59 protein-coding genes (1 of these 59 running past the window's edge) are annotated in these 54,197 nt (G+C 69.9%); 29 read left to right on the top strand and 30 right to left on the bottom strand.

Annotated features, from left to right (window positions below):
• Together nbrcactino_RS14445 and nbrcactino_RS14440 are read left to right on the top strand one after the other, a co-directional pair.
• On the top strand, positions 1–125 hold the 3' portion of the coding sequence (locus nbrcactino_RS14445) for an N-acetylmuramoyl-L-alanine amidase family protein (protein ID WP_228460922.1). Its footprint begins 931 nt before the window's first position; the window shows 125 of its 1,056 coding nt (coding positions 932–1,056); the start codon falls outside the window, past its left edge; its stop codon occupies positions 123–125.
• Positions 126–208: 83 nt separating this feature from the next.
• Entirely contained in the window at positions 209–1,135 is a 927-nt protein-coding gene (locus nbrcactino_RS14440; protein WP_161928218.1) for an SDR family oxidoreductase, read from the top strand.
• Between the two features lie 17 nt (positions 1,136–1,152).
• Here the strand turns inward: nbrcactino_RS14440 and nbrcactino_RS14435 are convergent, their stop codons facing one another.
• Positions 1,153–6,615, bottom strand: coding sequence for an ATP-binding protein (locus nbrcactino_RS14435; protein ID WP_161928217.1), 5,463 nt, complete (start codon positions 6,613–6,615; stop codon positions 1,153–1,155).
• Positions 6,616–6,794: 179 nt separating this feature from the next.
• Here nbrcactino_RS14435 and nbrcactino_RS14430 point away from each other — a divergent pair, with 179 nt between their 5' ends.
• Both nbrcactino_RS14430 and nbrcactino_RS14425 read left to right on the top strand, forming a co-directional pair.
• Complete coding sequence (locus nbrcactino_RS14430; RefSeq protein WP_228460921.1) at positions 6,795–7,376, top strand: nucleosidase; 582 nt, start codon at positions 6,795–6,797, stop codon at positions 7,374–7,376.
• A 98-nt stretch (positions 7,377–7,474) separates the two neighbouring features.
• Complete coding sequence (locus nbrcactino_RS14425; protein ID WP_161928216.1) at positions 7,475–8,479, top strand: IS481 family transposase; 1,005 nt, start codon at positions 7,475–7,477, stop codon at positions 8,477–8,479.
• Positions 8,480–8,489: 10 nt separating this feature from the next.
• On the opposite strand, the gene nbrcactino_RS14420 is transcribed toward nbrcactino_RS14425, so the two are convergent.
• The 4 genes from nbrcactino_RS14420 to nbrcactino_RS14405 all read right to left on the bottom strand — a co-directional run bounded on the left by nbrcactino_RS14420 (position 8,490) and on the right by nbrcactino_RS14405 (position 12,666).
• Positions 8,490–9,410, bottom strand: a complete 921-nt coding sequence (locus tag nbrcactino_RS14420) for a DUF6542 domain-containing protein (RefSeq protein WP_161928215.1) — start codon at positions 9,408–9,410, stop codon at positions 8,490–8,492.
• Positions 9,411–9,474: 64 nt separating this feature from the next.
• Positions 9,475–10,635 (bottom strand): DNA recombination protein RmuC, encoded by a 1,161-nt coding sequence (locus nbrcactino_RS14415; RefSeq protein WP_161928214.1) that lies wholly within the window; start codon positions 10,633–10,635, stop codon positions 9,475–9,477.
• 58 nt (positions 10,636–10,693) lie between these two features.
• Positions 10,694–11,218 (bottom strand): methylated-DNA--[protein]-cysteine S-methyltransferase, encoded by a 525-nt coding sequence (locus tag nbrcactino_RS14410; RefSeq protein WP_161928213.1) that lies wholly within the window; start codon positions 11,216–11,218, stop codon positions 10,694–10,696.
• Complete coding sequence (locus nbrcactino_RS14405) at positions 11,215–12,666, bottom strand: Ada metal-binding domain-containing protein (RefSeq protein ID WP_161928212.1); 1,452 nt, start codon at positions 12,664–12,666, stop codon at positions 11,215–11,217. The genes nbrcactino_RS14410 and nbrcactino_RS14405 overlap by 4 nt, the downstream gene beginning before the upstream one ends.
• A 108-nt stretch (positions 12,667–12,774) precedes the next feature.
• Here nbrcactino_RS14405 and nbrcactino_RS14400 point away from each other — a divergent pair, with 108 nt between their 5' ends.
• The gene (locus tag nbrcactino_RS14400; protein ID WP_228460919.1) at positions 12,775–13,947 is read left to right on the top strand and encodes an AI-2E family transporter; all 1,173 of its coding nucleotides are present in this window, start codon (positions 12,775–12,777) and stop codon (positions 13,945–13,947) included.
• A gap of 12 nt (positions 13,948–13,959) precedes the next feature.
• Here the strand turns inward: nbrcactino_RS14400 and nbrcactino_RS14395 are convergent, their stop codons facing one another.
• Genes nbrcactino_RS14395 through nbrcactino_RS14375 form a run of 5 tightly spaced genes read right to left on the bottom strand, consistent with a single transcriptional unit; the run spans position 13,960 to position 17,357 of the window.
• The gene (locus nbrcactino_RS14395) at positions 13,960–14,559 is read right to left on the bottom strand and encodes a TetR/AcrR family transcriptional regulator (RefSeq protein WP_161928211.1); all 600 of its coding nucleotides are present in this window, start codon (positions 14,557–14,559) and stop codon (positions 13,960–13,962) included.
• Positions 14,556–15,755, bottom strand: a complete 1,200-nt coding sequence (locus nbrcactino_RS14390) for an NAD(P)/FAD-dependent oxidoreductase (protein WP_161928210.1) — start codon at positions 15,753–15,755, stop codon at positions 14,556–14,558. Before nbrcactino_RS14390 ends, nbrcactino_RS14395 begins: the two co-directional genes overlap by 4 nt.
• Complete coding sequence (locus nbrcactino_RS14385) at positions 15,752–15,937, bottom strand: rubredoxin (RefSeq protein WP_186343399.1); 186 nt, start codon at positions 15,935–15,937, stop codon at positions 15,752–15,754. Before nbrcactino_RS14385 ends, nbrcactino_RS14390 begins: the two co-directional genes overlap by 4 nt.
• Positions 15,934–16,095, bottom strand: a complete 162-nt coding sequence (locus nbrcactino_RS14380) for a rubredoxin (RefSeq protein WP_161928208.1) — start codon at positions 16,093–16,095, stop codon at positions 15,934–15,936. Before nbrcactino_RS14380 ends, nbrcactino_RS14385 begins: the two co-directional genes overlap by 4 nt.
• Complete coding sequence (locus nbrcactino_RS14375; RefSeq protein WP_161928207.1) at positions 16,092–17,357, bottom strand: alkane 1-monooxygenase; 1,266 nt, start codon at positions 17,355–17,357, stop codon at positions 16,092–16,094. The genes nbrcactino_RS14380 and nbrcactino_RS14375 overlap by 4 nt, the downstream gene beginning before the upstream one ends.
• A 214-nt stretch (positions 17,358–17,571) precedes the next feature.
• Here nbrcactino_RS14375 and nbrcactino_RS14370 point away from each other — a divergent pair, with 214 nt between their 5' ends.
• On the top strand, positions 17,572–18,480 hold the full coding sequence (locus nbrcactino_RS14370; protein ID WP_161928206.1) for a methylenetetrahydrofolate reductase: 909 nt from the start codon (positions 17,572–17,574) through the stop codon (positions 18,478–18,480).
• Between the two features lie 21 nt (positions 18,481–18,501).
• On the opposite strand, the gene nbrcactino_RS14365 is transcribed toward nbrcactino_RS14370, so the two are convergent.
• Positions 18,502–19,059, bottom strand: coding sequence for a TetR/AcrR family transcriptional regulator (locus nbrcactino_RS14365; RefSeq protein ID WP_161928205.1), 558 nt, complete (start codon positions 19,057–19,059; stop codon positions 18,502–18,504).
• Positions 19,060–19,250: 191 nt separating this feature from the next.
• On the opposite strand from nbrcactino_RS14365, the gene nbrcactino_RS14360 reads away from it, so the two are divergent.
• Complete coding sequence (locus nbrcactino_RS14360) at positions 19,251–20,093, top strand: esterase/lipase family protein (RefSeq protein ID WP_228460917.1); 843 nt, start codon at positions 19,251–19,253, stop codon at positions 20,091–20,093.
• A 12-nt stretch (positions 20,094–20,105) separates the two neighbouring features.
• On the opposite strand, the gene nbrcactino_RS14355 is transcribed toward nbrcactino_RS14360, so the two are convergent.
• Genes nbrcactino_RS14355 through nbrcactino_RS14345 form a run of 3 tightly spaced genes read right to left on the bottom strand, consistent with a single transcriptional unit; the run spans position 20,106 to position 21,312 of the window.
• Positions 20,106–20,594, bottom strand: coding sequence for a hypothetical protein (locus nbrcactino_RS14355; protein ID WP_161928203.1), 489 nt, complete (start codon positions 20,592–20,594; stop codon positions 20,106–20,108).
• Between the two features lie 2 nt (positions 20,595–20,596).
• Complete coding sequence (locus tag nbrcactino_RS14350) at positions 20,597–20,947, bottom strand: VOC family protein (RefSeq protein ID WP_161928202.1); 351 nt, start codon at positions 20,945–20,947, stop codon at positions 20,597–20,599.
• A 5-nt stretch (positions 20,948–20,952) separates the two neighbouring features.
• Positions 20,953–21,312, bottom strand: coding sequence for an Rv0313 family protein (locus tag nbrcactino_RS14345; protein WP_161928201.1), 360 nt, complete (start codon positions 21,310–21,312; stop codon positions 20,953–20,955).
• Between the two features lie 119 nt (positions 21,313–21,431).
• Here nbrcactino_RS14345 and ychF point away from each other — a divergent pair, with 119 nt between their 5' ends.
• From ychF to nbrcactino_RS14320, 5 genes are all read left to right on the top strand, one after another.
• Positions 21,432–22,511, top strand: a complete 1,080-nt coding sequence (ychF, locus tag nbrcactino_RS14340) for a redox-regulated ATPase YchF (RefSeq protein ID WP_161928200.1) — start codon at positions 21,432–21,434, stop codon at positions 22,509–22,511.
• A gap of 60 nt (positions 22,512–22,571) precedes the next feature.
• The gene (locus nbrcactino_RS14335; protein ID WP_161928199.1) at positions 22,572–22,775 is read left to right on the top strand and encodes a ribbon-helix-helix protein, CopG family; all 204 of its coding nucleotides are present in this window, start codon (positions 22,572–22,574) and stop codon (positions 22,773–22,775) included.
• A complete protein-coding gene (locus nbrcactino_RS14330; protein WP_161928198.1) occupies positions 22,772–23,140 on the top strand; it encodes a type II toxin-antitoxin system death-on-curing family toxin in 369 nt (122 codons plus the stop codon). The genes nbrcactino_RS14335 and nbrcactino_RS14330 overlap by 4 nt, the downstream gene beginning before the upstream one ends.
• Before the next feature lie 88 nt (positions 23,141–23,228).
• A complete protein-coding gene (locus nbrcactino_RS14325) occupies positions 23,229–23,684 on the top strand; it encodes a hypothetical protein (RefSeq protein WP_228460915.1) in 456 nt (151 codons plus the stop codon).
• Positions 23,685–23,713: 29 nt separating this feature from the next.
• The gene (locus nbrcactino_RS14320) at positions 23,714–23,995 is read left to right on the top strand and encodes a putative quinol monooxygenase (RefSeq protein WP_228460913.1); all 282 of its coding nucleotides are present in this window, start codon (positions 23,714–23,716) and stop codon (positions 23,993–23,995) included.
• 81 nt (positions 23,996–24,076) lie between these two features.
• Here the strand turns inward: nbrcactino_RS14320 and nbrcactino_RS14315 are convergent, their stop codons facing one another.
• Entirely contained in the window at positions 24,077–24,535 is a 459-nt protein-coding gene (locus nbrcactino_RS14315; RefSeq protein WP_186343398.1) for a DoxX-related protein, read from the bottom strand.
• A 111-nt stretch (positions 24,536–24,646) separates the two neighbouring features.
• Between nbrcactino_RS14315 and nbrcactino_RS14310 the strand changes: the two genes are divergently transcribed.
• From nbrcactino_RS14310 to nbrcactino_RS14300, 3 genes are all read left to right on the top strand, one after another.
• Positions 24,647–25,198: a TetR/AcrR family transcriptional regulator gene (locus nbrcactino_RS14310; protein ID WP_161928196.1), complete on the top strand. Its 552-nt coding sequence runs from the start codon at positions 24,647–24,649 to the stop codon at positions 25,196–25,198.
• Positions 25,195–25,818 (top strand): hypothetical protein, encoded by a 624-nt coding sequence (locus nbrcactino_RS14305; RefSeq protein WP_161928195.1) that lies wholly within the window; start codon positions 25,195–25,197, stop codon positions 25,816–25,818. The genes nbrcactino_RS14310 and nbrcactino_RS14305 overlap by 4 nt, the downstream gene beginning before the upstream one ends.
• 174 nt (positions 25,819–25,992) lie before the next feature.
• Complete coding sequence (locus nbrcactino_RS14300) at positions 25,993–26,130, top strand: hypothetical protein (RefSeq protein WP_161928194.1); 138 nt, start codon at positions 25,993–25,995, stop codon at positions 26,128–26,130.
• On the opposite strand, the gene nbrcactino_RS14295 is transcribed toward nbrcactino_RS14300, so the two are convergent.
• On the bottom strand, positions 26,127–26,393 hold the full coding sequence (locus nbrcactino_RS14295) for a helix-turn-helix domain-containing protein (protein WP_161928193.1): 267 nt from the start codon (positions 26,391–26,393) through the stop codon (positions 26,127–26,129). The two genes, nbrcactino_RS14300 and nbrcactino_RS14295, sit on opposite strands and share 4 nt — an antisense overlap.
• A gap of 108 nt (positions 26,394–26,501) precedes the next feature.
• Between nbrcactino_RS14295 and map the strand changes: the two genes are divergently transcribed.
• Positions 26,502–27,281: a type I methionyl aminopeptidase gene (gene map / locus nbrcactino_RS14290; RefSeq protein ID WP_161928192.1), complete on the top strand. Its 780-nt coding sequence runs from the start codon at positions 26,502–26,504 to the stop codon at positions 27,279–27,281.
• A gap of 57 nt (positions 27,282–27,338) precedes the next feature.
• Positions 27,339–28,451 carry a tellurite resistance/C4-dicarboxylate transporter family protein gene (locus nbrcactino_RS14285; RefSeq protein WP_161928191.1) on the top strand — a complete coding sequence of 371 codons (1,113 nt, stop codon included), beginning with the start codon at positions 27,339–27,341 and terminating at the stop codon, positions 28,449–28,451.
• Here the strand turns inward: nbrcactino_RS14285 and nbrcactino_RS14280 are convergent.
• Positions 28,420–29,628, bottom strand: a complete 1,209-nt coding sequence (locus tag nbrcactino_RS14280) for a lipase family protein (protein WP_161928190.1) — start codon at positions 29,626–29,628, stop codon at positions 28,420–28,422. The genes nbrcactino_RS14285 and nbrcactino_RS14280 overlap by 32 nt on opposite strands.
• A gap of 107 nt (positions 29,629–29,735) precedes the next feature.
• Between nbrcactino_RS14280 and nbrcactino_RS14275 the strand changes: the two genes are divergently transcribed.
• On the top strand, positions 29,736–30,272 hold the full coding sequence (locus nbrcactino_RS14275; protein ID WP_161928189.1) for a putative immunity protein: 537 nt from the start codon (positions 29,736–29,738) through the stop codon (positions 30,270–30,272).
• A gap of 32 nt (positions 30,273–30,304) precedes the next feature.
• Here the strand turns inward: nbrcactino_RS14275 and nbrcactino_RS14270 are convergent, their stop codons facing one another.
• Both nbrcactino_RS14270 and nbrcactino_RS14265 read right to left on the bottom strand, forming a co-directional pair.
• Positions 30,305–31,870 carry an HNH endonuclease signature motif containing protein gene (locus nbrcactino_RS14270; protein ID WP_161928188.1) on the bottom strand — a complete coding sequence of 522 codons (1,566 nt, stop codon included), beginning with the start codon at positions 31,868–31,870 and terminating at the stop codon, positions 30,305–30,307.
• Between the two features lie 184 nt (positions 31,871–32,054).
• On the bottom strand, positions 32,055–32,525 hold the full coding sequence (locus nbrcactino_RS14265) for a lipoprotein LpqH (protein WP_161928187.1): 471 nt from the start codon (positions 32,523–32,525) through the stop codon (positions 32,055–32,057).
• Between the two features lie 264 nt (positions 32,526–32,789).
• On the opposite strand from nbrcactino_RS14265, the gene nbrcactino_RS14260 reads away from it, so the two are divergent.
• Together nbrcactino_RS14260 and nbrcactino_RS14255 are read left to right on the top strand one after the other, a co-directional pair.
• Positions 32,790–33,581, top strand: a complete 792-nt coding sequence (locus nbrcactino_RS14260; RefSeq protein ID WP_161928186.1) for an MBL fold metallo-hydrolase — start codon at positions 32,790–32,792, stop codon at positions 33,579–33,581.
• Between the two features lie 36 nt (positions 33,582–33,617).
• Positions 33,618–34,478, top strand: coding sequence for a fructosamine kinase family protein (locus nbrcactino_RS14255; protein WP_161928185.1), 861 nt, complete (start codon positions 33,618–33,620; stop codon positions 34,476–34,478).
• A gap of 6 nt (positions 34,479–34,484) precedes the next feature.
• Here the strand turns inward: nbrcactino_RS14255 and nbrcactino_RS14250 are convergent, their stop codons facing one another.
• A complete protein-coding gene (locus tag nbrcactino_RS14250) occupies positions 34,485–35,264 on the bottom strand; it encodes an alpha/beta fold hydrolase (protein ID WP_161928184.1) in 780 nt (259 codons plus the stop codon).
• A gap of 142 nt (positions 35,265–35,406) precedes the next feature.
• Here nbrcactino_RS14250 and nbrcactino_RS14245 point away from each other — a divergent pair, with 142 nt between their 5' ends.
• Entirely contained in the window at positions 35,407–37,188 is a 1,782-nt protein-coding gene (locus nbrcactino_RS14245; protein WP_161928183.1) for a GNAT family N-acetyltransferase, read from the top strand.
• Positions 37,189–37,239: 51 nt separating this feature from the next.
• Entirely contained in the window at positions 37,240–37,698 is a 459-nt protein-coding gene (locus nbrcactino_RS14240) for a peroxiredoxin (RefSeq protein ID WP_161928182.1), read from the top strand.
• A gap of 7 nt (positions 37,699–37,705) precedes the next feature.
• Here the strand turns inward: nbrcactino_RS14240 and nbrcactino_RS14235 are convergent, their stop codons facing one another.
• Together nbrcactino_RS14235 and nbrcactino_RS14230 are read right to left on the bottom strand one after the other, a co-directional pair.
• A complete protein-coding gene (locus nbrcactino_RS14235) occupies positions 37,706–38,413 on the bottom strand; it encodes a cutinase family protein (protein ID WP_161928181.1) in 708 nt (235 codons plus the stop codon).
• A gap of 56 nt (positions 38,414–38,469) precedes the next feature.
• Positions 38,470–38,763, bottom strand: a complete 294-nt coding sequence (locus nbrcactino_RS14230) for an Rdx family protein (RefSeq protein ID WP_161928180.1) — start codon at positions 38,761–38,763, stop codon at positions 38,470–38,472.
• A gap of 37 nt (positions 38,764–38,800) precedes the next feature.
• On the opposite strand from nbrcactino_RS14230, the gene nbrcactino_RS14225 reads away from it, so the two are divergent.
• Both nbrcactino_RS14225 and nbrcactino_RS14220 read left to right on the top strand, forming a co-directional pair.
• A complete protein-coding gene (locus tag nbrcactino_RS14225) occupies positions 38,801–41,041 on the top strand; it encodes a glycoside hydrolase family 3 C-terminal domain-containing protein (RefSeq protein ID WP_161928179.1) in 2,241 nt (746 codons plus the stop codon).
• Complete coding sequence (locus nbrcactino_RS14220) at positions 41,038–42,348, top strand: hypothetical protein (RefSeq protein WP_161928178.1); 1,311 nt, start codon at positions 41,038–41,040, stop codon at positions 42,346–42,348. The genes nbrcactino_RS14225 and nbrcactino_RS14220 overlap by 4 nt, the downstream gene beginning before the upstream one ends.
• Positions 42,349–42,353: 5 nt before the next feature.
• Here the strand turns inward: nbrcactino_RS14220 and nbrcactino_RS14215 are convergent, their stop codons facing one another.
• The 4 genes from nbrcactino_RS14215 to nbrcactino_RS14200 form a co-directional block, all read right to left on the bottom strand.
• Positions 42,354–43,262: a hypothetical protein gene (locus nbrcactino_RS14215; protein ID WP_161928177.1), complete on the bottom strand. Its 909-nt coding sequence runs from the start codon at positions 43,260–43,262 to the stop codon at positions 42,354–42,356.
• 28 nt (positions 43,263–43,290) lie between these two features.
• Positions 43,291–44,958: an MDR family MFS transporter gene (locus nbrcactino_RS14210; protein WP_161928176.1), complete on the bottom strand. Its 1,668-nt coding sequence runs from the start codon at positions 44,956–44,958 to the stop codon at positions 43,291–43,293.
• Between the two features lie 195 nt (positions 44,959–45,153).
• Entirely contained in the window at positions 45,154–45,627 is a 474-nt protein-coding gene (locus tag nbrcactino_RS14205; protein WP_186343397.1) for a MarR family winged helix-turn-helix transcriptional regulator, read from the bottom strand.
• On the bottom strand, positions 45,624–46,226 hold the full coding sequence (locus nbrcactino_RS14200; protein WP_161928175.1) for an HhH-GPD-type base excision DNA repair protein: 603 nt from the start codon (positions 46,224–46,226) through the stop codon (positions 45,624–45,626). The genes nbrcactino_RS14205 and nbrcactino_RS14200 overlap by 4 nt, the downstream gene beginning before the upstream one ends.
• 32 nt (positions 46,227–46,258) lie before the next feature.
• Between nbrcactino_RS14200 and nbrcactino_RS14195 the strand changes: the two genes are divergently transcribed.
• Positions 46,259–46,774, top strand: coding sequence for a hypothetical protein (locus tag nbrcactino_RS14195; RefSeq protein ID WP_161928174.1), 516 nt, complete (start codon positions 46,259–46,261; stop codon positions 46,772–46,774).
• 15 nt (positions 46,775–46,789) lie between these two features.
• On the opposite strand, the gene nbrcactino_RS14190 is transcribed toward nbrcactino_RS14195, so the two are convergent.
• The 3 genes from nbrcactino_RS14190 to nbrcactino_RS14180 form a co-directional block, all read right to left on the bottom strand.
• Positions 46,790–47,419 carry a lysoplasmalogenase gene (locus nbrcactino_RS14190; RefSeq protein ID WP_228460912.1) on the bottom strand — a complete coding sequence of 210 codons (630 nt, stop codon included), beginning with the start codon at positions 47,417–47,419 and terminating at the stop codon, positions 46,790–46,792.
• Between the two features lie 40 nt (positions 47,420–47,459).
• Entirely contained in the window at positions 47,460–48,371 is a 912-nt protein-coding gene (locus tag nbrcactino_RS14185; RefSeq protein WP_161928173.1) for a hypothetical protein, read from the bottom strand.
• Positions 48,372–48,621: 250 nt separating this feature from the next.
• Entirely contained in the window at positions 48,622–49,512 is an 891-nt protein-coding gene (locus tag nbrcactino_RS14180; RefSeq protein WP_161928170.1) for an Rv1157c family protein, read from the bottom strand.
• 227 nt (positions 49,513–49,739) lie between these two features.
• Between nbrcactino_RS14180 and nbrcactino_RS14175 the strand changes: the two genes are divergently transcribed.
• From nbrcactino_RS14175 to nbrcactino_RS14160, 4 genes are read left to right on the top strand one after another with little or no spacing between them, the layout of a single operon-like run.
• Positions 49,740–50,783, top strand: a complete 1,044-nt coding sequence (locus tag nbrcactino_RS14175) for a thiamine ABC transporter substrate-binding protein (RefSeq protein ID WP_161928169.1) — start codon at positions 49,740–49,742, stop codon at positions 50,781–50,783.
• Positions 50,780–52,462 carry an ABC transporter permease gene (locus nbrcactino_RS14170; RefSeq protein ID WP_228460910.1) on the top strand — a complete coding sequence of 561 codons (1,683 nt, stop codon included), beginning with the start codon at positions 50,780–50,782 and terminating at the stop codon, positions 52,460–52,462. The genes nbrcactino_RS14175 and nbrcactino_RS14170 overlap by 4 nt, the downstream gene beginning before the upstream one ends.
• Positions 52,459–53,538, top strand: coding sequence for an ABC transporter ATP-binding protein (locus nbrcactino_RS14165; protein WP_161928168.1), 1,080 nt, complete (start codon positions 52,459–52,461; stop codon positions 53,536–53,538). The genes nbrcactino_RS14170 and nbrcactino_RS14165 overlap by 4 nt, the downstream gene beginning before the upstream one ends.
• Entirely contained in the window at positions 53,538–53,960 is a 423-nt protein-coding gene (locus nbrcactino_RS14160) for an NUDIX domain-containing protein (RefSeq protein ID WP_161928167.1), read from the top strand. Before nbrcactino_RS14165 ends, nbrcactino_RS14160 begins: the two co-directional genes overlap by 1 nt.
• On the opposite strand, the gene nbrcactino_RS14155 is transcribed toward nbrcactino_RS14160, so the two are convergent.
• The gene (locus nbrcactino_RS14155) at positions 53,938–54,117 is read right to left on the bottom strand and encodes a hypothetical protein (protein ID WP_161928166.1); all 180 of its coding nucleotides are present in this window, start codon (positions 54,115–54,117) and stop codon (positions 53,938–53,940) included. The genes nbrcactino_RS14160 and nbrcactino_RS14155 overlap by 23 nt on opposite strands.
• Between the last annotated feature and the right edge of the window lie 80 nt (positions 54,118–54,197).

The raw sequence follows: 54,197 nt of genomic DNA, 5'->3' as shown, positions 1-54,197 counted from the left end.
GCAGCGGGGACCTGGGCGGGATCACCTCCTTCCTGACCGGTCCGGCCGCCGACGCCGGGTCCGAGGTGCTCAAGGCGATGCTCGCCGTCGTGTACGGCCTTTTCGGGGGCAAGCTGCCGATCTGACCGGCCCGGCTGCGGTCCCGGGATCGGATGCGGTGTTCGCGACCGGATCGAGAGGCGGATCTCTGAGGGCTACGCTGTGTGGCATGAGTCTCAAGGATTTGTTCTACATGGCCCCGCCGGTGCGCTCGCTGCGCGGGCGCAAGGTCCTGATCACCGGTGCGGCAAGCGGAATCGGCCGTGCCACGGCGCTCGCCGCCGCGGCCGAGGGGGCCGAACTGGTCGTCACCGACCTGCATCCCGAGCCACTCGACGAACTCGCCGCCGATGTCCGGGCCGCCGGGGGAACCGTGCTCTACCACCAGGCCGGCGATGTGTCCGACTACGACTGGGTGGTCAAGTTCGCCCAGTCCGTCGACGCCGAGGTCGGCGTCATGGACGTCGTCATGAACATCGCCGGAATCTCCGCCTGGGGCACGGTGGAGAACCTGGAGCACCGGCACTGGAAGTCCATGGTCGATGTGAACCTCATGGGGCCGATCCACATCATCGAGTGCTTCGTGCCGCAGATGGTCGCCCGTGGCCAGGGCGGGCACCTCGTCAACGTCTCGTCGGCCGCCGGCCTGCTCGCGCTGCCGTGGCACGCCGCCTACAGCGCCAGCAAGTTCGGTCTGCGCGGGGTGTCGGAGGTGCTGCGATTCGACCTGCGGCGCCACCACATCGGCGTCAGTCTCGTGTGCCCGGGAGCGGTGGCGACGCCACTGGTCAACACGGTCGACATCGTCGGCATCGACCGGGACAACGAGGAGGTGGCCACCGCGATCGGCAACTTCCACCGCGTGGCCGCGTCGCCGGAAAAGGCCGCGGCGGCAATCATCAAGGGCATCAAGAAGAACCGATACATCGTCTACACGTCGTTCGACATCCGCTTCGGCTACTGGTGGGCGCGCAAATTCGCGTTCCCCTACGAGGTCGTGATGCGGATCGCCAACGACCAGTTCGCGCGCCTCGCACGCAAGGCGCCGCCCAAGGCCAAGGCGGCCCCCCGCCAGGTCAACGCGCCGGGGGCCTGAGCCCCCGGCGGCGTTGCTCAGGAGTTGCCGCGGCGGATCGAGTCGATGATCCGCGGCCGCAGTTGCGAGGCCTGGATGATCTCGTCGGCCGAGCCGACCTGCACGGCCCGCTCGATGCTGTGCACCGCGTCGAATTCGGCGGCGATCTCGGCGATCTTCTCCGCACGCACCGACGACCGCAGGTCGTCGAGTTCGGCGGCCAGCGTCGCCCGGTCGGTGCCGGTCGAATCGGCGATGCGCCGCTCCAACTCCTGCACGCGCGGATCCGCAGCAGTCCGCGACCGGACGTCGCCGGCGAACACGACGGCCGCGGCGGGGGCACCGCCGAGCACCGAGGCGTATGAACCCTCGATGGCCAGCACCGTCATGTTCGGGTTGAGCGCCTTGGAGAAGACCACGAACGCGCCGCCGTGGTAGCGGGAGATCACGCAGAAGACGATCGGTCCGTCGAAGTTGACGATGGCCCGCCCGATCTCGGCGCCGTACTCCAGCTGCAGCTTGCGCATCGACTCCGGTGAGCCGTCGAAGCCGGACAGGTTGGCCAGCACGACGACGGGGCGGTTGCCGCTCGCCGCGTTGATCGCCCGGGCCGCCTTCTTCGACGACAGCGGGAACAGCGTTCCCGCGGTAAACGTGTCCGGGCCGTCGGTCGGCAGGAATCCGCGCCGGGGGACCGGCTTGGACTCGATGCCGATGAGACAGACCGGGGTTCCGCCCAGGTGCGTGTCGGCCACCACGGTGTTCTCCGCGTCGGCCATCGCGGCCCAGCGCTCGGCCATCGAATGGTCTTGGTCGGCGACCGAGCGCATCACCGCGCGGATGTCGAACGGCTTCTTGCGGTCCGGGTTCTTCTCCGCGGAGAAGATCTCGCCGACCGTGGCGAAGTCGCTGCCCTCGACGGCGTGCGGGAAGTCGGAGATGTCGCGGTCGACCGGGTCGGACGTCGTCGCACTCCGCGGGGCATCCTCGCCTGGGGCGACGTAGGTGTGCTCGTAGTAGTTCATCAGGATGTCGCGGGCCGCCGGCAGGTCGGGCGCCCAATACTGCGCCTGGCCGTTGGGGCCCATGACGCGGTCGAAACCGCCGATGCCGTAGTTGTCCTCCGCGGACACGCCGCCGGAGAAGTCCAGGGCCTGCTTCCCGGTCAGCACCATCGCCGAATCCGGGGTCATCACCAGGATGCCGCGGGTGTGCATCAGCATGGTCGCCTCGGCGTTCCAGTACGCCTGGCCGCCGACGTTGATCCCGGTGACGACGATGTTGATCTCGTGGCCGTCCTGGGTGAACTCGACGATCCGCTTGAGCGCCGCGGCCACCCAGTCCAGGTTCTCGGTGCCCGAGTCCATCTCCACGGCCGCGCCCGAGGACAGCGCGTACCACTCGAAGGGGATGCGGCTCTCCTCGGCGAGGTCCATCGCCGCGATGATCCGGCGACACTCGGGTTCGGCGAGCGAGCCCAGCGACTTGGTCGGATCGCCCAGCACGATGACCCGTCGCACCCCTTCGGGGAACTTGGCGCTCGGCGTGCTGACGGTGCCGACGACGACGGCGGCGGTGTTGGCGCCCTTGGGGCGGTCGACGGGGACCAGCGCGTTCGACTCGTCGAGGTCGTACTCGGTGAAGTCGCCGAGCAGGTCGGTCAGCTCGTAGGGGTACACCGTGCCGCGGCTGCGCGCGCGCAACACCTTCTGGCGGTAGGCGTCGAGCGGTTCGACCGGTTCGTCGGACGGATCGCCGACCGTGATGTGGGTCTTGCCGGCGGCGTCGGTGGTGATGTGTGCGGCAATCTTGCGCAGTTCGCCGGTGTCCTTGTCACGCTGGCGGCCGATGAGCAGGATCTCCTCGAGACCCAGGCCCTCGGTGGAGACCGAGTTGGTCAGGGTGTGTTCCACGACGTAGCGGAACTGTTCCTGGGTGACGTCGATCGGCGGCCAGATGTACATGACGATCCGGTTGGTGCTGAACCGCTTGGACCGCGGCCGCTGCTCCTGGGCGCGGCGGATGGAATCAACGCAGATCGCGAAATTCGCCTCCGCCGTCGGCAGGGTCAGCAGGCGCGTGTCGTCCTCGCCGTTGACCGCGGTGAGGTCCCGGATCTGGGTGAAGGCGACCAGCCGCTCGTCGGCGGGATTCGCCTTGGCGACGCAGCGGTACAGGTAGACCTCCTCGTCGGAGGAGGGCAGCCGGGTGAGGTCGAACTTGCGCCACCGCTCCATCTGCATGCGCTGCGCGATGTAGGGGTGCAGCCCGCGGATGAGCCGGTCCTCGGTCAGGCCGGTGGCCGACGGCCGGAACGTGAAGTGGTGGTGCATCGACTCGCTGTCGGCCGCCGCCACGGTGATCGTGACGCGGTGGACCTGCTTGGGCAGCACCTTGGCGCTCACCGCGTCGTGGATCGCCGCGGCCATCTCGTCGTAGCTGTTGGGCTGGTCGGGCCAGCTGACGTAGATGTCGGCGTCGATCGACGCGGCGCCGTCGGCGATCTCGGCGAGGCCGCTGATGGCGGCCGCGAGGCCGGCGAAGTCCGTGGCCGCCGAGACCAACAGCGTCCCGTCGCGTTCGGCGCTGACGAACGTCGAACCGCCGGCCTCGCGGCGGGTCACCGCCGACAGCCCCTTGTTGCCGTAGTAGCGGCGGGTCAGGACCTCGAGCATCACGCTGTTGTCCAGGCCCTCGGCCAGCCGTCGGCCGAGCAGGCTGACCAACGGTTCGGTGCTGCCGACCATCGCCGCGATGCGCTCGGGTCGGTCGCCGGCCTCCGGGTTGGCGTCGAGCTCGGCGAGGTGGCCGCGCACCTCGGAGTAGACGTGCTCGCGGGTGCGGTGCAGGCGCGGGCGGCCGAACCAGTTGTGCAGCACCCCGCGGGCCAGGTCGGCCAGCGCCGGGAAGCGGACCTGGGTGGCCGAGACGAGCCGTTCCAGCGCGGAGCCGACCGGATCGCGCAGGGCCTCGTCGGGGATCGGCTCGTTGAGCCACAGGCGCAGCAGGGCGGCGATGACCGGCGCGGTGTCCTCTTGGCGCTGCAGGGCGAGGAAGGCACGGAAGACGGCGCCCTCCAAATCGACGTTGCGCTCCAGGTCGTCGATGCCGTAGTGGCCCAGCGCGTAAGACAGCCGGGTCTGGAACGACTCCGGCAGGCCGGCGACCTCGACGTCGAGGCTCTGCAGGTAGGTGTGGAAGTGCTCCCGGGCGCTGTGCACGCGCTCGTCGACGGCGTCGTCGTCCTTCGGGCGGATCCGGGCGAGCTCGGCCAGATCGGCGAAGACGTCGATGAGATCGGCCTCTTCGGTGAGCGGCGATCCACTCCGGGCGACCACCGCCGCCCGCGTCTGGAGATAGTCGTCGAGCGGCTGGCGGCCTTCGTCGGGATTCACGTCGAAGCCCATGAGCAGGCTGCGCAGCTCCTCGCGGTCGCGGTCGGCGCGCTCGGCGGGGTCGACGTCGCCGGATGCCTCGGGCAGGTCCAGGACGACGGTCTCATCGGTGGCGTCGGCGGTGTCGTCGTCGTCCTCGATCGGTTCCAGGCGCAGCATCGGCGCCCCGGCCTCGACCTGGGCCCCGACGGTGACCTCGCACTCCTTGAGGCGGGCCTTGAACGGTGCGCGCAGCACCGTCTCCATCTTCATCGACTCCAGGACGAGAATCGGATCGCCCGCCTCGACCTCGCCGCCCACCGCCAACGGGGTGGCGATGACCAGTGCCGGGGCGGGGGCGCGCACGATCCCGCCCTCGTCGCGGCTGACCCGGTGGGAGACGCCGTTGACGTCGACGACCGAGATCGGACCCTGGGTGTCGGCGAGCACGCGGTAACGGGTGCCGTTCACGGTGATCCGGGCCGCGTAGGAGTCGAAGCGCTCCAACTCGACGTCGGCGGTCCGCACCTCGCCGCCGGCCTCGATCACGACGCGGAACTGGTGCCCGCCGATCCGGGCGACCCGGACCCGGTAGGTGGCGCCGCGGAGCTTGAAGTCCAGCGGGCGGCCGCTCTCGTGGTGGACCTGGGGGCGGCCACCGGTCGCGGTCGCCAGCAGGCGCTGCAACTCGGCGGTCTCGGCCTCTTCGTAGGCGGCGATGGCGGCCACGGCCAGGGCGATCGAGGAGTGCTCGTAGGAGACCAGGCGGCCTTCCCCGCGCACGCGGTCGATCCAGCCGGTGTCGGCGCTGCCGTCGATGACCTCGGGCTGGTTGAGCAGGTCGATGATGAAGCTGCTGTTGGTGGCACCGCCCTCGATGATGACGCCGGTGCGCGACATCGCGCGGCGGAGCCGGCCGAGCGCCTCGTCGCGGGTGCTGCCGTAGGCGATGATCTTGGCGATCATCGAGTCGAAGTCCGCCGGGATGGTGTCGCCCTCGCTGACCCCGGTGTCGACGCGGATACCGGGACCGGTGGGCAGGTTGAGCCGGGCGATGTGTCCGGGGGAGGGGGCGAAGTCGCGGTCGGGGTCCTCGGCGTTGAGGCGGGCCTCCACCGCGTGGCCGCGCTCAAGGGGGCGTTCGCCGGCCAGCTTGCCGCCGGAGGCGACGTGCAGCTGCGCGCGGACCAGGTCGAAACTGTTGGTGACCTCGGTGATCGGGTGCTCCACCTGCAGGCGGGTGTTGACCTCGAGGAAGGCGAACAACTTCTCGCCCGGGTGGTAGAGGAACTCGACGGTGGCCGCGCCCCGGTAGCCGACGGCGACGGCGAGGCGCTCGGCCGAGGTCTTGACCTCGTCGATCTCCTCGGGGCTCAGAACCGGTGACGCCGATTCCTCGATGACCTTCTGGTTGCGTCGCTGGACCGAACAGTCGCGGACGCCCAGCGCCCAGGCGGTTTCGCCGTCGGAGATGACCTGGACCTCGACGTGGCGCGCACCGGTGACGAGGCGCTCCAGGAAGACGACGCCGCTGCCGAAGGCCCGCTCGGCCTCGTCGCGGGTGCGCTGGTAGGCGTCGACGAGGTCGGCCTCGTCGTCGACGCGGCGGATGCCGCGACCGCCGCCGCCGGCGGTGGCCTTGAGCATCAGCGGGTAGCCGATCTTCTCGGCGGCCGTCACGGCCTCCTCCTGGGTGCGGACCTCGCCGCCGCTCCACGGTGCGACCGGGACGCCGACCTCCTCGGCGATCAGCTTGGCGCCGATCTTGTCGCCGAGTTTGCGCATCGCGTCGGGGGACGGGCCGATGAAGGTGACGCCGATGCGCTCGCACAGTTCGGCGAAAGCGGGGTCTTCGGCGACGAAGCCCCAGCCGACCCAGGCGGCGTCGGCGCCGGTCTCGCGCAGGGCGCGCTCGAGCAGCTCGAGGTTCAGGTAGGGGCGCTCGGCGGCGGGGCCCAAGTCGAAGGAAGCGTCGGCTTCGCGGGCGAAGGTGGCGGTGCGGTCCACGTCGGAGACGAGTGCGATCGTCGCAACGTCCTGGCCGGTCTCGGCGTTGAGGTCCCGAACAGCGTTGATGAGGCGCATGGCGGCCTCACCCCGGTTGACAATGGCGATACGACGAAACATTCGTTCTCTCTGCGTCAGGCCATCGAATCGTGATTGATGGCGGGGCGGGGGCGGCATCGCGGCCCGGGCTGATGGTTTTGGGCACGCGAAGCAGTTCGGGTCGTGCCCGAACGGACCGCTTCATCGTAGGGAGTAACGGCCGTGCTGTGTATGCCTACTCTCACGTAACCTTCTCCAACGTGACGAATCCAACTCGCTACTCGTCAGTACTGGTGGTTTCGGCGACGCGGGCCGAGGCGGCGCACCTGCGCAACGGTACGCGACTGGTCATCACCGGCCTCGGAAAGGCGACCGCCGCGATGGCGTTGACCGCGGCGCTGACGCGGTCCCGCCACGGCATCGACCCGCCGGTTTCGACCGTGGTGAACATCGGCACGGCCGGGGCGCTGCACGACCACCACAGCGGTCTCTTCCTGCCGTCGCGGGTCACCGAGCACGACCTGGACGCCCAGACCCTGGCCGGGCTGGGCTACCCGACGGCGTCGAGCTGGGACATCGCCGACGGGGACGGGACGGTATTGGCGACCGGGGACAGCTTCATCAACGATTCGGCGCGCCGGGCCGAGCTGGCGGCGATCGCCGACCTGTTGGATATGGAGGGGGCGGCGTTCGCCCGGGTGGCGGCCGAGTTCGACGTACCGCTGCGCTTGGTGAAGGTGGTCAGCGACTCCGCCGACGAATCGGCCGTCGACTGGCCCGCCCGGATCGACGCGGCGGCGCAGCTGCTGGCGGACTGGTTCGACGATTCCGGATTGGGCTAGCTGTACTTCCCCGACACGTTGTGAACATCTGAGGTGAGGCGAAGACCTCCGGGCAGGATGTGGGTTACCACAACCACCATCTAGCCACGGAGGTCTTCGTGACTCACGCTAACGCACCTTTGACGCCCGAGGGGCGTCGACGTCTTGCTTCACTCGTGGTGGACCAGGGCTGGTCACTGCGGCGCGCTGCCGAACGGTTCCAGTGTTCACCGGCCACAGCCAAGCGGTGGGCCGACCGCTACCGCGCCGGCCAGGTGCTGACCGACCGCAGTTCCCGGCCCACACGTTCACCGGCCCGGCTGCCCCGCCGCACCGAGCGCCGGATCATCAACCTGCGCTGCACCCGCCGGTGGGGCCCGCATCGGATCGCCTATCACCTGGGTATCCCGCGTTCGACGGTCGGCCGGGTCCTCGACCGCTATCAGATGCCGCTGCTGGCCAATATCGACCAGGCCACCGGACTGCCGGTACGCAGACCGAAACCGAAACGGTACGAGGTCGGCCGGCCCGGCCAGCTCGTGCACGTCGACATCAAGAAACAAGGCCGAATCCCCGACGGCGGCGGCTGGCGTGTGCATGGTCGCGGATCAGCCGCCGACCGTACCGCCGGTGTGGCCCGCGACCGGGCAGCACGCTCGGGAGCACCGGGCTCGCGTGGTTACCGCTACCTGCACCACGCCGTCGATGACCACTCCCGGGTGGCGTACTCGGAGATCCTTGATGACGAACGCAAGGAGACCGCGGCCGGCTTCTGGCGGCGGGCGAACGCGTTCTTCGCCGAGCACGGTGTGAGGGTGACCGCAGTGATGACCGACAACGGCTCCTGCTACCGCTCAACGATGTTCGCCGAAGCACTGGCCGACGCCGGGATCAAACACAAGAAGACCAAGCCCTACCGGCCACAGACGAACGGGAAGGTCGAACGCTTCAACCGGACCCTGGCCGCCGAATGGGCCTACGCGAAACCCTATGCCAGCGAAGCCGAACGAGAAGCCGCCTACACCGCATGGCTCCACCACTACAATCACCACCGACCCCACACCGGGATCGGCGGCCAAGTCCCCTCAGACCGCGTACACAACCTCACGGGGAAGTACAGCTAGCGGGCGCCGTTCAGAAACCTTCGTCGTCGAGCGGCGGGGGTGCCGTACGGCGCAGGCTTTGCGGGGGCTGCTGCGACGGTGCCGACGCGGGGCGCGGCTGGTGCTGCGGCTGCGGTGAGGCTGCGCGTTCGCGGGAGACCGCACCGGCGGTCATGCGGTTCTGCCGGGGCCGGACCGCCGGTTCGCCGGGCCGACCGGCCGGCGGACGGGCCCCACGAGAGCTGGGGACGACGGCGGGGCTGGCGCGCAGCCCGGGGTCGCCGGCGGGGCGCACCCGCGGAGCCGGCCGCGGGTTGGCCTGGGCGGCGGCGGCAGCCCGGCTGGCACGGGTGGCGGCGGACTCCGGTTTGGGGCCGGCCGGCGTCGCCGAGTCGGTGACCTCCTCGGCGGCGGCCTTGGCCGTTTTGCGCTTGTCGGCCGACGTCTTCGTCTTCGTCGATTGCTGCGACAGGGTGGCGGCAGCCCGCGCCTGACGGTAGCGCCACCATCGCGCGATCACGACGGTGAGCACGGCGAGGAAGGTGAACAGGATGACCGGGAAGTCGTTGGAGAACGCGAACACCTGCTTGATCAGCAGCGAATCGAGCTGGGGGATGTGGGCGTCGGTCAGGAGCCCCTTGAGTTGGACACCGATGACCCGGGCGATGACCAGCGCCACCGCGATGAGCGGGGTTTGGACCGCAGCGGTGAACAACGCCCGGTTGCGGACAGCCAGGGCCGCGAGGAGGCAGCCGAGGACAAAACAGACCTGCCGGGCGTGGATCCCCTCGGACAGGGTGAACAAGCGGGCGGTGGCGGAGTCGAGGATGACGCCGAACAGGGCGAAACCGAACGCGATGAGGACCGCGCCCCACCACGGCACACCACGCCGATTGGCGGCGGCGGACTGCTCGGCCAGGGGCAGGTCGGGTTCGGCTTGCAGGAATCGCACGTTTTAACGGTACCGGGTCGCACGGTGATTGCCGGTAACCCAATGCGGGTGTGGGTGTCGGGCCTCACCCTCCGGTGGGAGCGGAATGGACTGTTTGGCGGACTTGTGCCGTCACCGCCCGGGGTTCGGCGGGGGCCTCGGCGGAGGCGAAGGTGTCCAGTTCGCTCAGCTTGCGCGCGGTCACGGCCAGTCTGTTCTGCACCGCTCCCACCGTCGCGTTGTACGACTCGACGGCTTTGCCCAGGCTGGTGCCGACCCGGTCGAAGTGGGTCAGCACGCTGTCGAGCCGACCGGCCAATTCCTTGCCCAGCGCGTGAATGGTGCGTGCTTCCTCGGTGAGCGACTGCTGCTGCCAGCCCAGTGCCCCGGCCCGCAGCAGGGCGATGAGCGACGACGGGGTGGCTAGGACGACGTTGCGCGAATAGGCGTAGTCGAACAGGTCGGGCGTCGCCCGTGCGGCGGCTTCCAGAATGGGGTCGCCGGGCAGGAACATGACCACCAACTCGGGGCTGGACCCGAAGGCCGACCAGTACGACTTCGAGGCCAGGGCCGCGATGTGGGAGCGCACGGCCCGCGCGTGATCGGCCAGGTGGCGGTCGCGCTGATCAGGGTCGGTGGCGGCAAGCGCGTCGAGGTAGGCGTGCAGCGGGACTTTGGCATCGACGGCGAGGTGGCGGTCGCCGACGAGGTGGACGACGAGGTCGGGCCGCACCGCGTTCCCGTCGGCCGTCGCGCTGACCTGGGTCGAGAAATCACAGTGCTTGGTCATGCCGGCCAGTTCGACGACGCGTTCCAGTTGCATCTCGCCCCACCGGCCGCGCAGGTGCGGCGTGTGCAGGGCGTTGGTCAGGGCCTGGGTGGTCATGCCGAGGCGGTGCGACGCCTGGGCCATGTCGCGGACCTGCTCGCTCAGCCCCGCGTACGCGCCAATCCGGTCGCGCTCGGTGCGCTGGACCTGCTCGGCCAGCCGGTGCAGGGATTCGTGCAGCGGTCCCACCACGTGGTTCACCGAGGCGCCGATGGCCGCCGATTGGAGGCGGGCGGCGTCCTCGCTGGCGGAGGCGAGTGCGTGCGACGCGAGATCGGCCGACTCGCGCACGGCTCGCGCCTCGGCGCGGGCCGCCGCCAGCGCGGGGGCCGACCGGGAGGCCTGGGCGCTCCATCCGACGGCGAAGCCGGCCAGCACACAGACACAGACGAGGGCGATGACCGCGGTGGTAGTCATGCGCCGATCGTCGCAGAACCCCCTGACATTCCCCGGTTACCTTCCCCGGTGGGCGGTGTCAGCCCTCGTGATCGAGCAGCCAGCGCTTGGTCTCCACCCCGTAGCGGAACCCGCCGAGACCGCCGTCGGTGCGCCGGATCCGGTGGCACGGCACGAACAGCGCCGCCGCGTTGGTGGCGCAGGCCCGCGCGGCTGCCCGGACGGCCCCGGGGTTGCCGGCCAACTCGGCGAACTCGCTGTAGGTGCGCGGCGCCCCGGGGGCCACCGTGCGCAGCGCTTTCCAGGCCTGTTCGATGAAGGGGCCGCCGCGCTGGCGGACGTCGATCTGGTCGGGTGCGGTGGTGTCCCCGTCGTAGTAGGCGGCCACCGCCTCGCGAATCCGGTCGCCGAAGCCGGCGGTTTCGTCGAGCTGGGCCTCATCGGGACGGAGGCTCTCGGGCCGCAGTGCCGGGTGCACCAGGGCGGCCAGATAGTCCGGGTCCTCGGTCCACCCCGAGGCGAGGACGGCCCGCCCGTCGTGGAGGACGGTGAACGGCCCGTTCGGGGTGGCGACCGTCAGATGGGCCGTGGTCGGGGTGGTCATGAGGCTGGTCCTTCGGTATCTGGAACGGTGAGCAGGCGATGGCGCCACAACCTCATCGAGGCGTAGGAGCGCCACGGCGCGGTGTCGGCCAACCCGGCACGGTCGATGGACAGGTCGGCGGCGGTTCGCGCCACCACCAGATCGGTGTCCAGGGCGACGTCGGGATCGCCGGCCACCGTCATCGTGAGGTAGTCCGCGGTCCAGGCGCCGATGCCGGGGCGGGCCAACAAGGCGTCGTGTGACTGGGACGCATCAACCCCGGCGTGCAGTTCCATCTCCCCGTCGGCGATGGCCCGTGCGATGCCGACGATGGCGTTGATCCGGCGCCGTGGTCCGCGCAGTACGGTCGAGCCGGATTCGGCGATCGCGGCGGGGGAGGGGAACAGTCGCGTCGGGCCGTCGTCGCTGGTCCAGGGTGCGGGAGCGCCGAGTTCGGCCACCAACCGACCCAGGTGCGTGCGGGCCGCCGCCGTGCTGATCTGCTGTCCCACCATGGTGGAGACCACCGAGGTGAACGGATCGGAAGTCCCCGGTACGCGTACGCCGGGGGCGCTGCGCACGAGCGGGGCGAACCGGCCGCGGGCGAGTGCCGAGTCGACGGTGGCGATGTCGGCGTCGAGGTCGAGCAGCCGCCGCACCCGGCTGACTGCGGCACCAAGGTCGCGCAGGTCGAGGTGGCGCAACCGCAGGGTCACGTGCCGGTCGGCGAAGCCGATGTCGGCCAGTGCCGGTCCGTGCGGCAGTGTCAGGATGCGTTGCTCGGCGGTGGAGTGGCCGGGAATCGCGTGGGCGGCCAGGTGCCAGCGCAACCACCGGGAGTCCAGCGGTGCCCGGAACGGGAGTCGCAGGGTGATGCGCCGGTCGACCGCGGCCTCTGGCGACGGGGTCCCGCGCAGTTGGGACGGCGCAGCCGCGAAGACCGAGCGGATGGTGTCGTTGAACTGGCGGACGCTGCTGAACCCCGCGGCGTAGGCCACCTCGGTCATGGACAAGTCGGTTCGGGTCAACAGGATTCGGGCGTTGGTGGCGCGCTGGGCCCGGGCGAGGGCGAGGGGGCCGGCGCCGAACTCGGCGGTGAGGATGCGCTCAAGCTGGCGGGGTGAGTAGCCCAGTGCGGCCGCGAGGCCGCCCACGCCGTCGCGGTCGACGACCCCGTCGGCGATGAGGCGCATGGCCCGCGCGGCGACGTCGGCGGCGTGGTCCCAGCGCGGCGACCCGGGGACGGCGTCGGGCAGGCAGCGCCGACAGGCACGGAACCCGAGGCGCTGCGCGGCCGCGGCCGTTGCGACAAAGGCCACGTTGGCCCGCTTGGGGGTGCGTGCCGGGCAGGACGGCCGGCAGTAGATGCCGGTGCTGGCGACGGTCACGACGAACTGGCCGTCGAAGCGCTCGTCCCGGGATTCGAGGGCGCCGTAGCAGCGGTCGAAGTCCAGCGTCGGCGTGGTCATGACCTCCACTGTCGCACTGTGCAGGCGGGCGGGGCTAGCGGGAATCCGACATGGCGGTGGGCGACCGCTTCCCGGGCCGCGGCGCGCGGGCTGTGTGACAATGCGGCGGTGACCAACGATGCTGCGGACCCGGGCTCCGCGACCCCCACGACCGACGACGACTTCACCGCCGTGCCGCAGGCCCGTGACCGGCTGCAGGTGATGGGCGACTGGCTGGCCAGCGCGGCGCGGGTATCGGGACAGATCATCGTCGTCGCTTTGCTGCTGTGGGTCCTGGGCACGATCCTGGGCAAGGTGTGGAGCGGGGTGCTGCCGGTGGCGCTGGCCCTGCTGTTCGCGACGGTGCTGTGGCCGGCAGTGTCGTTTCTGCGCCGACACGGCATCGCCGATTCGGTGGCCGCCGGGCTCGTGACCGTGGGCGGGATCTTGGTGATGATCGGCGTCGTCGCCGGGATCGTGCCCTCGGTGGTGGGTCAGGCAGACGACCTGGGCCGCAAGGCCGCAGACGGGATCACGCAGGCCAAGAATTGGTTGAAGGGACCGCCGTTCAACATCGGCGACGACCAGATCTCCAAGGCGCTCGACGCCATTCAGAAGAAGGTCGAGTCCAGTGCGGGCTCGATCGCGCAGTCGGCGGTCAGCGGCGTCTCCACGGCGACGTCCACGCTGATGATGGTGTTCACGATTTTGATCCTCGTGTTCTTCTTCCTCAAAGACGGGCCGAAGTTCCTGCCGTGGCTGCGCCGCACGGCCGGTGATCGGGCCGGCGGTCATCTCGCCGATCTCCTGGGCCGGATCTGGACGACCCTCTCGGGCTTCATCCGCACCCAGGCGATCGTCAGCTTCGTCGACGCGGTGTTCATCGGTGCCGCGTTGTTCATCCTCGGCGTACCGCTGGCTGGCGTGCTGACCGTCCTCACGTTCATCGCGGGTTTCGTGCCCATCGTGGGTGCGGTGGTGGCCGGCGCCCTGGCCGTGTTGGTCGCGCTCGTCGGCAAAGGCTGGGTGGCCGCGGTGGTCATGCTCGTCGTGATCCTGGCGGTGCAGCAGCTCGAGGGCAACGTGCTGCAGCCGTGGTTGCAGGCCAAGGTCATGCAACTGCACGCGGCGATCGTGCTGCTCGCCGTCATGCTCGGCGGCTCCATGTTCGGCATCAGCGGCGCCTTCCTCGCCGTGCCGGTGGTCGCGACCGTGGCGGTGATCCTGCGCTACGCCAACGAGCAGCTGGCGCGCAAGGCCGGGGAACGGCCGCTGCCCGAGGCCGAGGTGATCGAGGTCTGAGCCGCCGGAGGTTCAGCGCGTGCCGCGGGCGGCCTCAAAGGCCGGGCCGAACAAGGCGGCCATGTCCTCGGCCACGTCGCGGTCGCCCTCGGGCGGCATCGCCACGTAGCTCAGCGCCATCCTGGTGATGGACCGGGCCAGATGGGGCGCGTCGGCGGCGCTGATCGCCAGCCATGTGGATTCGGTCAGCGCCGACTCGAGGATTTCCGAGGCGGTGGTGATCAGTGGTGCGGCGTCGGTGGTGATGAGCTTGAGGAGGTCGGGTTTGGCCTCGCCGGCCAGGAGGGAGGCCACCATCGGATCGGTCGCGACACCGCTGAAGAATTCGGAGAACCCGCCGTGCAGCGCCGCGTGCACATCGCCGGGGTGGCGGACGAGCGCCGACCCGACGACGGAGGCGAGTTGGCCGGCCAGCCGTTGGGCGTAGGCCTGGGCCAGGCCGTAGCGGGTGCCGAACTCGTTGTAGACGGTCTGCCGGCTGACGCCCGAGGCGGCGGCCACGTCCGACATCCGCACCGCCGACCAGTCCCGCTCGACGAGCAGGCCGCGCAACCCGTCGAGCAGGGTGTTGCGCAGCAGCTCGCGGCTGGCCTGGCCGTAGGTGCGGGTCATCGGCGGACCGGCGCGGTGAGTGCGTCCTCGATCTGGGTGCGCATCGCCCGTCCGGCCACCGGGCGGCCGAGGGCCACGCCACCGACCAGGTCCTCGCCGAGGTAGCAGCGGATCTCCGCGTCGAAACCGGCGACATCGCCCTCGGCCACGACTCGATCGGCCATTCCCGGCCACCCCGCCAACTGCATGTTTCGACTGTAGTGGATGGTCCACGCCAGGGGGATCGGTGAGACGGCCGGTGCGGGCGCCTCGTCGGCGCCGAAGTCGGCCAGGATGGTCGCGGCGACCAGCTTGCCGTGGTCGGTGGCGGTCATCCACTGCTCGGCACGGGCCGGTTCACCGGTGAGCGGGTGCGGGGTGGCCGCGGCGTCGCCGGCCGCGTAGACGCCGGGAACCGAGCTGCGCAGGTCGCGGTCGACGAGGATTCCGGCCGGGCCGACCTCGGCGCCGGCCGAGCGGGCCAGGGCGGTGTCGGGGACCATGCCGATCGCGCTGAGGACGGTGCCCTCGTAGCGGGTGCCGTCGGTGGTGGTCACCGTCGTCGGCGTGGCCGCGGCGATGTCGACCCCGGTGTGGATGGCCACGCCGTGGTCGTGGTGCAGCGCCACCACCGCGTCGGCCGCCTGTGCCGGCAGCACCCGGGCGAGCACCGTCGGGGCCGCCTCCAGCACGGTGACCGACGGTGCGACCGCGGTCGCCGAGGCGGCGATCTCCAACCCGATCAGCCCGCCGCCGATGATCACGACCGGTTGGCTGGGCAGCCGGCGCTGCAGTTCGAGGGCGTCACCGTGGTGCCGCAGGGACGGTACCGTCGGGTCCACGGTGTCGACGGTGCGCGGTCGGCCACCGGTGGCCAGGACCAGGGCGCGGTATCCGACGCGTCGGCCGTCGGCGCAGACGACCTCGCGGGTCTCGGCGTCGACCGCGGCGACGGTGGTGCCGGTGACGATCGTGATGTCGCGCTCGGCCCAGAACTCCGGTTTGCGCAGGCGGATCTTGTCCGGGGAGAGGTCGGCGGCGAGGAGGTCCTTGCTCAACGCGGTGCGCCGGTACGGCAGCTGGGGTTCCTCGCCGATCACGGTGACCGGGCCGGTGAATCCCGCGGACCGCAGGCTTTCGGCGGCGGTGATGCCGGCGACGCCGCCGCCGACGATCACCACCGCGTCACCGGGCCGCGCGGGTCCGGCGGTGGTCACGACCGGGCCACCTCGACCATGTCGAAGTCGGCTTTGGCGGCGCCGCAGTCGGGGCAGCTCCAGTCGTCGGGGATGTCGTCCCAGCGGGTCCCGGGCTCGATGCCGTCCTCGGGCCAGCCGAGCTCCTCGTCGTACTCGAATCCGCACTGGGCGCAGCGGAAGAGCTTGAAGTCCATGGTCATACTCCTTCGAAGTCGATCTTTTCCCGGACCCCGCAGTCGGGGCAGGGCCAGTCGTCGGGGATGTCGGCCCACGCGGTGCCGGCCGGGAAGCCTTCGCGCGGGGCGCCGGCGGCCTCGTCGTAGACGTATTCGCACACCGGGCAGCGGTAGGCGCTCATGCGGACACCCCGTATCGCGCGAGGATCTTCGCCCGCTTGGCCGGCGCGATGTTGGCCCGGGTGATGTCGCCGTCGTAATGCTCGACGACGCGGTGGTCCATCACCTTGCGCCAGATCGGCGGGAAGTAGGCCAGCGTGATCATGCTGGCGTAGCCGCTGGGCAGGTTCGGCGCCTCGTCGAAGCTCCGGAGCACCTGGTAGCGGCGCGTGGGGTTCGCGTGGTGATCGCTGTGGCGCTGCAGGTGGTAGAGGAAGATGTTGGTGCAGATGTGGTCGGAGTTCCAGCTGTGCTGCGGGGTGCAGCGCTCGTACCGTCCGGTCTTGCCCTTCTGCCGGAGCAGGCCGTAGTGCTCGAGGTAGTTCACCGTCTCCAGCAGCGAGAAGCCGTAGACCGCCTGGATGAGCAGGAACGGCAGGATGCCGATGCCGAACAGGGCCAGCAGGGCGCCCCAGAGGACGACGGAGAAGGCCCACGCGTTCAGGACGTCGTTGCTCGGGTGCCAGAAGGACTTCTCGGTGCGCTTGAGGCGGTTGCGCTCGAGTTCGATTGACGAGCGGAGGCTGCCCCACACGCTGCGCGGGAGGAAGGTCCAGAACGATTCGCCGAAGCGCGAGGTCGCCGGGTCCTCGGGGGTGGCGACGCGGACGTGGTGGCCACGGTTGTGCTCGATGTAGAAGTGGCCGTAGAGGGTCTGGGCGAGCGTGATCTTGGAGAGCCAGCGCTCCAGGCTGTCTTTCTTGTGGCCCAGTTCGTGCGCGGTGTTGATGCCGATGCCGCCCATGGCGCCGATGGACAGGGCCAGACCGATCTTCGACGCCAGGCTCAGTCCGCCGTCGATGCCCATCCAGCTCAGGCTGGACGTCGACCAGAGGTAGCCGGCGGTGAAGAGGCTGGCGATCTGGAACGGGATGTAGGCGTAGGTGCAGTACCGGTAGTACTTGTCGTTCTCCAGCTGCTCGATCAGTTCGTCGGGCGGATTGGAGCCGTCGGGGCCGAAGAACACGTCGAGGATGGGCAGCAGGACGTAGACGAGCAGCGGGCCGATCCACCACCACATCGGCGACACCGTCGCGATCAGGTGGGTGACCGGGGTGTCAAAGCGACTGCCGAGCCAGTTGGAGAACGTGATGATGCCGATGCCGACGAAGAGCGCGGTCGGGGCGATCAGGCCGAGCAACCACAGGTAGCGCTTCTTGTCGCGCCACTCCAGTGGATCGACGGCGCCGTCGTCGGTGGCGCGACTCAGGGGTGCGGTGGTCATGGAGACCCTCCTAGATGGGTTGGCTGTGGACTACGTCACTAGACATTAGACGATGATATGTCGAATGTCTATACATATAGCTCGGTTTGTAAAGTAACGGGTCGGGGTGCCATGGGGTTCGCGGGTGGCGGTTCTATACGATGGCCGGGACGAAAGTGCTGCTCGGCGACCGCGTTTGGCGGCGACGACGGGCCGCCGAGACGGGGAGGGCGACGTGGGTCTGGCCGAACGGATCGCTGATCGGGGCGACGGGGTGTTGCTGTTCAGCATCACGCCGCCGCGGTCGTCGACGACCCCCGAGGACGCTCAGCGCATCGCCGACGTGACGCTCGCCCGGCTGGAGGCGCTCGACCTCGACGGCCTGGTGCTCTACGACATCGACGACGAGAGCGACCGCAACCCTGCGGAGCGCCCGTTCCCGTATCTGCCGACGATGGATCCCGCGGTCTTCCGCGACGATTTCCTCGCCCGGTGGCGCCGGCCGGTCGTCGTCTACCGCTGTGTCGGCAAGTACGACGAGGAGGCCATGGAACGCTGGCTCGCCGAGCAGGACCCGGCGACCGTGCTCAGCGTCTTCGTCGGGGCCTCCTCGCGCGACAAGGAGCGCACCCTGGAGCTGCCGGCGGCGCAGAAGCTGCGCGCCGAGGTCAATCCGGGGCTGAAGCTCGGCGGCGTCGCCATTCCCGAGCGCCACGCCCGGACCGGCACCGAACACCACCGCATGGTTGCCAAGCAGCAGGCCGGGGTGTCCTTCTTCGTGACCCAGGTCGTCTACGACGTGTCGGCGGCCAAATCCATGCTCTCGGATTACTACTACGCGTGCCGCGAGGCCGAGGTCGAGCCCGTGCCGGTGATCTTCACGCTGTCGGTGTGCGGATCGATGAAGACCGTCGAGTTCCTCGAGTGGCTCGGCGTCGACGTCCCGCGCTGGCTGCGCAACGACCTGGCGCATGCAGACGACACCCTGGCGGTGTCGTTCGACCAGTGCCTGGCGGCGGCCGCCGAGCTGACCCGGTTCGCCCGGCGACTCGGCACGCCGCACGGCTTCAACGTCGAGAGCGTGTCGAACCGCCGTCGTGAGATCGAGGCGTCGGTGGAACTGGCCGCGCGTCTGCGCGGGTAACGAGACCTTCCCGGCGCAGGGCTACCGGGGTCCGGCGGGCCCCGCGGTGAGCATGGTGTGGATCGCCGCGCGCAGGTCGCTGCGCACCCCGTCCTCGTAGAGCTCGGCCAGGGCCGTCTCGGCGACCATCGCCACCGCCATCGCCGCCACCGCGTCGGGATCGTGCCAGCCGATGACCGCGATGTCGGGTGTCATCAGTGCGGTTGCCGCGGCGTTTCGCGCGACCACCTCGGGCAGCAGGTCGGCGGCGGTGCGCGATTGGGCGAGCAGTGCCTTCGTCGCCTTGGTCCGCCGACATCCGTCGAGGAAGGCGTCGATGCCGACGCGGAGCCGGTCGGGACCCGGCGTCAAGCCGTCGATGGCGGCGAGCACCTCCGCGGTGAGGGTGTCGTGGTAGTTGCGGTGCAGCGCCACCAGATACTCGCGGCGGTTGGGGAAGTGGTGGTAGAAGCTGCCCTTGGCCATGCCGGCGGCGTCGACCACCGCGTTGACGGACAATCCGGCGAGCCCGCGTTCGGCGGCGACGTCGACGCCTGCCTCGAGCAGTGCGGTACGGCCGGGTTCGGCGGGGCGGGCCATCGACTCCTCCTGTGATCGGGACCGAGTTCATCCTAGCCCCCTGACCATGCCGTGCTACGGTAATGACCGACCGGTCGGTCATTCAATGTCGAGAGGAAAGCGGGCACATGACACGGATCCGAGGATTCCACCGGCGCAGTGCGGCGACAGTGGCTGCCACAGCCGTCGGACTCGCTTGTCTCGCGACGGGCATGTCGTCGGCTGATGCGGCGCCGGACTACAGCTACCTCGGCGGTGTGGCGGCGCAGTTGCGGGCACCCGGATCGTCGCCGTCCGGCGCCAACGACTGGCGGTGCCGGCCAGATGCGCGCCACCCGCAACCCGTCGTCCTGCTGCACGGGTTGAGCAATGACACGATCACCTGGAACACGATGTCCCCGGTGTTGGCCGGCGCCGGCTACTGCGTGTTCACCACCACCTACGGCCTGGGATGGCTGGGCCCCGTCGGCGCGGTGACGACGGCCCAGGAGAGTGCGCGGCAGATCAGCGCATTCATCGACCGCGTCCGCGCGGCGACCGGAGCGGCGAAGGTCGACCTCGTCGGCCACTCGATGGGCGGGGCCATCCCGTTCTACTACCTCAACCACCTGGGCGGCCGGGCGAAGGTTGACGACTACATCGCTCTGGGTGCCCCGCTGCACGGTTCCGACCTCAGCGGCGTCCAGACGGCGTTCGCCGGGCTGTTGAACATCCCCGGGGCCGCGCGCCAATGCGGCGGGCCGTGCCAGTTCAACACCGGCTCACCGTTTCTGCGCGTACTCGACCCGGACCCGCGGCGTTCGCCCGACGTCGACTTCACGATGATCGTGACCCGCTACGACGAGGTCGCGACGCCGTACCGCACCGGCCTGCTGCGCGGACCGAACGTGCGCAACGTCGTCCTGCAGGATCGGTGCGCCACCGATTACACCGAGCACTACGAGATGACGGCCGACCCGATCGCGGTGCGCGAAGTCCTCAACGCCTTGGATCCGACGCGGGCGCGTCCGGCCGACTGCACCACGGTGCTGCCCTTCGTCGGGCCGGTTCGTTGATTCCGGCCGGGCCTAGGAGCGCAGTGCCTCGATGTCGAACATCGACGACACCGGCTTGATGAAATCGGCCAGCGCGTCGGCCTTGGCCTGATTGGCGTCGCCGCAGGCATAGACCGTCGTGTCCAGGAGGGTCTTCGCCTCATCGGCGGCAGTGACCCGGAAGGTCGAGCCGCCGGTGCATCCCTTCGCGTCGGCGGAGGAGGGAAGCCGGTCCAACCCGCCAATCAGGCTGCGCCACTGTTTGTCGCTGATCTTCTTGGATTCGGTGGCCCGGGGGGACTCGGTCTCGTCGACGGTGCCGTAGCTCCCGACGCGGATGGTCGCACGCCCGTCGCGGACGTCGATCCGGTATTCGGTGTGGTAGGCCGGGGCGACCGAGGATCCCACGAAGGAATAGGTGATGGCCGTCGTCGACTCGGTCGAGGTGCAGCCGACGAGCATCGTCGCGATGATGCCGGTCAGGCCGATGGCCGCGGCGAGGCGCAGGCGTGCTGCGGCCATGGTCAGTGATCCTCGGCGATGTTGAACACGTTGCCGTCGGGGGCCCGCACGAAGAACCGCTTCACGCCCCACGGTTCGACGGTGAGCGGGTGCACGATCTCGTAGCCGCGGCGGTTCGCCTCGGCGAGCGCTTCGTCGATGTCGACGACCTTGACCGTCACCACCGGGTTCACCGGCGCACTCGCATCCTCGGTGAGGATCTGCAGGTGCGCACCGGTCTCCGGGGAGGTGTAGCGCGCCACCCAGCCCAGGTTGAACTCCTCGTCGCGCAGTCCGAGGTAGTCGGCGTAGAAGTCCTTGGCCTGCGGCAGGTCGGGGACCGCGAGGTCGGCGATGATGGAGACGACACGCATCGCGGTCAGTCGTCGAGGGCGCTGATGGCGATGCCGTACGGCAGGAACCGGACGCGGCGGTGCTCGTCGGTGTTGTGCTGGTTGGCGCGCAGGGCCTCGATCTCGGTGGGGTATACCTGCTCGACGCGGGCGGTGTCGCCGTCGCGGGCGATGATCGCCCAGACGCCGTTGCCGGCGTCGGCGGCAGTCTCCTGCTCGGGGGCGGCGGTCCGGGTGTCGCGGGCGGTGGTGAACGCCGACGAGAAGGCGGGGCCCTGGTTGGTCACGAACTTGGCGAACATGCCGCGCAGACTCTCGCCGGCCTCGCGGGCGAAGCGGTCGAAGTCGTCGGGATCCATGCCGAAGGGGCCGTCGTTGTAGGCCATGGGGGTCTCCTAGCAGAGTCGGGGCCGACACCGTGGTGCTCGGCTCATCTCGATCGTGCCCGGTTAACGCACGGTACGCCCGGAATGTTCCGAAACGTGCACCGATAGACTGACCTCCCGTGAGTCTTACCCTCGGAATCGTCGGGCTGCCCAACGTCGGCAAGTCCACCCTGTTCAACGCGCTGACGCGCAACGATGTGCTCGCCGCGAACTACCCGTTCGCGACGATCGAGCCGAACATCGGGGTGGTCGAGCTGCCCGACAAGCGGCTCGAGCGCCTCGCGGAGATCTTCGGGTCCGAGCGGATCCTGCCCGCGACCGTCTCCTTCGTCGACATCGCCGGCATCGTCAAGGGTGCCTCCGAGGGCGAGGGCATGGGCAACCAGTTCCTCGCCAACATCCGCGAGGCCGACGCCATCTGCCAGGTGGTGCGCGTGTTCGCCGACGACGACGTGGTCCACGTCGACGGCCGCGTCGACCCGCTCGCCGACATCGAGGTCATCGAGACCGAGCTGATCCTGGCCGACCTGCAGACGCTGGAGAAGGCGATCCCGCGGTTGGAGAAAGATGCCCGCAAGAACAAGGATCTCGCCGAGACCCTCGCCGCCGCCCAGCGCGCCCAGGAGATCCTCGACGACGGCAAAACCCTGTTCTCGCAGAAGGATTCATTCGACCTGGCATCGGTGCGCGAGCTGCACCTGATGACGGCCAAGCCGTTCCTCTACGTGTTCAACGCCGACGAGGCGGTGCTCACCGACGATGCGCGCAAGCAGCAGCTGCGCGACACCATCGCCCCCGCCGACGCGGTGTTCCTCGACGCCAAGGTGGAGAGCGAACTGCTCGAGCTCGAGGAGTCCGACGCACAGGAACTACTGGATTCGATCGGCCAGGACGAGCCGGGGCTGCGGTCGCTGGCCCGGGCCGGGTTCCACACCCTGGGCCTGCAGACCTATCTCACCGCCGGCCCCAAGGAATCGCGCGCCTGGACCATCCACCAGGGTGACACCGCACCCAAGGCCGCCGGGGTCATCCACACCGACTTCGAAAAGGGCTTCATCAAGGCCGAGGTCGTGTCCTTCGACGACCTCGACGCCGCCGGTTCGATGGCTGCCGCCAAAGCCGCGGGCAAGGTCCGCATGGAGGGCAAGGACTACGTCATGGTCGACGGTGACGTGGTCGAGTTCCGGTTCAACAACTAGGGCGACGCCCCGTTTCGGTTGGTCTCCAGCTTTGTGGTATCAGGTTGGTACCATGGCGTAATGGCGATGACGCTGAGGCTTTCAGATGAGCAGGATCGCGCGCTCGAGGCGTTGGCGCGCGCCGAGGGCGTGAGCAAGCAAGAGGCCGCGGTTCGGGCGATCACTGACGCTGCGGCTCGGCGGATTCACGAGGATCGCGTACGTGACCTGTCGTTGGCCGCGCGTGCTCGTTACGCGGATCTCTTGGATCGCCTCGGTCGGTGACGACCTACCTCACGCTTGAGGACCTGCTCTCCTTGGTTGCCGAGTTGGAGATCGGGCCCATCCGGGACCTCGGCCTCCTCGGCTCGGCGGCGCACCGGCCCACCACGACTATCTACGGGCACGAGGCGTACCCCGACCTGGACGAAAAGGCGGCGGTCTTGCTCGAGTCGCTTGTGCGCAACCACGCTCTGGTTGACGGCAACAAACGGATCGGCTGGTTGGCGGTCGTTGTCTTCTACGGGCTCAACGGAATCGAACTCGAGGCTCCTGATGACGAAGCCTACGAGCTCGTGGTCGGGGTGGCCGCGGGCGGGATCGACCCCGAGGCAGCAGCAGGGCGGATGCGCGTCTGGCGGCACGACTAGACCTGCGGCGCATCACGGTCGAGTCGCCTCCGACAGAAGTACCTTCGTAAACGGAACTCGGTGGAGGTTCGGTTCAACGTCTAGCGTGATGAACAAGATGATGGGTAAAGCGGATCGCGGCGGGCCGCTCGAGTATGTACCGAACGAGTTGTTGTCGAGGCTCGTGGGCGAACGCATGTATTCGGTCGAGTTCGTTGTCAACGACTATGTGCAGCTGCGGTTCGATGGTGATCCGGGTGCTGGAAGCCCTGCCATTCTGAACTGCTATTCGTGGCCCGCAATCGAGTACGCCGGCCGCGTCTGGAATGAGTCGGATCTTGGATACGCTGATGCGCTGCGTGCTCTCACTCCTGGCGTGGTGGCGTCGACGAGCGAGCAGACGGGGACCGGCATTCGCATTGACCTTGACACTGGGGCGGTTGTCCTCCATCCGCGAATCGACGAGGTCTACGTGGAGGTCGCCGAGATCATGGGGTTCAGGGATGGCGCTCGAATGGTTTGGCGACCCGGGGAAGACACTTTCGAGGATCTGGTTGAACCATGATTTACTCGAGTTCCGATTCAACGCCTAGCGTGAGCGTGATTGAGTTGAAGGGTCGCTTGATCTGCGAGGATGACGCTGAGGTCGAGACCGTCAGCCGCTACCTGTCGCGACACGTAGAACTAACCCGCGCAGAGGCCGGATGTCTTCACTTCGAGGTGGTGCCAACGGAGAACCCGCGTGTCTGGTCTGTTGTCGAGAGGTTTGCTGATCAACCGGCATTCGACGCGCACCAGGCGCGGGTGCGGGCGAGCGACTGGGGGAAGGCCACTGCTGGCATCAAGCGGGACTACGCCATCACCAGGGCAGTGTAAGTAGATACCTGATCTCGGCGTGGTCGCCGCGTCGTCACTGGCCCGGGTAGGCGTCCCGTGCCCGTGCCGACGATTTCGGACTCACGCTGTGACAGCCGCACGGCGTTCGTCACTGAACACGGCGACCACTGCGGCGATGAAGACGACCTGCATGATCGTGCGCGGGATGAGGCTGTCGTCCCAGCTGACGTCGGCAGTCGTCGCCTTGTAGACGTTGGCGGGGAACATCGCGAGCAGCAGCAGGGTCAGGCCGCCCGCCGCCCAGACCCGCAACCGCGGGACGAACAGCAATGCCGCGGCACCGGCGAGTTCGAGGATCCCGGTGAGGGTGACCAGGACGGCCGGGGCCGGCAGCGCGGGCGGGACCATGTCGATGAGTTCGTCGCGTTTGGCGACGAAATGGACGGTGCCGGTCATCACGAACATGACGGCGACGCCCGTGCGCAGCGCGACCGGCCACGGGACTGCCGACGGCTTCAGCAGTCGAGCCGCCAGGTAGACGATGAGCGTGGTGGCGGCGAGTGCGATGAGTGGTTCCACGGGAGGGCCTCCGAGTCGGTAGCGGCAACCTGTACGACAACTTGTCAATGACAAGTTAAGAGGGGAAGAGCCTATCTTGTCAATGCTTAGATCTGTCGTAGGATGAGTCGCATGGCTTATCACCACGGCGATCTGCGCCGCACGCTCCTCGACGCGGCCGCCGCGTCGATCGCGGAATCCGGCACGGCAAAGCTCAGCCTGCGGGCGCTGGCGAAAACCGCCGGGGTCTCCAACGCCGCCCCGACGCATCACTTCGGCGACAAGACCGGGCTGCTCACGGCACTCGCCGCGGAGGGCTTCGACCTGCTGGCGGAGTCGGTGACCCCGTCGTCGGAACAAGGCCTCGTCGACATGGGCGTCGCCTACGTCCGGTTTGCCCTGGACCACCCGTCGCACTTCGCGGTGATGTTCGAACCGGCCCTGCTGCGCGACGGCGACCCGGAACTGACGGCCGCGCAGGCCCGGGCCGGAGAGGCGCTCGCGGCCGGGGTCGCCGGGGCACTGCCCGACGGCGACGACGAGAGCTCGCGCTACGCGGCGTGGTCGATCGTGCACGGCTTCGCGACGCTCGTCCTCAGCGGCGCCATCTCGGTGGCCGACCCGATCGCGCAGGCGCGCCGCGTCGCCAGTCGTCTCGTTGCGCGCGAGGGGGGCCGGGCGTGAGCGCGGACGGGGTCGGTAAGGACTGGTCGTGTCGTGCGTGTGGGTCCACGGCGGCCGAGGAGCGCGACGGGCGCGCCCGATTCTGCCGCGACTGCCTCAGCGCCCGCGGAATCTTCCGCACCACCCAGGGGAACCTGCGCAGCGGCTTCAACCGCACGAACAAGGGTTCGCCGGTCCTGGGCTTCAACATCGACGAGTTCTGTCGGTGGCGCAAGGCGCAGACCCTGCGGTGCGCCTATTGCGGAATCCGCGAACGCGACCTGTCGGCGGTCGGGATGCGGAGTCAGATCCAGCGCGAGGTGCGGGTCCTGGGGGTCGACCGGATCGACAGCGGCGCCGGCTATGTGTTGGCGAACCTGGTGCCGTGTTGTTTCGTCTGCAACCAGATCAAGGGTGACCGGTTCACCGCCGAGGAGATGCAGACCATCGGGCCGGCGATCGGTCAGATCTGGTCGGCACGGCTCGCCGGTCGCGACGGGAATGCCGGGGCAACCCCGGGCGGGTCGTCGACGATGGTGGTCGACAACGCAACGAACGGAGTCGGCCTTGATCCCGGTGACCTTCTATCCGACGGCGACCCAGCGGGTGGTCCAGCGCAACGCGGGTCTGATCGCGGATAAGCCCTACGCGCATTTCTTCAGCACCGACCTGTGGCTGCGCGACGACGTGCTGCCCTTCCTGAAGTCCCCGATGGATCCGGCGCACGCGCTGCGGCAGGGCGACGACCTGAACCGGTTGTTGGAGCCCGGGTACCAAAGGCCAATCGTCGCGGCGCCTATCCCGGAGCAAAGCCGGTGGCGCAATTGCTGTCCCCGCTGGAGTCGAAGGCCCGCGTCGACCGGTACCGGGCCCGCTATCAGGGGCGCTCGGGTGCGGGTGTGTCGCGCTTGCCCGCGCGAAATGACGTCGCCGTCGAGCGCGACGCGGCCTAAACCCGGGTTGCCGCGCCCGCGGGACGGCAGACCTCGGTCCAGATGTCGTCCATCGAGACCTCGAGTGCCGATGCAATCGCAGCGACCGTCGGGAAGGACGGCGTGGCGATCCGTCCCGATTCGATCTTGCGCAGGGTTTCGGGAGACACCCCCGCCGCCATGGCGACCTCGAGAATGGATCGGTCACCGCGGGCGCGCCGCAGGAGTGTCCCGAGGCGTGCGCCGCGCTCGATCTCCTCGGTGGTGAGGGGCAATCTGACCATGGGGTCATACTATACCGGTATTAAAGTACCGGTATAGTTATCGTTCTCGCGTCCGAGCAGTGTGTCGTGAGCATCATGCCGCGAGCATGCTGTGAGAGGAAGGCCCCGATGATCGAGATCCTGACCCCCGACGAGGTGGATCGTGGCCGCGTCACCGGCCACCTGGTCGGCGATATCCTCCACGAACTGCGCGAGCGATGCGCAGTGGGAACCAACCTGCTTGAGATCGACGAGTGGACGCGGCAGCGGATCGTGGCGGCCGGTGCCACCTCTTGCTATGTCGACTATGCGCCCTCGTTCGGTCGCGGGCCGTTCGGCCATTACATCTGCACCGCGGTGAACGACGCGGTCCTTCACGGCAAGCCCGCCGACTACGAGCTGGCCGACGGCGACTTGCTCACCCTGGACCTCGCCGTCATCAAGGGCGGCGTGGCCGCCGACGCCGCGATCAGCTTCATCGTGGGGGACCGTGCCGACCAGGCCGATGTGGCGATGATCGAAACCGTCGAACGCGCCTTGCGGGCCGCCATCGCCGCTGCGGTCCCAGGTGGCCGACTGGGCGACCTGTCCCACGCGATCGAGCAGGAGTTGACCGCCGGCGGATACCCCATCAACACCGAGTTCGGCGGTCATGGCATCGGATCGACGATGCACCAGGACCCGCACGTACCCAATGCGGGCCGGCCCGGACGCGGAATCACGCTGCGCCCGGGGATGCTGTTGGCGCTGGAACCGTGGGTCATGGCCGATACCGACCGGCTCGTCGTCGACCCCGACGGCTGGACGTTGCGCAGCGCGACGGGCGCCCGGACCGCGCACTGCGAGCACACCATCGCCATCACCGGCGAAGGAGCCGAGATTCTGACCCTCCCCGCGACGCACCACTGACGCCGGACCGGCCGGAGTTGGGCGGCGCAGCGGCCACCCGGGCCTACCGTGTAGTTCATGAGTGGGCACGCGCCGATCACCGACGATTCCGCCGCCTCCTCGGGTTCGGCCTTTGCGCGGGCACTGGAGACCTTGTCGCCGGGATATTTCGCCCTGGTGATGGGGACCGGCATCGTGTCGATCGGGCTCAACGAGGTCGGCGCCGATCTCCCCTCCACGGTGCTTCTGGTGATCGCCGCGGTGTCCTACGTGGTGCTGTGGGTCCTCTACATCTGGCGGGCCGTGTCGCACCGGCCGGCCGTGCTCCGCGATCTGCGCGGGCCCGAGATGGCGTTCGCGTACTTCACCGTCGTCGCCGGGACCGACGTGCTGGCGGTGCGGCTGATCGACGCGGGGTTCATCGGTATCGCCTCGGCGTTGGTGCTGTTCGCCGCCGCGCTCTGGTTGGTGTTCGGCTATGTCCTGCCGTGGCAGGTCTTCCTGACCCGCGACGGGAAGCCGATCCTGGCCAGGGTCAACGGCACCTGGTTCATCTGGGCCGTGGCGAGCCAGTCCCTGGCCATCGGCCTGACCCGGATCCAACCGCACCTGCCCGCCGGGCAGGCATGGTTGGGGATTGCGGCGGTGCTGTCCTGGTCGGTCGGCGTGGCGCTCTACGCCGGGGTGGCGATGCTGGTCCTCCTGCGGATCGTCCACTTTCCGATGACGCCTGAAGAGTTCGAGCCGCCCTACTGGGTGGCCATGGGGGCGATGGCGATCGCCGTCGTGGCCGGCAGTGACATCGTCGCGATGGCTTCCACACCGATGGTCGACGCGACGCGGGCGTTGATCTCGGGAACCATCGCCGTGTTCTGGAGCTTCTGCCTCTGGCTCATTCCGATGCTCGTGGGCGCCGGGGTGTGGCGGCACGTGGTGCACCGTGTCCCGTGGACCTATGTGCCGACGTTCTGGTCGATCGTGTTCCCCATCGGCATGTTCGCGGTGGCATCGATCAACCTGGGGAAGGTCGACAAGCTGCCGCTGGTGGAGGGGATCGGTACCGTGGTGCTGGTCATCGCCGTCATCGTGTGGGCGATCGTGTTCGTCGCGATGCTGCGCCGGGTCGGGGAGGTGCTGTGGAGCCCGGTGGGCGGCGCGTTCAGGCGGTCGGGTCCTGCAGGGAGCGGTTGATCCAGCGCATCACGCCGGGGATGGCCCACCCGGCGGCGATCAGGTGCTCGCCGGGCACGGGCAGGTAGTCGACGGCCGTCCCGCGCGCCCGCCAGCGGTCGGCGAGTTCGAGGACCCCCTCCTCGGGGATGAACTGATCGCCGACCCACCGCGACGGAGAGCCGTGGTATAGCATGACCGGCATCGCGGGCGCGGTGGCACCGGGTTTGTTGGCCGCGATCACCGCCTGGGCGACCTCGGAGTCGAACGGCTCCGGATCGTCGGCCAGGAGGGACAGGTCGAGGCGTGCCACCCCGGCGGCGGCCAGCGGGGGCTGGGGTAAATCCCTCACCCGGGTCGCGAGGTAGAACCCGAAGTCGCTGAACAGTTCCGTCATCTGCGGGTATTCGCGGGCCTGGCCGATGGTCGCGGCCGCGAACAACCCCGATCCCAGCTTCCCGTTCATGCTGCGCAGCAGGAGGTTGAAGTCGGTCGGGGTGCCGCCCGCCGCCGCGCCGCGGAACGTCAGCTCCGGAGCATAGGCGGGTTGTTCCTGTGCCGCCCACACGGTGGCGATGGCACCACCGCTGTAGCCCGTGATCACCGACGGGGATTCGGCCAGTTCGGGGCGCAACCGGTTGAACCCGCGCACCGAGTCGAGGACGGCGTGGGCGGCCATCACGCCGGCCGAGTAGGCCATTCGGGGGCCCTCGTGATCGGGGATGAGGACGGCATACCGGCGGGCCAGCAGCAGCGGCAGCAGTGGCGGGACGTCGACATAGGCGCGATGCGCGATCCGGTAGGACGGTGCCGCCTTCAGCCCGAGGGAGTTGATCGGTTGGTTACGCACCACCACCGGGCGTGGCCCGTCGCCGGGCCACGGCCGGGTGGGCTCGATCAGGGTGGCGGTCACCGGGACCGCGTTGCCGGCGGTGTCGGTGGAGCGCACCATGAACCGGTGAACCACCGTCCCGGGCAAGGGGATTCGGGGCCGGACGACCTCGGTACGGATGATCTCGCCGGGCGCGTAGCCGGCGAGGTCGCCGGGGTCGGCGTAGAACGTCGGTTTGGCCAGCGGCGTCGGCAGGATGGCGGCGTGTCGGTCGGCGCGCTGGGCGTCGGTCAAATGCCGTGCCGCCCACTCGTTCAGGCGACGCCGCGTTGCCGTGTTTCGCAAGGGCGCAGTCACACCAGCCATTCAACGGCACCGGCGTCGTCGGCGGTGGGATTCCGTCGACGCCGGTCGCGGTGCGGGGTTAGTGTCGTCGCGGTGGTCCAGGGGGACGGTGGAAGCGGAGGTGGCCGATGGTCTCGGTTCAAACCCTGAGCGAGGACGAGCGGCGCACCGTGGCGCGGTGGGCTTTGGCCTGTGCCGAGCGGGTGGTGCCGCTGTTCGACGCCGACGCGGATTCGCGCGCCCAGATCCGTGACGCGGTCGAACGGACACGGGCCTACAGCGCGGGCGAGGGCGTGACGGCCCAGGAGATTCGCAAACGCCTCGTTGCGGCGACCGCGGCCAAAGCCGCCACGACGCCGGCCGGTGCCGCTGCGGCCCGATCCGTCGCCCAAGCCTCGGCGGTCGCCCACATGGGCGCCCATGCGCTGGGGGCGGCGGCCTACGCGGCCAAGGCGGTCGCCCTGGCCAATCCGGAGAATCCCGAGGCGGTGGCCGACGAGATCGCGTGGCAGATGGCGCAGCTCGCGGACGCGGAGCGGGCGATTCTGCGGCAGTTGCCGGAGGTCGGCACGGACTCGTCGGGACCGTTGGGCCCCGGCCTGTTGGCGACCGGCCAACTCGGTGCCGCGATTACCGAGCTGCAAGCCCGGATCGGCCACAGCTAGCCGCGTCAACCCGTCCAGAGTGCGCGCACCGCTCACGCAATGTCGACGAGGAGGCGGGTCAGCGCTGTTTCGACCGGTGACTCCGGTGGCGGCCGGTGGTGTGGCCGGGTGCGGTACATCGTCGGCCGGGGTGTGCGCGTAGGTCCGGTTCTCCCGGAATCCGGGGGTGCGGGGCACTGGGCAGCGCGGGGGTGGTTGAGCGGATTGGTCCGGTAGGGATGATCGCTGCCGGTGAGCCGCCAACCGGTCCGTCCTTCTCGGGGGCCGGCGGGAATCGGGGCGGTTTCCCATTGGCCGGGTCTGGTGCCGACGTTGCGGTTGTCGGGGCCGCAGGCCGGCGTGAGGTCGTTGACGTCGGTCTTGCCGCCGAGGGCCCAGTCCTGCGCGGCATGGTGGGCCTGGGTACGGGAGAAGGGTTCGGTGCACCCGGGGCGGGTGCAACCGTGATGGGCGCCGAAGAGTGCCAGGCGCTGGGCTTTGGTGGCGATGCGCTTGCTGCGGGCGAAGTCGAGAACGGTGCGGGTGTGGGTCTTGAAGACCTCCAGGTGCGGTGTGGCATCCGCGGCGAGGGAGATCAGGTCGCTGGTGGGGATCATCGTGCCGGTCGCGGTCAGGGCGACCCCCGCGCGGCGCGCCAGATCGGCCTCGTCGATGGTGATGACGAGTTCGGCGGGCAGGCGGTGGGGCCGGCCGAGGGCCTGGTGGCCGAGGATCCAGTCGAGGCCGCGTTCGAGGGCGTCGTGGTTGCGCTGGGCGGGCAGGCGGGAGTCGCGCCGGGCGGATTCGGCAAGGGAGGTCCGGTCGGCGTCGGTGAGGTCGGCCTTGGATCCGGTGTGGGTTTCCGGGTCGTCGGGGTTGTTCATCCCGGGGGCGGCCCAGTTGTCCAGGAGGACTTCGAGTTTCGCGCGCAGCGCCGGGGTGAGGTAGCCGCTGATCTTGGACATGAGTTGGCCGTCTTGGCGGCCGATGGTGATGCCGCGGCGGAGTTGGCGATCGGTGTCGTCGGCGAGGGTGCCGTCGGGGTCGAGGTGGGCCAGCAGGCGTTGCCCGAGGGGCCGCAGGTCGGCGGGCGCCATTTCGGCGGCGGAGCCGGCGAGGATGGTGGTGGCGGTGTCTACCTCGTCGGGTGAGGTGGACCGGGGAATCTTGGCGAGGATCGATTCGACTTCGATGACGTGCTCGGCCGAGATCGTTCCCTCGGCCGCGGCCGCCGCGAGGGGTTCGCGTTTGGGGGGCAGTTTGTCGCCGGTCATGGCGGTGAAGACGCCGATGGATTCGGCGGTGATGAGGCGGCGTTTGGCCTCGCCGTGGCCCAGTCGTAGATGTTGGGCATAGAACCGCTTGACAGTGGTGTGGCCGGTGCGGGTGAACAAGTCGCGGTCGCTGACCTCGACGAGCAACGCGGTATTGGCGGCCGCTGATCGCCGCCAGGCGCGCTCCAAGGTCTCCACCGCGGCCAGAACCTCGGCGTCCCCGGCCCGCGACAGCGGCATGGCGGCCAGTTTGGCGATCACCGCGTCGGCCAGTTCGGTCAGGGCGAGTGGGGAATCGGGAAGGGCGCCCGGATCGATCCCAGTGCTGGTCAACTGTGCTGTCATCGGTGGTCACCCCCTCGCGCGTCGCCGAATGCTCGAATATATGTTCAGTGTACCTCAATAGTGTGACCTGGGCAACACCGATCAGGCGTGGAACAGTCGACGGCTGGGCCGGCACCCGCCCCTCGACGCACTGAACTGTGGCCCCAGTGCGGGACCACAGCTCAGTGTGTGACTCAGAAGGTGATCAGGGGCAGGTCACCTTGATCTCGAAGGACTTCTTCGCCGGCGACATCGGGTTGGCGGTGTCGACTCCCGTCACCGTGCCGGTGATGGTGTAGGTGTTGCCGTCTTTGGTGGCCTTCGCCTCGCCGCCCGGCGTGCCCTTGGCGTAGCCGAGTGCCTGGCCGTTGGTGACACCGAGCCCGACGGTTTCCACCGTCGGGTTGTCGCCCGTCGTCAGCGTCGCCCCGACCCCCGCGGTTGCCCCGCCGGCCGTGTCGCCGATGGCGATGACGACCTTGCCGGCGTTCTCGGTGCAGACGACCGTCTTCGATGACATCTCCAACGGTTTGCCGTCGACGGTGACTGAGGCCTCGCCGCCGGTCTTCATCGCGTTCCCGGAGGTGTTGCTGTCGGAATCGCTGGAACACGCGCCCATGGCGCCGATAAGACCGACCGCGCCGGCGGTCGCGAAGAAGAGATGGATCTTGCGCATGACTGGCTCCAAAGTCCGTGTGACGAGCAGTCCGGTTGAACTGCTGGAATGACGGTAGACCTGCGTGTTCACCGCGATCGGCGATTGGGAAACGGACGGTGCGGGTGGGTCACGCGGTGCTGGTGAGTGCGGTCGAACCCGGATCTGAACCCCCCGATCGCACGGCATGATGGGGACATGGGCACCGAACAGCGTCGACTGGGACCGAATGTCACGCGCTGGGTGTCGCCACACGCGGGCGGATACCCCTACGGAAATCCGATCATGGTGACCGGGCGAGACGCCACCGTCCTGCTCGACAGTGCCGTCGGCGTCGACCCGCCACCGGCGGATTTGCTACTCCTGAGCCACTATCACGAGGACCACACCGTCGATGCGGCCACGCGCGCCCGACGCGTGGCGATTCACCACCGCGACGCTCCCGCGCTGCACAGTTGGGGCGGCTTCCTCGAGCACTACGGCCTGCCGCGGGGGGAGTGGGAGACCGACCTGGTCGAGCAATTCGGGTGGGCCCCGCTTCCCGCGGTCGACACCTTCGACGACACCGAGGTGTACGACCTCGGCGGCGGGGTCGCGATCCGGGTGGTCCCGCTCCCGGGGCACACGGCCGGGCATTGCGGCTTCCTCGTCGAACCCGACGGGGTGTTCTACATCGCCGACGTCGAGCTCTCCTCCTTCGGACCGGTCTACGGCGACCGCGACTCCAGCCTCGCCGACGTGCGGTCCACCCTCGCGGCCGTCGCCGACGTCGACGCGGCCGTCGTCGTGCCGTATCACGCGAAAGGCCCGTACTTCGACCGCGACGAGTTCCTCGCGGCACTGCGGCGGCACGCCGCGGCGCTCGACGCCCGCGAGGAGCGGTTGCTCGCGCTGCTCGCCGAGCGCCCGCGGTCGCGCGACGAGGTGGTCGGCGAAGGCGTCATCTATCGGGTGCAGACGGCGCCCTGGTTCGCCGACGAGGTGGAGCGCGCCATGACCGGACGCCACCTCGACGAACTGGTGGCCCGCGCAGTGGTGGCGGGGCCGGATGACGACGGGCGGTACCGGCTGCGCTGACCGGTGACGCTGCCGGATCTGTGGCACAGTGGCGCCATGTCCGATCTGCCCGTCGATCTCGTCGACGGCCTCGGGGTCCGGGCGTCGGCGCGGGTATCCGGCGGGGATATCGCCCGGGCCTACCGGCTGGAAACCGACGACGGTCCGCTGTTCCTCAAGTGGCGACCCGACGCCACGCCGGATCTGTTCGAGCGTGAGGCCGCCGGGTTGCGCGCCCTGCGCACCCACCGGGGCGACCTGGCGGTACCGGAGGTGCTGCGGTTGGCCCCGACCGGGCTGGTGCTCGAGTGGATCGACAGCGGTGCACCGTCGCCGACGACCGACGCTGACCTCGGCCGCGGGCTGGCGCGCCTGCACCGCACGACGAACCGCTGGTTCGGCGCGCTCGACGATTCCCCGGCCGGGTACCTCGGTTCGGTCGAAGTGGACTTGACCCCGACCGACGACTGGGCGGACTTCTTCGTGAAACGCCGGGTAATCCCGCTGGTGGAACAGTGTGTTGAGCAGGGGGTCGTCGCCGCAGCGGCGCTGGAGTCGATCACCCGGCTCGCGGCCCACGCCGAGGAGCTCTGCGGGCCGCCGGAACCGCCGGCGCTCGTCCACGGGGATCTGTGGGCCGGAAACCGGATGGTCGGCGCGGGCGGGCTCAACTGGTTGATCGACCCGGCCGCGCACTGGGCGCATCGGGAGATCGACGTGGCGATGATGATGCTGTTCGGCGGCTTCGGTGAGGACTGCTTCCGCGCTTACGACGACGAGTGCCCCCTGTCGCCGGGATGGCGCGACCGCGTGCGGTGGTATCAGCTGCCGCCGCTGCTGGTGCACGCCATCCTGTTCGGGGGCGGCTATGGTTCATCCGCTCTCGCGGTGCTGCGGCACTACGCCGCGCGGTATTGACCGGCTTCAGCTGATCCGGCCGACGTCCTCGTGCAGCAGCGCGGGCCAGCGGCGCACGTCGTCGGCGGTCTCGGCGACGGTGAGCGTCGCCCGCGGGAACACCCGCGCCAAGGTTTGGGCCGTCGACATCGGGTGCGACGGGTCGTCGACCCACGCGAGAATCCGCACCGGCACGTCGATGCGCGCCAACTCTGCCGGGGTCGGGAGATCGCTGGCGGCGGCACCACGGAAGACCGAGGGCAACAACTCTTCGACTACTTCCGGAACGGTTTCGGGGTGCCCGACCGCGGCGGGTGGCGGCGGGAAGTCGCGCCCGGCCGCCAGGAACGCCGCCTCGCCCGCCTCTTCGATCAGCGCGGCGTTGCGCCGGTACTGCTCGGCCTGCGCGACGCGGGTGTCCCAGGCGGTGGGCGGCAGCAGCAGGGTCAGCCCGGCAAAGCGTTGCGGATCGGCGACCGCGGCGTGCATCAGGGTTCCCGAGCCCATCGACGTCCCCACCCCGTAGACCTTCTCGTCGGGGAACCAGGCGTCGAGCACGTGGAGCAGGTCCTGGGCCAGATTCGGCCAGAGGTAGTCGTCGGGGACCGCGCGGCCGCGCGAATGCCCGTGCCCGCGGGCGTCGTAGCGCAGCAGCCGGGTACCCGAGAGGCCGTGGCCCAGATCGAGGTCGAGTACCCGGTCGCGCGCCCGGCTGCTGGTGAGCCCGTGCAACTGGACCACCGGGTGCCCGCCCTCATCGCTCAACTCGACTTCGAGCGAGGCACCGGGAACGTCGAATCCGGCCACGTCGGCTCCTCTCGTAGGAGGCCATCGTACGAAGACGCGGCACGTGCGGCGACCGCAACCGTGCGCCGGCCGCGCACGGCGGCCGCGACGGGTGGCCCAGCCGAGCGGAGCGAGCCGGCCGGCTTGGCAGTAGGGTTTCGCCATGCGGCTGACCAATGTCGCCCACCTGCGCCTCCCGTTCGGCCGGTTGCTGGGCTACGACGTCTCGGTGTCCGAACCGGGTGCCCCGTTGCCCGTCTCGTTCGACCAGCGCCGCCACGTCGGCGAGGGCGATCGCCCCGGGTCGTGGATGGCGCTGTCGTTCCGGTTGGCGGGGCCGGTGCCGCTCGACGACCTGGCCGCGGCGTGGCTGGCGGTCATCGCGCGGCACGGCACGCTGCGTTCGGTCTTCGCCCCGGACGAGGACGGCAAGCCGACCCTGGCCGGGGTGGAGATCGGGCCGGGGCAATGGGTGGACCATCCGATCGGGCCGGGCCAGGCGGTCAACGACGCGCTGCGTGACGTCCTCGACCGTGACTGCTCGTCGTATTCGCGCCCGGCACACCGGCTGTGCGTCCTGGACACCGCCGCCGGCCCGACGGTGATCGTCGCGGCCGACCACTCGCACGTGGACATGTGGTCGATGCTGGTGATCCTGCGTGACCTGTTGGCCTCGCTGGCCCAGCTCCGCGACGGGGGACCGGCCGCGCTCGGGGAGGTACCGCCTTTCGCCGCACACACCCGCGCCCTGCGTGAACGCCCCGAGGCGCCGATCGAGGTGCGGCAACGATGGGCCGAGATCATCGCCGACAGCGGCGGGGTGATGCCGCTGTTCCCGTTGCCGCTGGGCACCGCCCAACCGCATGCCGAGCGGGTCGAGGTGCGCGACGTCTTCGACGTCGACGACAGCGCCGCCTTCGCCGCGCAGGCCCGCGACGACGGCGTCTCGACCTTGGCGCTCGCGGTGTCGGCGATGACCGAGGTGACCCGCGACATGGCCGACGCGCCGCTGCGCGCGGTGTTCCCGGTGCACAGCCGGTACGACGAGACCTGGCACGACTCGGTCGGCTGGTTCATCACCAATTCGGTCCTCGAGTCGGACACGGTCGGCCCGCGCGCAGCCGCGGCGGCGGTCCGGGAGGCGGTCTGGTTGGGTTCCTGGCCGCTCGACGACGTGCTGGCCCCGTGGGGCGGCATGCCCGAGGCGCCGGGAATGTTCGCGATCTCGTGGCTGGACCTGCGCCGCCTCCCGGTCCGTGTCGACGCCGCCGGGCTTGACGCCCAATACGTGGGGGCGACGATCCGCACCGACGGTGTCATGCTCTGGTTCATCCTCGACGCGTCGGGATTGCACCTGCGGTGCCGCTATCCCGACACCCCGCAGGCGAGGGTGAACGTCGGGGGCTGGCTCGATCGCCTGGTCGCCACGCTGCAGGCCGGCGCGCGGTCATCGGTCGGCGGCGTCCTGCACAACCGAGACGGGGCCGCCTTCCGGGTGGAACGGGCCACGCGCGACGACGTGCCGGCGATCGTGGCGCTCCTGCTCGACGACCCGATCGGCCGTACCCGCGAAGTGGCCGAGTATGCACCGTACGAGGCCGCCTACGACGTCGTGGCGCGGGATCGTTCCCAGTACCTGGCCGTGGTGCGCGCCGCCGAGGGGACGGTCGTGGGCACCATGCAACTCACCGTCCTGCCCGGGTTGCTGCGCGGCGGGACCACCCGACTGCAGATCGAGGGGCTGCGGGTGGCACGCCCGGAACGCTCGCACGGATTGGGTGCGGCGATGCTGGCGTGGGCACACAAACACGGTCGGGCCCATGGTGCGTCGCTGGCACAGGTGACCACCGACGAGGAGCGGGAGCGGGCCCGCGAGTTCTATGCGCAGCAGGGTTACACCGCCACCCACGTCGGATTGAAACGGGATCTGTCGACTCACCCGTGACAGGCGACTCCGCCCGTGACAGGTGGCGCCGGGCACGGCAGACTGGCAACCATGAAACCCGGTGACACCGCACCCGACTTTGCCCTGCCGGACCAGACCGGCACGACCCGCAGCCTGTCCGAACTGCTCGCCGACGGACCGGTCGCCTTGTTCTTCTACCCGGCGGCGTTCACGCCGGGTTGTACCAAGGAGGCCTGTCACTTCCGCGACCTCGCGGCCGAGTTCGCCGCCGCGGGGGTCCAGCGGGTCGGCATCAGCCGGGACGCGGTGGAGAAGCAGGAGCGCTGGACCGGCGAACACAACCTGGACTATCCGTTGCTCGCCGACGTCGACGGCGCGGTCGCGCAGGCCTACGGCGTGCGCCGCGGGTTGTTGGGCAAGGTCGGGATGCCGACCAAGCGCACGACCTTCGCCATCCGTGCCGACGGCACCGTGGCCGACGTGATCGCCTCGGAGTTCGACATGTCGGTGCACGCCGACCGGGCGTTGTCGGCGCTCGCGCCCAAGTAGCGCGGAGTCAGAGCCGTCGCACCACGAAGTCCGATGCGGCGTCCATCATCCCGTTGAACGCGTAGAAGGCGTGCTGGATACTCGGCCCGCCGACGGGGGCACCGTTGCAGATGGTGTCACCGGGGGCGCAGAACTGCGCGACCTTGGGTGCGAAGCGCCCGGCAATGGTGATGGGCGGTGCGCCGACGTCGCGGATGAACCGCTTCGACGGGGCTCCGAAGGTAATCACCGCGGCGATGTGCGGGGTCACGCTCGCCGGCAGCGGCGCCGGCGCGTAGTGCGCGTACTGCTGGTACTTGCGCGGGATCTGAAGCTTGTCGACCAGGGCGTACCCGGCGACGACGGCGCCCTGGGAGAACCCGCCGAACACGATCCGGCTGCGCGGGCACCGCGCCGAGAGGTACTTGATCTCGTTCTGGGCGGCCTTGACCCCACGGTTCACCGAGTGGGCGAACTCGCCGCGGTTGGTGAACTTGTCACTCGCCTCGTACTGGACGCCCTGGGCGTGCAGCGATCGGCCGGGGGTGTGTCGGCGCAACGTTTCGACGAACGCCAGGCCGGTCAACCCGATGGGGGCTGCGGGTTCGGCCGTTCCCCGGGCCCACAACACCTCCACGTCGGCGCAGCGCGCAGCCGACGCCGGGGCGGCGGCGATCACCAGCCCGGACAGGGCGGTGAATGCGCTCAGGGCAAGGGCAGACCAACGTCGAATCATGTCGCCATCGTAACGGCATCGAGGGTGATCTGCGTCTCATGGCCCCGCTTCGCAGGTCAGGGCGCTTCGCCGTGCCCGAGGTTCCAGTCGGGCAGGGCTGCGTCGCGCACCCGGCGTTTGAGCTGCGCCGCGTCGGGAAAGCCGCCGTCGGCTGTGCGGTCCCAGACCCGTTCCCCGTCGACATCGACGGTGAAGACCCCGCCGGTACCGGGAACCAGGGTCACCCCGGCCAGCTCGGCGCCGAACGTCGAGAGCAGCTCGCCGGCCAACCAACTCGCGCGCAGCAACCAGTTGCACTGGCTGCAGTAGGTGATGGTGATCGCGGGTTCGGTCGTCGCGGGTTCGGGCATGCCGCCAAGACTGCCAGATCCCCTCTAGATTTGACCCATGGCAACCAACCCCATCGACCATCGGGACCGGGCGCGAGAGATCGTCGCGGGTCTCGACCTCGACCAGAAGGCGGCACTCACCACCGGCGCTGGCTTTTGGGACACCGTCGGGATCGACGGGGCCGGCATCGTCGCGGTGACGCTGACCGACGGGCCGCACGGCATCCGCAAACAGACCGAGGGCGGGGATGCGTTGGGGCTCAACAACTCCGTGGTCGCCGTCTGCTTCCCGCCGGCGGTCGCGATGGCGGCCACCTTCGACCCGGCGGTGGCCGAGGAGGTCGGCGATGCGCTCGGCCGAGCCTGCCTGGCGGAAAAGGTCGGCGTGCTCCTGGGGCCCGGGATCAACATCAAACGGTCGCCGCTGGGTGGGCGCAACTTCGAGTACTACTCCGAGGACCCGATCCTCGCCGGGGCGATGGCGGCCGCCTTCGTGCGCGGCGTCCAACGCCACGGCGTGGGGACGTCGCTGAAGCACTTCGCGGCCAACAACCAGGAGACCGAACGGTTCCGGATCAGCTCCGACATCGACCCACGGCCACTGCACGAGATCTACCTGCGCGCGTTCGAGCACGTGGTGCGCACGGCCCAACCCTGGTCGGTGATGGCCGCCTACAACAAGATCAACGGTGTCTATGCCACCCAGAACACCTGGTTGCTGACCGACACGCTGCGGCAGCGGTGGGGGTTCGAGGGGTTCGTCGTCTCCGACTGGGGGGCGGTGGACGACCGGGTGGCCGCCGCGGCGGCCGGGTTGGACCTTCAGATGCCCGGCCCCGGACAGGGCCCGGCGGAACTGGTGGTCGCCGTGCGGGAGGGGCGCCTGTCCGAGACGGCCGTCGACGCGTGCGCCGAGCGGGTCGTGTCGCTGGCCCTCGCGGCGCAGGCGAACTCGGTCGACACGACGTATGACCACGAGGCCCAGCACGAGCTCGCCGTCACCGCGGCGCGGCGGTGTCTGGTGTTGCTGGCCAACGAGCCCGTCGACGGCACGCCGCTGCTCCCGCTGGCGCCGACGACGCGGGTGGCGGTGATCGGCGAGTTCGCCCGGACCCCGCGCTATCAGGGCGGCGGGAGTTCGAAGGTGAACCCGACGCGTGTCGACGCGGCGGTGGATGCGATCGCGGCGTTGGCGCTACCGGACGTCGTGTTCGAACCGGGGTTCACCGTCGACGGCACGGGTGACGAGTCGGCGCTGCGGGCCGCGGCCGTCGCCCGGGCCGCGGCCGCCGAGGTGGCCGTGGTCTTCCTCGGCGTCCCCGCCGGCGACGAATCCGAGGGCTTCGACCGCACCGATTGGCGGCTCCCGCAGGTGCAACTCGACCTGTTGGTGGCGGTCCTGGCAGCCAATCCGGCCACCGTCGTCGTCCTGTCGCACGGGGCGGTGGTGGACCTGGCCGAGGTCGTGGCGGCGCCGGCCGTGCTCGACGGACTCCTGCTGGGCGAGGGCGGCGGGGCAGCGGTGGCCGACATCCTCTACGGCCTCGACGACCCGTCGGGCCGGCTGGCCGAGACCATTCCGCTGCGGCTGGCCGACAACCCCGCCCACCTGGACTTCCCCGGTGAGCAGCTCCACGTCCGCTACGGCGAGGGGGTCTTCGTCGGCTACCGCGGCTATGACGCGCGCGGGTTGGCGGTGCGCTTCCCCTTCGGCCACGGGCTGTCCTACACGACGACGACCTTCACCGAGGTGGCCGCCACGACCACCGCGGCCGGGATCGACGTGGCGATAACCGTGACCAACACCGGTGACCGCGACGGCCGCACCGTCGTGCAGGTGTACACCGGCCTGGACGAATCGGTGGTGGCCCGGCCGCCGCGCGAACTCAAAGGCATGGCCGCCCTGGCGTTGTCGGCCGGTGAGAGCCGCCGGGTGACCATTTCGCTCGCCCGTCCCGACCTGGCGTACTGGGATCGCGAGATCGACGATTGGGTGGTCGAGGGGGGCCGGTACCGGATCGACGTGGGGCACAGCAGTCGCGACATCGACGCCACCGTGTCGGTCGAGGTCGCCGGCGATACGTCGACGAAGCCGTTGGGCCTGGACTCGACGCTCTCGGAGCTGTTGGCGGTGCCCCACGGTCGGGCCGCGATCCTGGGTCAGCTGCAGAAGTCCTTGGGCCTCACCGAGATCGACCCGACCCTCGAGCAACTCATCGGTTCGATCCCGTTGCGGCGGGTGGTGCCGATGCTCGGCCTGGATGCGGCCGAGCTGACCGCGGCCCTCGCCGACGCGTGACCCGCCTCCACCCCGTCGACGCACGGATGCTCTGGTCGGCGCCCCAGATGCGCAGCGACCAGTTCCTCCTGTTCGCCTTCGACGGGAACGCCTCGCCGATCGACGAGGTGTGTGCCGCACTGCTCCACCGCGCGTCGGCGATTTCCAGCCTCACCACGGTGATCAGCGAGGTCCCGGGACACCTGGACTATCCGAGCTGGGTCCACGCCCCGGCCACCGCGGACCAGATCCGGGTCCATCGGCTCGAGGACCCGACGTGGACCGGCATGCTGGCGCGGCTGGCGGATCTGTTGGCCGCACAACTGGATCCGGGCACCGCGGCGTGGCGGCTGCACCTGTTCGACGCGGTCGCCGGCCCCGATGATCCGGGCGGGTCGGCAGGGCTGCGCGTCGCGGTGCTGCAGATCTCCCATGCCCGCCACGACGGTCGCGGCGCGAGCGCGGTGGCCCGCCGGTTGTTCGGCGCGCCGTCGGCACCGGAGGCCGACGGCGGCCGGGTCGGGGCGGTGCCGACCGGAGTCGTGCTGACCGGAGCCGTGCCGAGCGGGGCGGTGCGGGCGGCGGCCGGGGTGCTGCGGCTACCCGTCCAGGTGGGACGGCTGGTGGTCGACGGAGCCGCCGCCTACCGGCTGTCCCGGTCGGCGGGACATCCCGGTCCCGGGCCCGTCGCACCGGCCCCGATCAACGGTCGGCCCGGACCCCGACGGGCGCTGCGCACCCTCACCGTCGCCCGAGACCGCCTCGGCGGCCGGGTGACCCCGGCCGCGGTGGCGGTGATCGGCGACGCCCTGGCCGCCGGCGGACTCGTCGACGGCGACCCGGTGGTGGAGCTGACGCTGGCCCGCGCCACCAGACGCGGACCGGCGAACGACTTCCACATGGTCGGCATCGCCAGCCGTACCGACCTGTCCGGCGAGTCGCGGTTGGCGGCGATCACCGCGGCCATCGACGCCGCGCGCGAGCGGGACCGCGCGCCGGCCCGGGTCGCCGCACGCCGCGCCGAGGCAGCCACCCCGGCACCGCTGATGCATTGGGCGGCAACGTCTGTCGATCCCGGCGACGGACCCCCGCCGGCGGTGACCGGACACACCGTGGTGTCCTCGGTGAACCGGGGTGCCGCCGATCTGACCCTCGCCGGCGGTCGGGTGCGCCTGACCGCCGGCTTCCCGGCGCTGTCGCCGGTGCACCGGCTGACCCACGGCGTGCACGGGATAGGCGCCACCGTCACCTTCTCGGTGCAGGCCGACCCCGAAGCCCTCGACATCGACGCCCATGTCGGCGCGCTGCGCGCCGCGTTGGACCGATGATCGCGCTACTGCTCCAGGCCGGGCTGTTCGTAGTTGTTGTTTGCGGCGCGGCCGCGGGTGAGGCGCTTGGGCAGGCGATCGGCCAGCCCGCCCAGCGGCGCGACTGAGGCGTTCAGCAGCTCGACGGTGGCCCGCAGGTCGCTGACCGCCTCCTGCATCGCGAGGAGGCTCGGGGTCAGCTCGCTCATGTTCTCGGCGAGTTCGCTGACGCGGTCGAGCGGTCCGCCGGGGGCGATCGTCCGCTCGACGGCGCCGTCCTTGCCCAGGAGCTGGTCGAGCAGACCGTCGTCGTCGGCGAGCCGCTCGATGATGCCGCCGGGCTCGGTGATCTTGTCGAGGATGCCGTCGGACTCGGTGAGCTTGTCGATGACCCCGCCGGGGGCGGTGAGCTTGTCGATCACCCCGTTCTCCGAGGTCAGGCGTTCCAGGATGCCCTCGTTCTCAGTGATCTGGTCGATCACGCCGCCCAAGCGGGTCAACCGGTCCAAGGGCCCGCCCTTGGCAGTGAGGCGCATGAGGATGCCGCCCTCCTCGGTCGCCTGGTCGAGTAGGCCGTGGCGGGCGGTGAGCTTTTCAAGGATGCCGTCGGAATCGGTGAGCCGGTCGACGACACCGCCCCGTTGGAGGAGCCGGTCGACGGGCCCACCGGGCGCCAGGGCCCGGCCGATGGGCCGATCGGGGCCGAGCAACTCGGCCACGTGGCTCAGGATCTCCAACGGGGAGCGGGTGTCGGCGAGCAGGTCGGAGTGGATCCCCAGTGCGTGGTTGACCTCGTTCTGCACGCCTTCGGCGGTGACCCGGGCGACGGAGACGGCGGACTCGACCGCGCCCAGCGCGACGCCGGTGATGGCGAAGCCCAGGCGGATCGGCAGTCCGACGACCATCTGCGGGGTCAGAGCGGGTTGACTTGTCATGGTGCCGAGCTTAGGGCACGGACAGCCGTTAGCTCGTCGGTTCGCCCCGCCCCTGCGCCGCGACGACCTCGGGCGACTCCTCGGGCTCCAGGCCCGCCATCGCCTCGGCGGCCCGCTGCTGCTCCTCCAGAGGGGTCAGCGTCTTGAGCTGCACCTCCTTGATGAACAGGATCGCGACCAGCGCCAGCGCGCCCATCACCGCGGCGATCAGGAAGATCGTCGGCACACCGTCGCCGAAGGCGGTCTGCTGGACCGCCGCGCAATCGGGCGACAGGTTGCCGGCGATGCCGGCCTTCAGCATCGTGCCGCACGATTCCACTGCCTCCTTGGCTCCCTGGATGCCCAGCGACCCGACGAGCGAGTGCCCGAGGGCGGTCAGGCCGGAAATCGTGAGGTCGGCGACGTGGGTGGACAGGACGGCACCGAGGACCGACACGCCGGCGGCACCGCCGAGCGAACGGAAGAAGGTCACCGTGGAGGTGGCCACACCGAGGTTCTCGGCGGGCACCGCGTTCTGCACCGGCAGGACCAGGTTCTGCATGACCATGCCCATACCCGTGCCGAGCACGAACAGGTAGAGGGCGATCAGCCACATGTTGGTGTGTCCGGTGACGGTGGACAGCAGGGCGAAGCCGACGGTCATCAGCGCGGCGCCGGCGATCAGGAAGTTCTTCCACCGGCCGAACTTCGTGATCAGCGCGCCGGAGATCGTCGAGAAGATCAGCGAGCCGCCGACCATCGGCAGGGTGAGCAGGCCGGAGACGGTCGGGGAGTAGCCGCGGCCGAGCTGGAAGTACTGGCCGAGGAACACCGCCGAGCCGAACAGTGCGACGCCGACCGCGATGCTGGCCAGGGTGGCCAGCGTGGTGGTGCGATCCCGGAACAGGTGCAGCGGGATGATCGGGTCGTTCACCTTCAGGAAGCCGGGCAGGAACGGGTTGAGCAGCTTCGCCTCGGCGAGCACCGCGAGGACCAGCAGCACCACACCCAGTGCGGCCAGCAGGTAGGACTCGCCCGACGCCCAGGGGAAGGACTTGCCGGCGAGGGTCACCCAGATCAGCAGGACGATGACGCCACCGGCGATCAGGGTCGCACCGAGGTAGTCGATACTGACGTTGGCTTTGCGGATGGTCGGGACGTTGAGGGTGCGTTGGATCACGACGAGCGCGATGATCGCGAGCGGAACGCAGACGTAGAAGGTCCAGCGCCAGCCGAGCCAGCTCGTGTCGGTGATGACGCCGCCCAGCAGCGGGCCGCCGACGGTGGCGATCGACATCACCGCGGCGATCGGGCCCTGGTAGCGGCCGCGTTCGCGGGGGCTGAACATGGAGGCGATCACGATGATGACCAGCGCCTGCAGGCCGCCCAGGCCGATGCCCTGGAGGGCGCGGAAGCCGATCAGTGCGCCGGCCGATTGCGACATGCCGGCCAGGATCGAGCCCAGGGTGAAGACCGAAAGCGAGATCTGGACCAGGAGCTTCTTGCTCATCAGGTCGGAGAACTTGCCCCAGATCGGGGTCGTCGCGGTGGACGCGAGCAGGGTCGCGGTCACCACCCAGGTGTACTGATCGGTGGTGCCGTGCAGGTCCTTGATGATCTGCGGCAGTGCGATGGACACGACGGTGGAAGACAGGAACGCGACGAACATTCCCAGAAGGAGGCCGACGAGGGCCTCGATCTTCTGGCGTTGGGTCATTGGTGTGGTGTCTGGCTCGGTGATGCTGTCAGTCATAGGGGCGCCTCTCGGAAAGCTGGCTGTCTGGACGGGTGCGTACCCCGGAGGTACGCAGCGTCGCGTGAATGGGTGGCCGGAACGGCGTGTGCACACGGCGGATCGCCGGGCAGACCTCTCATCCTACGAACTTTAGTTGCAACTCGCAACTATCCCGGATTATTCCGCGCGGTCGAAATCTTCGAGACTGGTGGCGAGGCGTCGCATCAGTTCGATCAACATCCCGATGTCGGCGGGATCCCACTGGGCCAGACGTGCCCGCCACTGCGGTACGTGGGTGGCGAACACCGCCGAGATGCGGGACCGGCCGTCGTCGGTGAGGGCGACGACGCGTGCCCGGGCGTCCTCGGGGTCGGGCCGGCGCTCGACGAGGCCGAGACGCTCGACCGCGTCGACCTGGCGGGAGACCGTTGACTTGTCGACGCCGAGGCCGTGCACCAGGTCCGACATACCGATCGGCTCGCGCCGCGCAACGGCCATCAGCAGCGGATAGCAGGACGGGTCGAGACTGGGGTGGATCTCGTGCGAGCGGTCCCGCGCGCGGACGCGTCCGCGACGCCAGAAGTCGGTGAGTTCGGATTCGAGTTCGGCGATCAGACCGTCGATCGGATCCGGACTGGACGCGTCGCTCACCCGCGGGCCTTGCTGTCCGACGACTTGGCCGCGGCCTTGGCGGCCTTCTTGAAGTCCCGGACCTGCTGCAGCGAGTCGGCGTCGACGACGTCGGCCACCGACCGGTACCCGGCCTTCGCGTAGTCGCCCGCGGCGTTGTCCCACCCGGCCGGGGCCACCCCGAGTTGCTTGGCGAGCAGGGCGAGGAAGATCTTCGCCTTCTGCTCGCCGAAGCCGGGCAGGGCCCGCAGCCGCGCCAGCAGCTCTGCGCCCGACGCCGCGTCGGACCAAATGGCGGCGGCGTCCCCGCCGTAGGAGTCGACGACGACCTGGGCGAGCGCCTGGATTCGGCCCGCCATCGACCGCCCGTAGCGGTGCACGGCCGGGGGAGTGGCACACAGGTCGGCGAAGGCGTCCGGTTCGGCCGCCGCGATCGCGGCCGGGTCGAGCGAGCCGAAGCGTTGGGCGAGCTTCAACGGCCCGGCGAACGCGCGCTCCATCGGGAACTGTTGATCGAGGAGCATCCCCGTGAGCAAGGCGAACGGATCGGTCGACAGCAGTTCGTCGGCCTCGGGATCCTGGGCGATCGTCAGCTGGGCGGAATTCGGCGAGTTGGCCATGCGGTGAGTCTATCGACCGATAGGGTGAGCCCATGCGACGCGGAGTGAAGACGGCACTGCGCCTGCTGGGGGCGGGGTTGATCGCGGGTGGCGCGATGGCCGCACCCGTGCATGCGGCACCCGGTGACGACCCCTATGCGGGAACCAAAAAGCTGGTCAAGACGATCCAATGCCCGGTGCGCGATCCGTGGCCCGGTCCGGACCTGCGTACCTGGGTCGACGTGTGGAACAACATCGACCATCCCTCCGACGGCTTACCGGCGCCGGCCATCGCGTTGATCGCGAGTACCCACCGGATGCAGATCACGATGACGCCGATCACCGAGTACACGATGTGGGTCCAGGTGCATTGGCGCAATGTCGACAACGGTCGCCGAGGCGTGGTGAAGGTCCGCTCGCGGGCCCCGCAGAACACCTGGCAGGCGGTGCTGCACCCGGGCAAGGGCCGGGTGAAGTTCGAGATCCACCAGTCGGTCGAGGTGATGTTCATCGTGCCCGGTGTAAACCCGCAGGTGTCGGTGTGCCGGGGGTCGGCGCAGTCGGTCTGACCCGCTCGTCCCGGTTCAGGCCTGCGGGGTGGACCGCGGTGCGGTGAGCAGCGAGTCGACGAGCAGGTACTGGGCGCCGAAGTAGCTGCCCAACACCCACGCCTCGAGCGCACTGCGCAGCGTCGGCGAGGAGGCCAGGTGGCGGCGGTTCATGATCACCGCGTCCGACGCCTGGAACAACAACCCACCCGCGGCGGCCTGGCGCCCGGACTGCCCGGCCAGCGTCGACATCCCGGCCAGCAGGGCGCCGTAGGGGCCGAGAACGGGCAGGACCGAGGGCGCCTTCGCCGCGACGACCGCGGCCGGCTCGCCCATCAAGGCCATGCGCGGGGCGAATCCGCGCCAGCTGTAACGCGCACCGCGGCGGGCGAAGACGGCCTGGTAGCAGACCTGGGCTCCGGCGAAGAAGGCCCCACCCTTGGCCAGGTACCGGTTCTTGGCGGGGGATTCGAGCGGTTCGAACTCCTCGCGGAACATCCAGTAGTCACCGGCCATCGAGAAACCGATGGCGCCGAGCGTCAAGGCGCGGTCGACGGGGGAGATGTCGGGCTGGGTCGCAGTCCGCACGGCCAGGATGGCCATCGGGAGGGGTTTGGTCGCCCCGGCCAGCCGACGGTGGGAGCGTGCGCCGGCGATCGTCGCCACCGCGCCGGTGAGCGCGGTGGCGGCGCCCCAAGCGACCCGGCTAGGAATTGATCACCCCGACGGCCGGCAGGAAGAAACATTCCCGGTTGCCGCTGGCTCCAGCTGTGCCATACACGGCTGCCAGGATAGTGCCCTTGCCGGTGTCGACGGGAACCAGGCGCACACCCGACAATCCGGGCAGTGCCTTCAACATCGGGTTGGTGTCCGAGAGGGAAGTGAGCTCGTTGACGCCGCCGCGCATGGTCGCGGTGTTGAACCATGCGACGCGCATCGTGCCGCGCTTGTCGTGGGAGTTGGCGTGGGCGTTGCTGTGGCCGGCGCCGGGGACGGTCGCATCGGCCGGGATGAAGGCGAAGGCCGTCTGCTTGTCCTTGACCAGGTTGGGGTCCGGCACCGTGATCCCGGGGAGGGGGAAGGGCAGCAGGCTCAGGGGGTTGGCGGTGCGCAGCGGCCAGGGGTCGGGGATCCCGGCGGCGCCGGCGTTGACCAGGCCGAGCGGGTTGTCGGCGGTCGGCGCGGCGCAAAACGGTGCGATCGACGGGGACAGCGGTTGAACCCCGGCCTGGCGGAGCAGGCTCATCGGGTCGCTGATCGCGTCGACCTGCTTCACGCCCGGCAGGGCGGCCTGTTGCGCCCCCGGGGCCGCGGCGGTGAGCGGTGAGATCTGTCCGGCGGCACCCATGATCGCCTGGAGGACTTCGACGAGGACCTTGTCGCCGCCCGCCTGCTTGGCGAACTTGAGTGCGGCGGCCAGTTCATCGTCGAACGGGACGGTCACCGGAAGGGTGTGGGCGCCGGGGGCGGGGCTGGGGGCTTTCGGTGCCGGTCGAACCGGTGCCGGGCGCGCCGGGGCCGGCGCGGCGGTGGCCAGCGGGCCGGCAAGGGCCACCGCGGCCGCAGAGGCCAGGCTGAGGGTCGCGCTGAGCGCGGGGCGGGAGAGTTTGCCGAGCATCGTTGTCACTCCAACGTGGGAACAGTAGGGCGTGTTACTAGTGGGATTGCTGTTACTAGTGAGGTTCTAGATACAGAACAACACGCATGTGACTAGACGTGCAATCGACGAGTCCGACCTGTGATCGGGCCGCAATCGGCCGTAGACAGCGACTCTCCGCCGACTGGGCCCTCAAATCCGCCGACTGGGCCCTCAAATCCGCCGACTGGGCCCTGATTCTCGTCGAGTGGGCCCCGTCGGCAGGGTTGCGTCAGACGTAGGCGATACCGATGACCGGAACGATCCCGCAGGACACCACGCGTTTGGACTTCGTCTTCACCGTGACGTCGCCGGAGATCACGGTCAGCACGCGGCCGCGGCCGGTGCTCGCGATGGCGGTGAAGGTGCCGGGGCCGTCGGTGGCGTTGATCTTCGGGTTGCGCCGCAGGTTGATGATGCCGGTGCGGCCGGTGTCGAGGTTGAGCCACTGGGCGATCAGGGGCCGGGCGCGGTTGTTCACCGCGGGGCCGGTGCCGAGGCTGGTGTAGACGTAGCCGACCTGCCCGCGCTTCGGGCCGGGGGCGGGGGCCTTCTGGGGGCCGGCGGTGACCAGGGCGCGCCCCAGCGAGTTGCCGCCGCCGAGCGAGCCCAGCGAACCGGTCGCCGACTCGGGCATGCAGCCGATGCCGATCGTCGGGTAGAGGAACTCCTGGATGCGCGGCGCGCCCGGGCCGCGCGGGATCTCCGGATCGCCGGGCTTGGCCTTCTTCTTGGCGACCGGCAGCCGGTTCGTCCGGTGGTATGCGGCGACGCTGCGCTTGCCCGGCTCGCCGAGGAAGTCGATGATCTCGCGCCACACCTCGCGCACCTGCGGCGGGAGGTTGGGGTTGGACCCGAGGGTGTTGGCGTCGGCGAACAGCGCCGGGTTGACCTTGCCGTCCGGGCCGGGGGTGGCCATCGAGCCGATGATGGCCGGCGCGAAGGCGCCGAGGGAATCGAGCACCTGTCGGTCGACCTTGGTGGGGACCGCGGCCAGTGCGGAGGTCAAGCCGTCCGGCGACGCGACGGGCGCGGCCGGTGCGGCCAACGCGGGGGCGGCGGGGGCCAGCAGGCCCGCGGAGATGGCGACGGTGGCCGCAAGGCGCGGGAGGGTCGGTCGCACGGGGTTAGGTCCTTATCGTCGGCGAAGCGGGATCGCGCGTCAGTCTATGTGCCGCGACCACCATGGGTCGAACGCGTCCGCAGCCAGCACCATAACCCCTGGAGCATGTGGCTATTGTGGCTGGTGATTCAATTGTTACTGTCTGGTTTCCGGCTCGTTCACCGTCTCGGGCATTGGTCGGGCCCATCGCAGGGGTCGGCGCCGACGCCTGGTGGTTAGATCGAGCCATGCGAATCGGACACTTCGCGGCGGCGTCGTCGACCCGTCGGATCGGTAGTGCTTTCCTGGCCGCGGCGGTGGCCGTCGGCGTGGTCGGCTGCGGCGGATCCGACGACCGCGGCAGCGTCACGATGCTCGTCTACGACTCCTTCGACCTGCCCTCGTCGGTCATCGACGAGTTCCACGCCGCCACCGGCATCACCCTCAAGATCGCCAAGTCCGGCGACTCGGGGAAGATCGCGTCGCAGATCTCGCTGACCCCGGGGTCACCCAAGGGCGACCTGGTCTACGGCATCGACAACACCTTCGCCGCCCGCCCCATCGAAGCCGGGGCCCTCATGCCGTACGTGTCGCCGGCTGCGGCCAACGGCGCATCCGAGTATGCGCTGAAATCCGCGCCCGACCTGCTGACTGCGGTCAGCCGCGGCGATGTCTGCCTCAACATCGACTCGTCATGGTACGAGCGCCGGGATGCCCAGCCGCCGCAATCCCTCGACGACCTGACGAAGCCCGCCTACCGCAACCAGGCCGCACTGCTCGACCCGCGCACCTCCTCGCCCGGTATCTCCTTCCTATTGACGACGATCGGCCAGAAGCGGCGGGGGTGGGAGGACTACTGGCGCAAGGTGGTCGCCAACGGTGCCACCATCGTCTCGGGCTGGGAGATCGCCTACAACCAGCTGTTCAGTGCGGGTGCCGGCCGCGGGTCCAAGCCGATCGTCGTGTCCTACGCCTCGTCGCCGGTGGCGACGCCGGGCACCGAGGCGCTGCTGGAGACCTGCTTCCGGCAGGTCGAGTACGCGGGCATCCTCAAGGGGGCGGCCAACGTGGACGGGGCGCGCAAAGTGATCGACTTCCTCCTCGGTCCGAGTGTCCAGAAGGCACTGCCGGCGTCGATGTTCGTCTACCCGGTGACGCGTGACACCCCGCTTCCCGACGGCTGGTCGACCCGCGCGCCGATGCCGGAGTGGACGGTCAACATGCCGCCGGGCTACATCGCCAAGAACCGGGAGAAGTGGCTGCAAGAGTGGCGCGACGCAGTGGGACGGTGACCCGCAGTCGCCCGGGAATCGGGCTGGTCACCGGTGTGGGGCGCCCGAGGATCACCACCGCCGGCCTCGGATTGGCACTACTGGGCGCGATTCCGCTCGTCTTCCTCGTGATCTTTTTCGGCTGGCCCCTGGTCGCCCTGTTCGACCGCGCCGCGGGAACGGGGGACGGTGCGGGGATCCTCACCCTGTGGCGACGGTCGGGGGCGGGCCCGCTGCTGGTATTCACCCTCGCCCAGGCGGCGGCCTCGACGGTCCTGACGCTGATCGTCGCGGCGCCGATCACCTGGCTCGTGGCCCGGGTCCGGTTTCCCGGCTCGCGCTTGTTCCTGGTGGTGGTCACGCTGCCCTTCGTCTTGCCGAGCGTCGTGGTGGGGATGGCCTTTCGGGCGGTGTTCACCGGACCGTTGTCCTTCCTGCCGGCCGCGCTCGGCGGGGCGCTCGACGAGGCCGGTCCCAGCCTCGTCCCGGTGCTGTGCGCCCACGTCTTCCTGAACGTGGCCGTCGTCGTGCGCGTGGTCGCGGCGGCCTGGTCCGGACTGGACCCGCGGCTCGAACAGGCCGCCCAGGTCAGCGGTGCCGGACCGGTGCGGGCGTTCACGACGGTGACCCTGCCCCGGCTGCTGCCCGCGATCGCGGCGGCGGCGGCCCTGGTCTTCTTGTTCTGCACGACGAGTTACGGGGTGATCATGGTGCTCGGCAACGGGCAGCTGCACACGGTCGAGACCGCCATCTACACGGAGGGCGTCGGATCCTTCCACCTGCCGGAGGCGGCGGCGCTGTCGGTGCTGCAGATCGGCGTGGTGGTGGCGACTCTGGCCGTCGTGCGACTGCTCTCTCGCCGGGTGCCGGGGAACCGGGCCATCGAGCAGTCGCCGATCCCGGTCCGCGGGTGGACCCGGATCGCCGGGGTGCTCACCGCGCTGTGGGCGGCACTGTGGTTGGTGGTGCCCCTTGTCGTCTTGGCCCTCTGGTCGGTGCGCCCGGCGGGGCCGGGGAGTTGGACCCTGGCCGGGTACCGCGCGCTGGGTGCCGAGGTCAACGGCATGACGCCGCTCGCGTCGGCAGCGATGTCACTGCGCACCGCGGTGGTCGCCGCGGTCCTGGCCGTGGTGTTCGGGCTGGCCGCCGCGATCGTGGTCGCCCGGCTGCGCGGCCCGCTGCGCGAAGTCGGCGAACTGATCGCGACGATCCCGCTGGGCGTCAGCGCGGTCACCCTCGGATTCGGCTACACGCTGGTGTTCGCCGGGTGGCCGAGCGCGCTGGCCAACTCGTGGTGGGTGATCGCCGCGGTCCAGGCACTGGTCGCCGTGCCGCTGGTGATCCGGATCGCGGTGCCGGCCCTGGAACAGGTCCCGGCCGGCCTGACCACGGCGGCGGCGACCCTGGGCGCCCGGCCGCTGCGGGTCTTCAGCACGGTGGAACTGCCCCTGGTGAGACGGTCGTTCGCGGTTGCCGCGGGTTTCGCCTTCATCTTGAGTCTGGGCGAGTTCGGCGCGACCAGCTTCCTGGCCCGGGTCGACACCACCACCCTCCCGGTGATGATCGGCACCGCCTTGAACCGCCCCGGCGAGGCGAACCTCGCCGCGGCGATGGCCTGCTCGATGGTGCTGGTCGTCGTCACAGCGGTCGCGGTCGGGATCGTCGAGGCCGTCCGGCCGAACGCGGGTGCACTGCTATGACGCTCGTGGTGGATTCGGTCGCGGTCGACTACGGCGACGCGCGGGTGGTGCGCGACGTGTCGCTGACCCTCGCGACGGCGCCGCCGGCGGGTCCGGTGACGGCGATCCTCGGGCCGTCGGGATGTGGCAAGTCGACGTTGTTGCGCGCGGTGGCCGGTCTGGTCCCGCTGGCGTCGGGCACCATCGCCTTCGACGGGCAGGACCTGGCGGCGGTCCCGCCGCATCGGCGGGACTTCGGCATGGTGTTCCAGGACGCCCAGTTGTTCCCGGGCCGCTCGGTGGCGGCGAACATCGCCTATGGACTGCGCGCCCGAAGGTGGCCGCGCGAGCAGATCGCCGATCGCGTCGCGCAAATGCTCGACCTGGTCCGGCTGCCCGGGATGGCCCGCCGCCGCGTCGACGACCTGTCCGGTGGCCAGGCGCAACGGGTGGCGCTGGCCCGCGCATTGGCACCGCGGCCCCGTCTCCTCCTGCTCGACGAGCCGCTCGCCGCTCTCGACGCCCACCTGCGCGGCAAGCTGGCCGACGACATCGTCGGCATCGTCGAGGCCACTGCCACCCCGACGATCGTCGTCACCCATGACCACGACGAGGCCGCGACGATGGGCGACACCGTCATCGTCATGCGCGACGGTGGCGTCGTCGCCGCCGACCTCGCCGCCCGCGTCTGGCGGTACCCGCCCGACGAGTGGACGGCACACTTCCTCGGGTGGGAAAACCTGTTGGCCGCCGAGCGGATCGGCGACGTGGTGCGCACCGAGTTGGGTGATCTGCCGACCCGACAACTCGGGATCGGCGCCGACGACCCGGTCGGCGCGGTCGCCATCCGGGCCGAGTCGCTGCGCGCCCGCCCCGTCGGTGCTGGACCCGGCGGCACGGTCGCCCTGCCGGTGCTGCGGGTGCGCGAGTTGCCCGAGCGGACCCAGGTCATCCTCGACGGTTCGGCGCTGAACACGCCGGTGGCCGAGCTCGGCGCCCTCGCCGACGACGACACACCCCCGCCGCGGCCGGGAGACCGGATAACCGTCCGCCTCGTCGGGGCCCGCACCGGCATCGTGACCGGGCGGGGCGACTGATGGTCCGCATCGTCGTGGCCGGGGCGGTCATCCGGGAGTGGGGCGGGGCGAACCGGGTGCTACTGGCCCAGCGGGCCTATCCGCCGCACCTGGCCGGGCTGTGGGAATTGCCCGGCGGCAAAGTCGAGGAGGGCGAGTCGCCGGCGCAGGCACTGGAACGCGAACTGCGCGAGGAACTGGAGATCGAGGTGGTCGGCGGTGACCGGATCGGCGACGCGGTGCCCGTGGGGGATGACCTCGAACTGCGCGCCTACCGCGCGCGGTGGGTAGCCGGGGAACCGGTGGCGGTCGAGCACCGGGCGCTCGGGTGGTTCGACGACGCCGAGGTGGTGCGGTTGGCGGACAGCGGTGAAATGGTCCCCGCCGACGTCGGGTGGGTTCGCGAGTTGGTCGACCTGCTCAGGCGACCCGGGCCTTTTTGATGGCCTTGTCGAGCTTTTTGCGATTCATCGAGTCGAGGTCGAGCTTGTTGAGGCGGTGGACCACGACCGGGCAGCGCAGGCAGCGGACGTCTTTGCGGCAGCACTTCTTCTTCGGCTTGAGGTGGCGCACCTTGGCCGCGCTTTTCTTACTGCCCACGTCAAGGATTTTAGCCTAGGTAAACCTTATCAAGGCAGTCGGAGGCCGATGGTCCCGACGTGAGCGGGGTCTCACCACAC

It is taken from the genome of Gordonia crocea, from assembly GCF_009932435.1.
In the GTDB taxonomy this organism is placed as follows: domain Bacteria; phylum Actinomycetota; class Actinomycetes; order Mycobacteriales; family Mycobacteriaceae; genus Gordonia; species Gordonia crocea.
This window is presented reverse-complemented; position numbering and strand designations above follow the sequence as displayed.

Bases quoted from the DNA above. Each gene is read 5' to 3' on its own strand.
- nbrcactino_RS14375 (WP_161928207.1), bottom strand. From the start codon at position 17,357: ATGACCACCGCACCCCTGAGTCGCGCCACCGACGACGGCGCCGTCGAT.
- nbrcactino_RS14355 (WP_161928203.1), bottom strand. From the start codon at position 20,594: ATGGCCGCAGCACGCCTGCGCCTCGCCGCGGCCATCGGCCTGACCGGC.
- nbrcactino_RS14165 (WP_161928168.1), top strand. From the start codon at position 52,459: ATGACGCTCGTGGTGGATTCGGTCGCGGTCGACTACGGCGACGCGCGG.
- nbrcactino_RS14440 (WP_161928218.1), top strand. From the start codon at position 209: ATGAGTCTCAAGGATTTGTTCTACATGGCCCCGCCGGTGCGCTCGCTG.
- nbrcactino_RS14270 (WP_161928188.1), bottom strand. From the start codon at position 31,870: ATGACAGCACAGTTGACCAGCACTGGGATCGATCCGGGCGCCCTTCCC.
- nbrcactino_RS14385 (WP_186343399.1), bottom strand. From the start codon at position 15,937: ATGACCATGGACTTCAAGCTCTTCCGCTGCGCCCAGTGCGGATTCGAG.
- nbrcactino_RS14415 (WP_161928214.1), bottom strand. From the start codon at position 10,635: ATGACTACCACCGCGGTCATCGCCCTCGTCTGTGTCTGTGTGCTGGCC.
- nbrcactino_RS14200 (WP_161928175.1), bottom strand. From the start codon at position 46,226: ATGGCCAACTCGCCGAATTCCGCCCAGCTGACGATCGCCCAGGATCCC.
- nbrcactino_RS14410 (WP_161928213.1), bottom strand. From the start codon at position 11,218: ATGACCACCCCGACCACGGCCCATCTGACGGTCGCCACCCCGAACGGG.
- nbrcactino_RS14225 (WP_161928179.1), top strand. From the start codon at position 38,801: ATGGCAACCAACCCCATCGACCATCGGGACCGGGCGCGAGAGATCGTC.
- nbrcactino_RS14265 (WP_161928187.1), bottom strand. From the start codon at position 32,525: ATGCGCAAGATCCATCTCTTCTTCGCGACCGCCGGCGCGGTCGGTCTT.
- nbrcactino_RS14395 (WP_161928211.1), bottom strand. From the start codon at position 14,559: ATGACCCGCACCTACGGCCAGGCCAGCCGCGAGCTGCTGCGCAACACC.
- nbrcactino_RS14195 (WP_161928174.1), top strand. From the start codon at position 46,259: ATGCGACGCGGAGTGAAGACGGCACTGCGCCTGCTGGGGGCGGGGTTG.
- nbrcactino_RS14160 (WP_161928167.1), top strand. From the start codon at position 53,538: ATGGTCCGCATCGTCGTGGCCGGGGCGGTCATCCGGGAGTGGGGCGGG.
- nbrcactino_RS14345 (WP_161928201.1), bottom strand. From the start codon at position 21,312: ATGGCCTACAACGACGGCCCCTTCGGCATGGATCCCGACGACTTCGAC.
- nbrcactino_RS14310 (WP_161928196.1), top strand. From the start codon at position 24,647: ATGGCTTATCACCACGGCGATCTGCGCCGCACGCTCCTCGACGCGGCC.
- nbrcactino_RS14260 (WP_161928186.1), top strand. From the start codon at position 32,790: ATGGTGACCGGGCGAGACGCCACCGTCCTGCTCGACAGTGCCGTCGGC.
- nbrcactino_RS14295 (WP_161928193.1), bottom strand. From the start codon at position 26,393: ATGGTCAGATTGCCCCTCACCACCGAGGAGATCGAGCGCGGCGCACGC.
- nbrcactino_RS14230 (WP_161928180.1), bottom strand. From the start codon at position 38,763: ATGCCCGAACCCGCGACGACCGAACCCGCGATCACCATCACCTACTGC.
- nbrcactino_RS14175 (WP_161928169.1), top strand. From the start codon at position 49,740: ATGCGAATCGGACACTTCGCGGCGGCGTCGTCGACCCGTCGGATCGGT.
- nbrcactino_RS14185 (WP_161928173.1), bottom strand. From the start codon at position 48,371: ATGCTCGGCAAACTCTCCCGCCCCGCGCTCAGCGCGACCCTCAGCCTG.
- nbrcactino_RS14365 (WP_161928205.1), bottom strand. From the start codon at position 19,059: ATGGCCCGCCCCGCCGAACCCGGCCGTACCGCACTGCTCGAGGCAGGC.
- nbrcactino_RS14435 (WP_161928217.1), bottom strand. From the start codon at position 6,615: ATGTTTCGTCGTATCGCCATTGTCAACCGGGGTGAGGCCGCCATGCGC.
- nbrcactino_RS14280 (WP_161928190.1), bottom strand. From the start codon at position 29,628: ATGGCTGGTGTGACTGCGCCCTTGCGAAACACGGCAACGCGGCGTCGC.
- nbrcactino_RS14325 (WP_228460915.1), top strand. From the start codon at position 23,229: ATGAACAAGATGATGGGTAAAGCGGATCGCGGCGGGCCGCTCGAGTAT.
- nbrcactino_RS14405 (WP_161928212.1), bottom strand. From the start codon at position 12,666: ATGACCACGCCGACGCTGGACTTCGACCGCTGCTACGGCGCCCTCGAA.
- nbrcactino_RS14255 (WP_161928185.1), top strand. From the start codon at position 33,618: ATGTCCGATCTGCCCGTCGATCTCGTCGACGGCCTCGGGGTCCGGGCG.
- nbrcactino_RS14335 (WP_161928199.1), top strand. From the start codon at position 22,572: ATGGCGATGACGCTGAGGCTTTCAGATGAGCAGGATCGCGCGCTCGAG.
- nbrcactino_RS14235 (WP_161928181.1), bottom strand. From the start codon at position 38,413: ATGATTCGACGTTGGTCTGCCCTTGCCCTGAGCGCATTCACCGCCCTG.
- nbrcactino_RS14350 (WP_161928202.1), bottom strand. From the start codon at position 20,947: ATGCGTGTCGTCTCCATCATCGCCGACCTCGCGGTCCCCGACCTGCCG.
- nbrcactino_RS14275 (WP_161928189.1), top strand. From the start codon at position 29,736: ATGGTCTCGGTTCAAACCCTGAGCGAGGACGAGCGGCGCACCGTGGCG.
- nbrcactino_RS14380 (WP_161928208.1), bottom strand. From the start codon at position 16,095: ATGAGCGCCTACCGCTGCCCGGTGTGCGAATACGTCTACGACGAGGCC.
- map (WP_161928192.1), top strand. From the start codon at position 26,502: ATGATCGAGATCCTGACCCCCGACGAGGTGGATCGTGGCCGCGTCACC.
- nbrcactino_RS14245 (WP_161928183.1), top strand. From the start codon at position 35,407: ATGCGGCTGACCAATGTCGCCCACCTGCGCCTCCCGTTCGGCCGGTTG.
- nbrcactino_RS14360 (WP_228460917.1), top strand. From the start codon at position 19,251: ATGTCGTCGGCTGATGCGGCGCCGGACTACAGCTACCTCGGCGGTGTG.
- nbrcactino_RS14215 (WP_161928177.1), bottom strand. From the start codon at position 43,262: ATGACAAGTCAACCCGCTCTGACCCCGCAGATGGTCGTCGGACTGCCG.
- nbrcactino_RS14240 (WP_161928182.1), top strand. From the start codon at position 37,240: ATGAAACCCGGTGACACCGCACCCGACTTTGCCCTGCCGGACCAGACC.
- nbrcactino_RS14285 (WP_161928191.1), top strand. From the start codon at position 27,339: ATGAGTGGGCACGCGCCGATCACCGACGATTCCGCCGCCTCCTCGGGT.
- nbrcactino_RS14210 (WP_161928176.1), bottom strand. From the start codon at position 44,958: ATGACCCAACGCCAGAAGATCGAGGCCCTCGTCGGCCTCCTTCTGGGA.